49 protein-coding genes and 1 pseudogene are annotated in these 57671 nt (G+C 61.5%); 21 read left to right on the forward strand and 29 right to left on the reverse strand.

The genetic code is table 11. The features are described from left to right. From BSU04_RS18560 to BSU04_RS18585, 6 genes are all read left to right on the forward strand, one after another. A partial coding sequence (locus BSU04_RS18560) for an IS4 family transposase (RefSeq protein WP_306427201.1) occupies nt 1-370 on the forward strand: 370 nt, incomplete at its 5' end. A gap of 78 nt (nt 371-448) precedes the next feature. Continuing rightward, a complete protein-coding gene (locus tag BSU04_RS18565; RefSeq protein WP_089162006.1) occupies nt 449-1330 on the forward strand; it encodes a branched-chain amino acid ABC transporter permease in 882 nt (293 codons plus the stop codon). 8 nt (nt 1331-1338) lie between these two features. Further along, nucleotides 1339-2385, forward strand: a complete 1047-nt coding sequence (locus BSU04_RS18570; protein ID WP_089162007.1) for a branched-chain amino acid ABC transporter permease — start codon at nt 1339-1341, stop codon at nt 2383-2385. Between the two features lie 63 nt (nt 2386-2448). Continuing rightward, entirely contained in the window at nt 2449-3819 is a 1371-nt protein-coding gene (locus tag BSU04_RS18575; RefSeq protein WP_089162073.1) for an ABC transporter substrate-binding protein, read from the forward strand. Nucleotides 3820-3821: 2 nt separating this feature from the next. Beyond that, nucleotides 3822-4619 carry an ABC transporter ATP-binding protein gene (locus tag BSU04_RS18580; RefSeq protein ID WP_089162008.1) on the forward strand — a complete coding sequence of 266 codons (798 nt, stop codon included), beginning with the start codon at nt 3822-3824 and terminating at the stop codon, nt 4617-4619. A gap of 731 nt (nt 4620-5350) precedes the next feature. Beyond that, entirely contained in the window at nt 5351-6637 is a 1287-nt protein-coding gene (locus BSU04_RS18585; protein ID WP_218827315.1) for a lactonase family protein, read from the forward strand. Here BSU04_RS18585 and BSU04_RS18590 read toward each other — a convergent pair. Genes BSU04_RS18590 through BSU04_RS18625 form a run of 8 tightly spaced genes read right to left on the reverse strand, consistent with a single transcriptional unit; the run spans nt 6574 to nt 14527 of the window. Then, nucleotides 6574-7587: an ABC transporter ATP-binding protein gene (locus tag BSU04_RS18590; RefSeq protein ID WP_089162009.1), complete on the reverse strand. Its 1014-nt coding sequence runs from the start codon at nt 7585-7587 to the stop codon at nt 6574-6576. The two genes, BSU04_RS18585 and BSU04_RS18590, sit on opposite strands and share 64 nt — an antisense overlap. Next, nucleotides 7584-8624 carry an ABC transporter ATP-binding protein gene (locus tag BSU04_RS18595; RefSeq protein WP_256983014.1) on the reverse strand — a complete coding sequence of 347 codons (1041 nt, stop codon included), beginning with the start codon at nt 8622-8624 and terminating at the stop codon, nt 7584-7586. Before BSU04_RS18595 ends, BSU04_RS18590 begins: the two co-directional genes overlap by 4 nt. Beyond that, complete coding sequence (locus tag BSU04_RS18600) at nt 8621-9508, reverse strand: ABC transporter permease (protein WP_089162010.1); 888 nt, start codon at nt 9506-9508, stop codon at nt 8621-8623. Before BSU04_RS18600 ends, BSU04_RS18595 begins: the two co-directional genes overlap by 4 nt. After that, on the reverse strand, nt 9505-10446 hold the full coding sequence (locus tag BSU04_RS18605; RefSeq protein ID WP_089162011.1) for an ABC transporter permease: 942 nt from the start codon (nt 10444-10446) through the stop codon (nt 9505-9507). Before BSU04_RS18605 ends, BSU04_RS18600 begins: the two co-directional genes overlap by 4 nt. After that, nucleotides 10443-11639: an NAD(P)/FAD-dependent oxidoreductase gene (locus BSU04_RS18610; protein WP_089162012.1), complete on the reverse strand. Its 1197-nt coding sequence runs from the start codon at nt 11637-11639 to the stop codon at nt 10443-10445. The genes BSU04_RS18605 and BSU04_RS18610 overlap by 4 nt, the downstream gene beginning before the upstream one ends. Beyond that, complete coding sequence (locus BSU04_RS18615; protein WP_089162013.1) at nt 11636-13048, reverse strand: NAD(P)/FAD-dependent oxidoreductase; 1413 nt, start codon at nt 13046-13048, stop codon at nt 11636-11638. The genes BSU04_RS18610 and BSU04_RS18615 overlap by 4 nt, the downstream gene beginning before the upstream one ends. Continuing rightward, nucleotides 13045-13416 carry a (2Fe-2S)-binding protein gene (locus tag BSU04_RS18620; protein WP_089162014.1) on the reverse strand — a complete coding sequence of 124 codons (372 nt, stop codon included), beginning with the start codon at nt 13414-13416 and terminating at the stop codon, nt 13045-13047. Before BSU04_RS18620 ends, BSU04_RS18615 begins: the two co-directional genes overlap by 4 nt. Continuing rightward, entirely contained in the window at nt 13397-14527 is a 1131-nt protein-coding gene (locus BSU04_RS18625; protein ID WP_089162015.1) for an NAD(P)/FAD-dependent oxidoreductase, read from the reverse strand. The genes BSU04_RS18620 and BSU04_RS18625 overlap by 20 nt, the downstream gene beginning before the upstream one ends. Before the next feature lie 126 nt (nt 14528-14653). On the opposite strand from BSU04_RS18625, the gene BSU04_RS18630 reads away from it, so the two are divergent. Beyond that, on the forward strand, nt 14654-15571 hold the full coding sequence (locus BSU04_RS18630) for a LysR substrate-binding domain-containing protein (protein WP_089162077.1): 918 nt from the start codon (nt 14654-14656) through the stop codon (nt 15569-15571). Here the strand turns inward: BSU04_RS18630 and BSU04_RS18635 are convergent. Next, nucleotides 15558-17129 carry an ABC transporter substrate-binding protein gene (locus tag BSU04_RS18635; protein ID WP_256983015.1) on the reverse strand — a complete coding sequence of 524 codons (1572 nt, stop codon included), beginning with the start codon at nt 17127-17129 and terminating at the stop codon, nt 15558-15560. The genes BSU04_RS18630 and BSU04_RS18635 overlap by 14 nt on opposite strands. Nucleotides 17130-17478: 349 nt before the next feature. On the opposite strand from BSU04_RS18635, the gene BSU04_RS18640 reads away from it, so the two are divergent. After that, nucleotides 17479-18387 (forward strand): LysR substrate-binding domain-containing protein, encoded by a 909-nt coding sequence (locus BSU04_RS18640; protein WP_089162016.1) that lies wholly within the window; start codon nt 17479-17481, stop codon nt 18385-18387. Between the two features lie 329 nt (nt 18388-18716). Here BSU04_RS18640 and BSU04_RS18645 read toward each other — a convergent pair whose 3' ends face one another. From BSU04_RS18645 to BSU04_RS18695, 11 genes and pseudogenes are all read right to left on the reverse strand, one after another. Beyond that, on the reverse strand, nt 18717-20132 hold the full coding sequence (locus BSU04_RS18645; protein ID WP_089162017.1) for a YeiH family protein: 1416 nt from the start codon (nt 20130-20132) through the stop codon (nt 18717-18719). Between the two features lie 356 nt (nt 20133-20488). Next, nucleotides 20489-21826, reverse strand: a complete 1338-nt coding sequence (locus tag BSU04_RS18650) for a TAXI family TRAP transporter solute-binding subunit (RefSeq protein WP_089162018.1) — start codon at nt 21824-21826, stop codon at nt 20489-20491. Between the two features lie 259 nt (nt 21827-22085). After that, complete coding sequence (locus BSU04_RS18655) at nt 22086-22664, reverse strand: peroxidase-related enzyme (protein WP_089162019.1); 579 nt, start codon at nt 22662-22664, stop codon at nt 22086-22088. Further along, a pseudogene (locus BSU04_RS18660) lies at nt 22661-24516 on the reverse strand (acyl-CoA thioester hydrolase/BAAT C-terminal domain-containing protein). Before BSU04_RS18660 ends, BSU04_RS18655 begins: the two are co-directional and overlap by 4 nt. A gap of 7 nt (nt 24517-24523) precedes the next feature. Next, on the reverse strand, nt 24524-26101 hold the full coding sequence (locus BSU04_RS18665) for an ABC transporter substrate-binding protein (protein WP_089162020.1): 1578 nt from the start codon (nt 26099-26101) through the stop codon (nt 24524-24526). 40 nt (nt 26102-26141) lie between these two features. Next, nucleotides 26142-27155: an ABC transporter ATP-binding protein gene (locus tag BSU04_RS18670; protein WP_089162021.1), complete on the reverse strand. Its 1014-nt coding sequence runs from the start codon at nt 27153-27155 to the stop codon at nt 26142-26144. Then, the gene (locus BSU04_RS18675) at nt 27152-28198 is read right to left on the reverse strand and encodes an ABC transporter ATP-binding protein (RefSeq protein ID WP_089162022.1); all 1047 of its coding nucleotides are present in this window, start codon (nt 28196-28198) and stop codon (nt 27152-27154) included. Before BSU04_RS18675 ends, BSU04_RS18670 begins: the two co-directional genes overlap by 4 nt. Beyond that, nucleotides 28195-29130 (reverse strand): ABC transporter permease, encoded by a 936-nt coding sequence (locus tag BSU04_RS18680; protein ID WP_089162023.1) that lies wholly within the window; start codon nt 29128-29130, stop codon nt 28195-28197. The genes BSU04_RS18675 and BSU04_RS18680 overlap by 4 nt, the downstream gene beginning before the upstream one ends. Next, nucleotides 29127-30101 carry an ABC transporter permease gene (locus BSU04_RS18685; RefSeq protein WP_089162024.1) on the reverse strand — a complete coding sequence of 325 codons (975 nt, stop codon included), beginning with the start codon at nt 30099-30101 and terminating at the stop codon, nt 29127-29129. The genes BSU04_RS18680 and BSU04_RS18685 overlap by 4 nt, the downstream gene beginning before the upstream one ends. Further along, on the reverse strand, nt 30098-31573 hold the full coding sequence (locus tag BSU04_RS18690; RefSeq protein ID WP_089162025.1) for a flavin-containing monooxygenase: 1476 nt from the start codon (nt 31571-31573) through the stop codon (nt 30098-30100). Before BSU04_RS18690 ends, BSU04_RS18685 begins: the two co-directional genes overlap by 4 nt. Then, entirely contained in the window at nt 31570-32559 is a 990-nt protein-coding gene (locus BSU04_RS18695; RefSeq protein ID WP_089162026.1) for a LysR family transcriptional regulator, read from the reverse strand. The genes BSU04_RS18690 and BSU04_RS18695 overlap by 4 nt, the downstream gene beginning before the upstream one ends. Before the next feature lie 214 nt (nt 32560-32773). Here BSU04_RS18695 and BSU04_RS47695 point away from each other — a divergent pair, with 214 nt between their 5' ends. Then, a complete protein-coding gene (locus BSU04_RS47695) occupies nt 32774-32971 on the forward strand; it encodes an alkyl sulfatase dimerization domain-containing protein (protein ID WP_256983016.1) in 198 nt (65 codons plus the stop codon). Here the strand turns inward: BSU04_RS47695 and gabD are convergent. Next, the gene (gene gabD / locus BSU04_RS18705) at nt 32935-34404 is read right to left on the reverse strand and encodes an NADP-dependent succinate-semialdehyde dehydrogenase (RefSeq protein WP_089162028.1); all 1470 of its coding nucleotides are present in this window, start codon (nt 34402-34404) and stop codon (nt 32935-32937) included. The two genes, BSU04_RS47695 and gabD, sit on opposite strands and share 37 nt — an antisense overlap. Beyond that, nucleotides 34401-35684 carry a 4-aminobutyrate--2-oxoglutarate transaminase gene (gene gabT, locus BSU04_RS18710; protein ID WP_089162078.1) on the reverse strand — a complete coding sequence of 428 codons (1284 nt, stop codon included), beginning with the start codon at nt 35682-35684 and terminating at the stop codon, nt 34401-34403. The genes gabD and gabT overlap by 4 nt, the downstream gene beginning before the upstream one ends. Before the next feature lie 115 nt (nt 35685-35799). On the opposite strand from gabT, the gene pdxR reads away from it, so the two are divergent. Next, nucleotides 35800-37305 (forward strand): MocR-like pyridoxine biosynthesis transcription factor PdxR, encoded by a 1506-nt coding sequence (gene pdxR, locus BSU04_RS18715; protein ID WP_089162029.1) that lies wholly within the window; start codon nt 35800-35802, stop codon nt 37303-37305. Nucleotides 37306-37465: 160 nt separating this feature from the next. Continuing rightward, the gene (locus tag BSU04_RS18720; protein ID WP_089162030.1) at nt 37466-37936 is read left to right on the forward strand and encodes a MarR family winged helix-turn-helix transcriptional regulator; all 471 of its coding nucleotides are present in this window, start codon (nt 37466-37468) and stop codon (nt 37934-37936) included. A gap of 81 nt (nt 37937-38017) precedes the next feature. On the opposite strand, the gene BSU04_RS18725 is transcribed toward BSU04_RS18720, so the two are convergent. From BSU04_RS18725 to BSU04_RS18750, 6 genes are all read right to left on the reverse strand, one after another. Beyond that, complete coding sequence (locus BSU04_RS18725; RefSeq protein ID WP_089162031.1) at nt 38018-40288, reverse strand: xanthine dehydrogenase family protein molybdopterin-binding subunit; 2271 nt, start codon at nt 40286-40288, stop codon at nt 38018-38020. 66 nt (nt 40289-40354) lie between these two features. Next, nucleotides 40355-41656 carry an MFS transporter gene (locus BSU04_RS18730; protein WP_089162079.1) on the reverse strand — a complete coding sequence of 434 codons (1302 nt, stop codon included), beginning with the start codon at nt 41654-41656 and terminating at the stop codon, nt 40355-40357. A 219-nt stretch (nt 41657-41875) separates the two neighbouring features. Then, nucleotides 41876-42520 carry an N-carbamoylsarcosine amidohydrolase gene (locus tag BSU04_RS18735; RefSeq protein WP_089162032.1) on the reverse strand — a complete coding sequence of 215 codons (645 nt, stop codon included), beginning with the start codon at nt 42518-42520 and terminating at the stop codon, nt 41876-41878. 24 nt (nt 42521-42544) lie between these two features. Next, nucleotides 42545-43579, reverse strand: coding sequence for a 2,5-dihydroxypyridine 5,6-dioxygenase (locus BSU04_RS18740; RefSeq protein ID WP_089162033.1), 1035 nt, complete (start codon nt 43577-43579; stop codon nt 42545-42547). 54 nt (nt 43580-43633) lie between these two features. Next, entirely contained in the window at nt 43634-44461 is an 828-nt protein-coding gene (locus BSU04_RS18745; RefSeq protein WP_089162080.1) for an alpha/beta fold hydrolase, read from the reverse strand. Between the two features lie 79 nt (nt 44462-44540). After that, complete coding sequence (locus tag BSU04_RS18750) at nt 44541-45293, reverse strand: maleate cis-trans isomerase family protein (RefSeq protein WP_089162034.1); 753 nt, start codon at nt 45291-45293, stop codon at nt 44541-44543. Nucleotides 45294-45611: 318 nt separating this feature from the next. Here BSU04_RS18750 and BSU04_RS18755 point away from each other — a divergent pair, with 318 nt between their 5' ends. From BSU04_RS18755 to BSU04_RS18800, 10 genes are all read left to right on the forward strand, one after another. After that, a complete protein-coding gene (locus BSU04_RS18755; protein WP_089162035.1) occupies nt 45612-46772 on the forward strand; it encodes an FAD-dependent monooxygenase in 1161 nt (386 codons plus the stop codon). 82 nt (nt 46773-46854) lie between these two features. After that, nucleotides 46855-47364 (forward strand): (2Fe-2S)-binding protein, encoded by a 510-nt coding sequence (locus BSU04_RS18760; RefSeq protein ID WP_089162036.1) that lies wholly within the window; start codon nt 46855-46857, stop codon nt 47362-47364. Nucleotides 47365-47410: 46 nt separating this feature from the next. After that, entirely contained in the window at nt 47411-50203 is a 2793-nt protein-coding gene (locus tag BSU04_RS18765; RefSeq protein ID WP_256983017.1) for a molybdopterin-dependent oxidoreductase, read from the forward strand. A 98-nt stretch (nt 50204-50301) separates the two neighbouring features. Further along, nucleotides 50302-50784, forward strand: a complete 483-nt coding sequence (locus tag BSU04_RS18770; RefSeq protein ID WP_089162037.1) for a MarR family winged helix-turn-helix transcriptional regulator — start codon at nt 50302-50304, stop codon at nt 50782-50784. 396 nt (nt 50785-51180) lie between these two features. Beyond that, on the forward strand, nt 51181-53103 hold the full coding sequence (locus tag BSU04_RS18775) for an ABC transporter permease (RefSeq protein ID WP_089162038.1): 1923 nt from the start codon (nt 51181-51183) through the stop codon (nt 53101-53103). Next, nucleotides 53100-53885, forward strand: coding sequence for an ABC transporter ATP-binding protein (locus tag BSU04_RS18780; RefSeq protein WP_089162039.1), 786 nt, complete (start codon nt 53100-53102; stop codon nt 53883-53885). Before BSU04_RS18775 ends, BSU04_RS18780 begins: the two co-directional genes overlap by 4 nt. Further along, nucleotides 53885-54613, forward strand: a complete 729-nt coding sequence (locus BSU04_RS18785) for an ABC transporter ATP-binding protein (RefSeq protein WP_179258358.1) — start codon at nt 53885-53887, stop codon at nt 54611-54613. The genes BSU04_RS18780 and BSU04_RS18785 overlap by 1 nt, the downstream gene beginning before the upstream one ends. Before the next feature lie 111 nt (nt 54614-54724). Next, nucleotides 54725-55942, forward strand: coding sequence for an ABC transporter substrate-binding protein (locus BSU04_RS18790; protein WP_089162040.1), 1218 nt, complete (start codon nt 54725-54727; stop codon nt 55940-55942). A gap of 186 nt (nt 55943-56128) precedes the next feature. After that, nucleotides 56129-56401 (forward strand): hypothetical protein, encoded by a 273-nt coding sequence (locus tag BSU04_RS18795; RefSeq protein ID WP_089162041.1) that lies wholly within the window; start codon nt 56129-56131, stop codon nt 56399-56401. A gap of 218 nt (nt 56402-56619) precedes the next feature. After that, a complete protein-coding gene (locus tag BSU04_RS18800; RefSeq protein ID WP_089162083.1) occupies nt 56620-56880 on the forward strand; it encodes a nucleotidyltransferase family protein in 261 nt (86 codons plus the stop codon). 180 nt (nt 56881-57060) lie between these two features. On the opposite strand, the gene BSU04_RS18805 is transcribed toward BSU04_RS18800, so the two are convergent. After that, nucleotides 57061-57624, reverse strand: a complete 564-nt coding sequence (locus tag BSU04_RS18805) for a YSC84-related protein (RefSeq protein WP_089162042.1) — start codon at nt 57622-57624, stop codon at nt 57061-57063. Between the last annotated feature and the right edge of the window lie 47 nt (nt 57625-57671).

Below are 57671 nucleotides of genomic sequence, written 5' to 3' on the forward strand. Positions count from 1 at the left end.
CTGCCGGGTTGAGGCGCTGCAACTCTCACAGATGGAGCGGGTGGAGAAGGCGCTCGTGCTGTACATGGTCGTATCGTGGCGTATCGCGCGGCTCATGCGTGTGGGCAGAACCTGTCCGGAGTTGGACGCGTCGCTGTTCTTCGAGCCTGACGAGATACACGGCGCCCACGTGCTCTGTAAGAAGGCGCGTCCGAAAAAACCACCGACGCTCAACCAGATGATACGGATGGTCGGCTCACTAGGCGGATTTCTCGGGCGCAAGAGCGACGGCGAACCGGGAGCGAAGACGCTGTGGATTGGCATGCAGCGAGTCATGGATGCTGTGATCACCATCCAGATCTTGCGCGACGGCTATGACACTTCTGTATAACGAAATGAGCTTATCTGGGTACGCGTCACTGAGCTTGCCGATATCGCTTACCTCACCGATTCACCAAAGGCTGCATCCATGAGTTTTTTCCTTGAAGTACTAGTCGGCGGTTTGTTGGCCGGCGTGATGTATTCGCTTGTTGCGATAGGTTTCGTATTGATCTACAAGGCATCAGGCGTGTTCAATTTCGCGCAAGGCTCGCTCGTGCTGTTCGGCGCACTGACCTTCGTAAGTCTTGTCGAACGTCACGTTGCCCCCTGGCTTGCTTTCGCGGCAACGCTTGTGGCGCTGGTACTGATCGCCATTGCGATAGAACGCGCAGTGCTTCGGCCGCTTGTGAACCGCACGCCTATCGTCCTGTTCATGGCGACACTGGGTCTGAGCTTCATTCTCGAAGGCGCTGCCCAGTTGTTCTGGGGCGCGCAGGTGCATGGCCTGGATCTCGGTATCGACGATAAACCGCTTCAATTGGGCGGCGTGATGATCAGCCAGTTCGATCTCTTCGCAGCGGCCACGGCTGGAGTGCTTGTGATTGCGTTATCGCTGCTGACGAATCGCACCCGGCTCGGTTTGTCGCTGCGCGCCGTTGCCGACGATCCGCTTGCCGCGCTTGCGGTGGGTATCCGCCTGCCGCGAATCTGGGCCATTGTCTGGTCGCTCGCGGGGTTCGTCAGTCTGGTTGCCGGCCTGCTGTGGGGCGCACGGCTCGGGGTGCAGTTCTCGTTGTCGCTGGTGGTGCTGAAGGCGCTGCCGGTGCTGATCATCGGCGGCTTCTCGTCGATCGGTGGAGCAATAGTGGGTGGTCTGCTGGTCGGCGCCTCGGAGAAGCTGGCCGAGGTGTATCTGGGCTCGCTGGTGGGCGGTGGTATCGAGAACTGGTTCCCATATGTGCTTGCCATCCTGTTCCTGCTTGCGCGTCCTGCGGGGTTGTTCGGCGAACCCGCCGTCGAACGGGTATGAGGCCGCTTATGTCGACCATCGTCATTCGCCGCCCGAGGCTGAACGTTGCAGCGCCCGCCACCCTCGGACTCACGATAGCCGTGGGCCTGGCCATCCTCGCTGCGGTGCCGGGTGTAGCCAGCGAATACTGGTTGAGCGCCGTGCTCACGCCCTTTCTGATCCTCTCGCTGGCTGGGCTTGGCTTGAATCTGCTGACGGGTTATGCCGGTCAACTGTCGCTGGGCACTGCGGCGTTCATGGCCGTCGGCGCCTATGCAACCTATAACTTCGCCGTCCGCGTGCCGGGGTTGTCTTTATTGGCGGACCTTCTGCTCGGCGGCTTGATTACGGCAATTATCGGCACGTTGTTCGGCCTGCCGAGTCTTCGCATCAAGGGCTTTTACCTGATTGCCTCAACGCTGGCCGCGCAGTTTTTCATCGAATGGCTCCTCACCAAAGTGAGCTGGTTCTCCAACGACGATACGTCCGGTGTCCTCAGCGCACCCCGGCTGTCGATCTTCGGCTGGTCCATCGCCACGCCGGTTTCGCGCTATCAGTTTGTTCTCGGCGTTGTTGTGGCGGTGTTCGTGGTGGCTTCCAGCCTTGTGCGCAGCGAACTCGGCCGGCGCTGGATGGCGGTACGCGACATGGACACGGCAGCCGCGGTCATCGGCATTCCGATTGGCCGCACCAAGTTGCTGGCATTCGCGGTCAGTTCGTTTGTCATCGGTATCGCGGGCGCGCTCTGGGCGTTTGCTTATCTCGGCACGGTCGAGCCGCATGGCTTCGACCTCAACCTGTCGTTCGAGGTGCTGTTCATCATCATCATCGGCGGGATGGGCAGCATTGCAGGCAACTTCTACGGTGCTGCTTTTATCGTGTTGCTGCCCATTGCGTTGTCCCACGCGGCCGGTGCGCTGGCCGCTATAGGCGTGGATGTCGGGCAACTCCAGAACCTTCAGAAGATCCTCTTTGGCACGTTGATCATTGTGTTCCTCATCAAGGAACCGGACGGGCTTGCGCGGCTGGTGCAGATCGCCCGGCAGCGTCTCAGGAACTGGCCGCTGCGGGCCTGAATGTTTGCGCAGAAACCATTGATATCTCTCATCTCAATCCAGGCAAACACGGACCCGTTCAGCATGACTCTTTCCCTATCACGTTTATTCCGCGCGACCTGGTCGCGCGCGGCTGGCATCGCTGGCATATCGCTCGTGCTCGCGGCCGGCGCTCTTACAACCACTTCAACGGCGTACGCAGGGGGCGAAGAGTACTTTCCCTTGCAGAGTTACAGAGTAGGACCCTACGCGGCGGGAGGCACCGGTTTCTTCGGCGGTTTTATCGACTACATGCAGCTCATCAATACCCGTGACGGCGGCGTGAACGGCGTCAAGCTGACGTGGAGCGAATGCGAAACCGAGTATGTAGTGGAGAAGGGCGTGGAATGCTACGAGCGCCTGAAGGCCGGCCTCAACGGCGCACCGGCGGCCGCTACGAATCCGCTCTCGGTCGGCATAGCGTATGCAACCATCGACCGGTCGACGGCGGACAAGCTGCCGCTCATCACAATCAATCATGGCCGCACGGACTCGACCGATGGCGCCGTTTTCCCCTATGTGTTTCCGTTGCAGCTGAACCCGTATAGCGAAGTCTCCGCAATCATCAATTACATCGGCACACAATCGGGCGGGTTGCAGGGTTTGAAGGGCAAGAAGATCGTGGTGCTTTATCACGGCTCGCCTTATGGCCGCGAGACCATTCCCGTACTGGACATCCTCGCGAAGAAGTACGGCTTCGAACTGACGCAGATCGAAGTGCCGCATCCGGGCAACGAACAGGGTTCGCAGTGGCTGAACATTCATCGGATCAATCCTGACTGGGTCATCTTGCGTGGCTGGGGCGTGATGAATCCGGTAGCGCTCAAGTCCGCTCAAAAGGTGGGCTTCCCGGCGAATCACATCATTGGCAACATCTGGAGTAACTCGGAAGAAGACGTGCGTCCAGCGGGCGACGCCGCCAAGGGTTTCATCTCGATCACCACGCATCCGTCGGGTACGAACTACCCCGTGCTCCAAGCTATCGATCAATACGTCATCAAGCCCGGCAAGGGCAACCTCAGTGATCCGGCGCGCTTTGGGACGGTGTATTACAACCTGGGTGTCGTGAACGGGATTCTCAATGTTGAAGCGTTGCGCGTCGCTCAGGCGAAATACGGCAATAAGCCGCTGACGGGCGAGCAGGTCCGCTGGGGTTTTGAACACCTCGATCTCGACAACCCCCGCCTGAAACAGTTGGGCGCGTTGGGACTGGTACAACCGCTCAAGCTGTCGTGCTCGGATCATGAAGGCGGCGGTGCCGTGCGATTCCAGCAATGGGACGGCCAGCACTGGAAGGTAATCAGCGACTGGGTGCAGGCCGATCGTGCGCTGCTGCGTCCGATTATCGAAAATTCGGCGAATGCGTATGCGAAAGAGAAGGGCATCACGCCGCGCGACTGCAGCAAGGATCTGTAGCCATGGCCGACGCCACGGTTCTGGATGTGGATGGCATCGCCGTCACTTATGGCGGCCTCATTTCGGCGTTGCGCGGGGTGTCGCTGAAGGTGAAAGAGGGCGCTGTAGTCGCGTTGCTCGGCGGCAACGGTGCGGGCAAAACCACTACGCTCAAGGCGATTTCAGCGTTGCTCGGTGCCGAACGAGGGGAATTGACGGCGGGACGAATCGTGTATCGCGGCAAGGACGTGACGCGTGCGAACCCCTGGACGCTCGCGGAGGCCGGTCTCGTCCAGGTGTTGGAAGGGCGGCGCTGTTTCGCGCATTTGTCGGTGGAAGAGAACCTGCGGATTGGTGCGTATGTTCGTCGCCCGTCAGTGCGTGAAGTCGAGGCGGGCCTTGAGCGTATCTATGGGATTTTTCCGCGCTTGAAGGAGCGCCGCAAGTCACTCGCCGGGTTGACGTCCGGCGGCGAGCAGCAGATGGTCGCGATCGGCCGCGCGTTGATGGCGCGGCCCTCGGTGATCCTGCTGGATGAGCCTTCAATGGGACTTGCGCCTCAGATTGTCGAAGAGATCTTCGAGATCGTCGCGAGGCTTAATCGTGAGGACGGAGTGAGTTTTCTACTGGCTGAACAGAATGCGGCTACCGCCTTGCGATACGCAACGTACGGTTATGTGCTCGAAGGCGGGCGTGTCGTGGCGCAAGGAACATCGGCTGAACTTGAACAACTCGACGTGCTGACGGAAGCTTATCTAGGTGCGGTGAATGGAACGGGCGGTCGCGCAATACGGCGCTCGTCACGCTTCGCGCCTGCGTGAAGGCATCGATGTATTTCGACGGGTCGTACAGCGTCACGGCTCTCGAGCACGGCCTCGAAACCGGCGCACGAACGTCCGGCGATATCAACTGATCGTGGCGTCGACAAAGACACGCCTCTCCCACACTCACTCCGAATCCCGAACTGAACGAAGTCAGCTCGGGATTCGTCATTCCCAGTGCATGACGAGCGTGTTCGCAATGCCTGCAAACCGCTCAGATGGCGCGCGACGAAAATGAATCGGTATGCTAATGAAGTTGGAACGAACGAGCCATGTAGCTCCTCGGATGTCGAGTGTTTTTGTCCAGTTGACGCTGTGAAATTGCATGCTAGAATAATCCTTAATTAAAACATATATTCCATCATTAAGGAATAAAATGCGTGAGATATTCACTTATTCCCGGCGGACCGACTGCCGGTGTCGTGCAAGTTAAAAAGCGCTGGTGCGCGAAGCACCCATCCAGAACGGCCGCATTGACCGCGGCATGAGGGTCAGCAGGCAAGGCATTGTGAGCGCGATGGCCGAGTTCGAGCAGTGGCCAAAACGCGATTCAGCGGCGGTATGCGCTTCCTGAGCATGGTTATCTGACGCTGCGGCACGAAGCGCTGTAGCGCTGAATAGGTGAATCGGTGGATCAAAACTTCAAGACTTGAACCGTATGCGAGGCAGTCATCTCTGTCGCGGCGCTCATAGATACTTAAGGGCTGCAGTCATCATCCAGGAGGCAAGCAATGAGCAAAGTTCGAAATCTCGGAGTCCGTGCATCGCAGGCGCGACGTGTCTGGCTCAAGCGCGTGAGCGCGCTGGCAGCCATGTCGGCCATGGGTTCGCTCGCAATAGCTCGCCCCGCACAGGCGGCGAGCGCGGGTGCGAGCACGGCGACCAAAGCGCGGACGGCCGAGCCGCTATTTGCCTACGTCGGCACTTATACGCCAAACGGCCTTGGCATTCATCGCTTCCAGGTCGACGGGAACACCGGCAAGCTTGACGCGCTCGAGCCGCTGCGCGGCATCGAGAATCCGAGCTGCCTCGTCGTCGACCGGCAACAGCGTTTCCTGTTTGCCGTGAGCGAGGTGAAAAACTACAACGGCACCAAAAACGGTTCGGTCAGCGCCTATGCAATCGAACCAGGCACGGGTTCATTGCGTCTGATCAACGCGGTCAATTCGCAAGGCGCAGGACCGGTCTATTTAAGCCTGCATCCGAATGGCCGCTTCCTGCTGGTGGCGAACTACAACAGCGGAAGCATCGCGGTTTTTCCGGTGGCGAGCGACGGCACGTTGGGCGAAGCCAGTTCCGTGCAACAGCCGCAGGCTCCGGCAGGTGCACAACACGCGGCCGAAGGCGTCCCTGGGAGCTTCGCGGTGAGTGACCACGACGGCTCGCATGCGCATACGATCGTGTCTTCGCCGGACGGGCGATTTGTGATTTCGACTGACCTGGGTGTCGATCGCACCTACGTCTGGAAGTTCGACGAAACCACGGGCGCGCTGTCGCCAAACGATCCACCGTTTATCGCGTCTTCGGCAGGCGCGGGACCTCGGCATGTGGTGTTTCATCCGAGCGGCCGGTATATGTACGAAGTCACCGAGGAAGCGTCGACCCTGGTCTGCTACGCATACGACAGCGCGCGCGGCGTGCTGACGCAATTGCAATCCGTCTCGACGTTGCCAGCCGCTTATCAGGGCACGAGCTTCGCATCGGAAATCCTGCTTTCACATGACGGCCGCTATCTCTATGTGGCGAACCGTCTGCATGACACCATCGTGCAGTTTCGCGTGGGCACAGACGCTCGCCTGACGCGTGTTGGTGAGACGCCGACCGGCGGCGACTATCCTCGAGTGATCAGGTTTGATCCGTCGGGCCGGTTCATGTATTCACTGAATCAACGCAGCGATCAAATCGCGATCTTCGCTGTCGATACGCCCAGTGGCAAGCTTCGATTTACGGGCACTTACGTGGCGGTTGGCAGCCCCTCGGATATCGCTTTCGCGTCTCCGGCCGTGACAGGAAAGTAGCACGCAACGCGCCGTGCGGACGCGAGCGCTTCCAGCTTTGGCACCTCCGTCATACAAGGCCCGGCGGCGCGCGGGCAACGCGGGTGGAACGCACAACCGGACGGCATGCGCGTCGGCGAGGGTATTTCTCCCTCGATCTTCGACAGCCTGATACGCGCACCTGGATCCGGTACCGGAGAGGAGTCTCTCAGGACCCGGCTGTACGGATGCGCTGGCGCGTCCAATAACGGCCGCGTCGGACCGCTCTCGACAATGCGTCCCAGATACATGACGCTGACTGTGTCGCAGAACTGGCGTACCACGCCCAGGTCGTGCGAAACGAAGACGAACGACAGTCCGCGTTCCTTGCGCAATCTCGCGAGCAGATGAAGGATCTGCGCTTGTACCGAAACGTCGAGCGCCGACACGGGCTCGTCGGCAATAATCAACTCGGGGTCGAGCACCAGCGCGCGAGCAATGCCAATGCGCTGGCGTTGACCGCCCGAGAATTCGTGCGGGTAACGATCGAGCACATCGACTGGCAGGCCGACGTCGAGCAAAGTGTCGGCAACCTTCTTGGCAATCGCGCGGGCGTTGCCCTGGCCGTGCACACGCAAGGGTTCCTCGAGCGTCTGACGAACTGTGCGGCGTGGATTGAGTGACGCGTACGGATCCTGAAACACAATCTGAATGCGTTGGCGCAGCGTGCGCATTTGCGCCGCGCTGGCGCGCCGAAGATCGATACCATCAAACACAATGGAACCCGAATCGGGTTCGATCAGGCGTAACAAGGTGCGTGCAACCGTCGATTTGCCGCAACCGGATTCCCCGACCAGTCCCATCGAGCAGCCCCGTTCCACGGTGAACGAGACTTCGTTCACCGCTCTCACCACCTGATGCGGCGCACCGAATCGCCCGCCGCCGCTGGCGAAATGCTTGACCAGTTTGTCTACGCGCAGAAGTTCACTCATAGCGAGGTTTCCAGGTTCATTCGCAACTGTTCCAGCCGCACGGGACAACGCACCATATGGCCCGTGACGCCGCCCACCACCTGCTGCAGGACAGGGTGCTCGCGTTCGCATTGCGCCTGGCGAGACGGGCAGCGCGCCGCGAAGGCGCACCCGGTCGGCATCGACGCGAGCGTAGGCGCCTGGCCCGGGATGGCTCGAAATTCGTCAGTGTCGAGATCCACGCGCGGCATCGCGCGCAGCAGCGCTTGCGTATAGGGATGCGTGGGCCGCGCGAACAGCGCATCGACGTCAGCCAGTTCGACTACTTCGCCCGCGTACATCACCGCCACGCGGTCCGCGATTTGCGCGACGACGCCCAAGTTGTGCGTGATGAACAGGATCGACATGCCATGCGCCGCCTGCAACTGGGCCAGCAGCGCCAGTATCTGCGCCTGTATGGTGACATCAAGGGCGGTGGTCGCTTCGTCCGCCACGAGCAGTTTAGGCTTGCACGCCAGTGCCATGGCGATCATCACGCGCTGGCGCATGCCGCCTGAGAACTGGTGCGGATAATCATCGAGACGATTGTCCGCGCCGGGAATGCCCACCTCCCGCAATGCCTCCAGTGCTTGCCGGCGTGCTTCTGAATAGGAGGTGGCATGGTGCTGGCGGACCGCTTCGATAATCTGGTCGCCGATTGTCATCGTCGGGTTCAACGAGGTCATCGGCTCCTGGAAAATCATCGCGATGTCGTTGCCGCGCACGTGTGACATCTGCGCTTCCGACAACGTCGACAGGTCGCGACCTGCCAGCAGTATGTGACCGCCGGCATGGCGCGCGCCAGCACCCGGCAGCAACTTCAGGATGGATAGCGCAGTAACGCTTTTGCCGCTGCCCGACTCGCCGACGAGTGCCACGGTCTCGTTGCGAGCCACGGATAACGACACCCCGCGCACCGCTGCGTGCCATTGCTTGCGGATGCGGAACTCAGTGCGTAGTTCGCGAATTTCCAGAACGGCGGGATCCTGCGTCATGGTCTGTGTCATCGGCTGCGTCATCGCTTCTCTCCGCGCAGTTTGGGATCGAGCGCGTCGCGCAAGGCATCGCCCAACAGGTTCAGGGCCAGTACCGTGAGCAGGATGGCCACGCAGGGGAACACGATCAGCCACCAGGCGTCGAGGATATTGTTGAAGCCTTCCCGGATCATGCTGCCCCAGGTCGCAATAGGCGGCGGCACCCCGAGGCCGATGAAGCTGAGCGAGGCTTCGGTACGGATCGCCGCGGCCATCCACAGCGAAGCCAGCACGATCACATCCGAGGCCATGTTGGGCAGGATATGCACCCCCATCAGGCGTATCGGGCCGAAGCCCAAGGCCCGGCCTGCCTCGATAAAATCGCGCTGCTTGAGCGCGATCGTCGGTGCTCGCGCAATCCGCACGAACGGGGCGATCTCGGTGATCGCGATCGCCACGATCAGATTCTCGAGACTGGCGCCGAGCATGGCCGCCACCATCAGTCCGAGCAACAGCGTGGGAAACGAAAGCAGTACGTCGACCAGTCCCATCACCAGTTGATCGAACCAGCCGCCCAGGTAGCCCGCCAGTATGCCGAGCGAGGAACCTATCAGCATGGCGATCAAGACCGCGAGAAAGCCGACCAGCAGCGATATGCGGGCGCCATAGATCAGGCGCGACAGTACATCGCGGCCATAACTGTCGGTGCCCAGCCAGAAATCAGCCGATGGCGGATCCAGCCGATAAGCAATGTTCTGCTGAAGCGGATCGTGGGGTGCGAGCCAGGGGGCAAATACCGCCGCCAGGACGATCAGCAGCAACAGGGCCACGCCGATCCAGGCAACGCGATTGCTGAGGAGTGCACGCCATAGGCTATCGGGTGGCGCGGCGGACGCCGTAGGCGGGGCCGAAGGCGAGAGTGTGCTCATTTGTATTTCACTCGAGGGTCGACCCACCCGTAGGCGAGGTCGGTCAACAGGTTCACGATGATGACGCAGGCGGCAAACACGATCATCAGCCCTTGCAGCAGGGTATAGTCGCGCGCGTTCAATGCACCCAGGATCAACTTGCCCAGGCCGGGCCGGTTGAAGACGATTTCGGTCAAAACCGAGTTGCCGATCAGCGTGCCGAAATACAGGCCGACCACCGTGAGGATGGGAATCAGCGCGTTGCGCAGCCCGTGGCGCAAGATCAGTTGGCTCGGCCGCAGTCCTTTGGCGCGCGCCGTGCGGATGTAGTCTTCGCTGAGCACGCTCAGCATCGACGAACGGGAGACCCGGGTGACATAGGCTGTCATGATCAACCCCAGGTTGGAGGCCGGCAGTACCAGACCACGCCATTGGCTCCACGGGTTACCTGAAGTCGTGCTGCCAATGACCGGGAACCAGTTCAGTTCAATGGCGAACACCAGTAGCATCAGGATCCCGGACACGAATGCGGGAAACGACAGACCCGCCAGCGACAGCAAGCGGCTCAGGTAGTCGGGCCACGCATCGCGCCGCAGCGCGGCCCAGATCCCCAGGGGCAGACCGAGACCTATGCCGATGACAATGGCGGCGAAGCTCAACTGCAGGGTCCACGGCAGCACCTCTGCGACCTCTCGCAGAACGCTCTGGCCGTTCGACAGGGAGTAGCCGAAATTGCCTGTGAGCACGTCACCCAGGAAATTCAAGTACTGCGTATGAAGTGGCAAGTTCAAGCCTAGCTGGGTGCGTAGCGCTGATAGAGCCGCGGCGCTAGCCTGGTCGCCGAGCATGGCAGCAGCGGGGTCACCCGGTACCAGCCGCACCAGCACGAACACGGCGCTCAGCATGGCCAGCAGAGTGGGAATGGCGAGCAGGAGACGTTTAACGGTGTAGCGCATCATGCTGCGACCTCCGCTGACGGCGTGGCCATCAAGCGTTGTGCATTCAATGCACCAATGGCGCGCCGGGTCGAACCGCTGACGATCAGATCCGTCAGCGCAGCGCCTACGACGGGCACCAACTGGAAACCATGGCCCGAATAACCGAAGGCATGGAATACCCCTGGCGCGTTGACTGCGGCGCCGACGACAGGCAGCATGTCCTCTGTCTTTGCCTCCAGGCCCGACCAGACACGCACGATGCGAATATCGCGTACGCAGGGAAATAGATCAGTTGCCGCCCGGGCGCCTTTGGATAGGACACCCATTCGTACGGCCGAGGTTTCGGCGTCCAGGTCGGGGATTCCCTGCAAGCCGCCTCCGATGACCAGCGTGCCCTGATCCGACTGCTTGAAGGATAGGGACCGCCCCATGATCGATACCACGGGTTCGATCATGGGGGCGAGCCGTTCCGAGACGATCATCATGGAAGCCTTCGTATCAAGTGGAATGTCATCGCCGACCATCGCCGCGATGCGTCCGGACCAGGCGCCCGCCGCGTTGACCACGAACGGCACGACGAGGGTGCTGGTTGGTGCGCGGTCATGCGCTTGGCTGCCGCTCAGTGCGCTGTCGGTGACTGCGGCACTATCCATCTCGATGGACCAGTCCTGGCCACGCTGCTCGATGCGCCGCACGTCGCATCCTTCGCGGATTACGACGCCGGCAGCCTGCGCGCTGCGCCGGAAGGCAGCGAGGGTACGGTGCGGATCCGCGGCGCCATTGTCCGGTGCGATCGATGCGCCGATGCAATGCGGGCTGATCGCCGGGACCCGCCTGCGCAGCTCGCGGGCATCGATGATTGCTTCGTGCGTATAGCCCAAGCCGCGTAGTCTGGAAACGCGCTCCTCGAGTTTGGACAAGCTGTCGGGATGTTCCGCCACGCAGATCTGGCCGTGTGCATTGAAGCCGCAGTCATCGCCGACCAGTAAGCCGATGTTGTGCCACATTTCCATCGATTCGAGCGCCAGATCCAGTTCGCCCATATCGCGGTTGAGTGTACGCACGCCCGCGGCGGATGCCCCGGACGCGTGCCTGCCGACCCACGCCCGTTCGAGCACGACGACGCGTTTGCCCGCGCGGCTGAGCTGCAGGGCTGCTGACAGGCCATGCAGGCCACCGCCGATCACAGCGACATCGAAGACGTCGCTGCTCATGGCGCGTCGCTCTCTGTATTGCTTGCACTATCCAGGGACGCCAACTCGCCCAGCGTCAATGGCTTGAGGGGGGGACGTATGCGGTAAAACCCGATTTCCTCGACCGGTTTCCCGTGCGCCGCGGCGAGAATGTGTGCGACCGTGTAGCCGCACTGCCGGCCCTGGCACGGTCCCATTCCCGCACGCGTAAATGCCTTGATCTGATTCGGGCCCGGCTGCCCGATCCTGGCGGCTGCGCGGATCTGGCCAGCGGTCAATTCCTCGCAACGGCACACCATCGTGTCGTCCGGCGGCGCGAACAATTCCGCGCGAGGCGGGTACAAGGCGTCGAGCATCGGGCGAATCGAGAGTTCCGTTGCCAGTCGTTGGCGCAAGGGCTCGGCGAGGTGCCGCGCCGCATCGTCTTGCAACTTGCCGGCGCGCATCGCGATACCGAGTGCGGCCAGCTCACCGCGCGTGCAGGCGGCGCGCGCGCCACCGATGCCCGCGCCATCGCCCGCCAAAAAAATCCCGGGCTTGCTTGTCTGGCTCCACTCGTCGAGCGTTGGCGTGAGACAGTGTTGATTGACGCTCCAGACGTGCTCGCAACCGAGGGCCTGCGTCATGTGGATCGATGGAACCACGCCCTCGTGTATCAGCAGGAGGGCGGCTGCGACGCGTTGCGACTGTCCGTCGGCGGTTTGATACACGAGATGCTCCAGGCGCTGGCCGCCTTGCGCGCGCAGTTGCGTGACGCCGCGGACGATAGGAAAGCCCGCACGTCGTAACTCGCGTGTCCAGCTCAGACCTTTGAGTATGTCTTTCCAGGCGTGGCGTGCGCTCGCTGCATGCGGCAGGGCACGCCGCCAACCATCTGCGGGCGAGGTGTCCAGCCAACCGGCAATGGTGCCGCCGGCGCGCAGCAACTGCACCATGTAGAGCAGGGCAAGGGGCCCGCTGCCCGCGATCCATGGCGGGTCTTGTGGAATCTCGCGCGCGGTCTTCAGGAGGATCTGAGCCGCGCCCACCGTCAGCACGCCGGGCAAGGTCCAGCCGGGAAACGGAGCGGGCCGTTCCTGCGCGCCGGTGGCCAGCAGCACATTGGCGACCTGCACGCATTCCGCCTGTTGCGCGCGGCTCATGTAGACCTGCCAGCCAGGCTCGATTTGCCACACCTGGGTGCCGGGCTCGTAGACGGCCCCGCTCGCCCGGAATGCTTGCGCAAGCGGCAGGCCGGCGGCATATTCGTCGCCCAGTAATTTGCCGGTACGGGTCCCGGCCCGGGTTTCGACCGCGCGCCAGATCTGGCCGCCCGGCGCGGGCTGATCGTCCACTACCAACACGCTCAAGCCCAGGCCGCGAGCCCGTAACGCCGCGCTCATACCCGCAGGGCCCGCACCGATGATCAGTAAGTCGACAGCGCGGCTCATGGTGAAACTCCGCGTGGCATGCCGTTCAAAGAGTCAACATCGCTGACGGCAGTGTCTTGCGACATCACCATCGTGAGCACGCGCCGGCCGTGCTGGCGCTCCACACGCATGCCCTCGCGTACCTGCACGAGGCAGGTCTGCGTGGATGCCACGCCATCGACGCTGGCCAGGCATTCGAAGCACACGCCCATCATGCAATACGGCGTGCGCGGGCTGCCGCTCACCGGGGTGGTGCGCGAGAACGGCGGATCCAGCCGCAGCAGGACCGCAGCAACGCTGTCGCCAGGTTCGGCGCTCACCGGTTGTCCGTCGATCGTCAAGGTCAAAGCGGGGACTGTCGTCCTTGGGTCATGCAATTTGCGAAACATCGAAGCGTCCATGGTGAAAGACCTGCAGTTCGGCCGGAATAAGCGCTTGCGCGAATGCGGCCGCAAGCGGCCCCGCATGAAACGCGGCGAGCGTGATGCCGGAGTGACAAAGGGCGATCCATGCGCCGGGCTGGTCGACGGAACCCGCATAGACCGGGAAACCGTCCGGCGTCATGACGCGCAGGCACGACCAGTGCCGCACCAGCAGCGCCTGCGCCAACGCGGGCAAGACACGGGCAGCCTGGCGGCTCAGGCGGGCCGCGGCGGCGGTCGTCGTGCTCAGATCGAAGCCGACGTCCTCGTGGGTGACCCCAATCATTACCGTGCCTTCGGCGGTCTGCCGAAGGCCGCTGGCCGGCAAGGGGAGTATTGGCGCCAGGCGTTCGGTGACCAGGAGTTGTCCGCGTTGCGCGTGCAGCGGCACGTCCAGTCCGACCATACGACCGAGCGCCGGCGAGCCCAGTCCGGCGGCGACAATCACCTGAGCCGCCTCGAAGCGCTGGGTCCCGACCTGTACCTCGAAGCCGCCGCCGGTATGCGACGCGATGCGCGACACTGCGCTGTTGGCGCGCAGGTGTCCGCCGCGCAGTTGAAGGCCGTGCTGTAGCGCGGCCAGCAGGCGAAGCGGGTTGACGTGACCGTCGATGTGCCCGTAACTCGCGCCGCTGACCTCGGGTCCGAACTGGACCTTGGGCAGCAGGCGCTGCAGGGCGGCGCGATCCAGCATTTCCACGCTGCGTTCTTGGCCCGGCAACTCCTCGGCCCAGTGCGCCAGCTTTTCAGCACGTTGATCCCATTGCGCCTGGCCCAGACAGAAATGCAGGCCGCCGTCGGCGCGGTAGTCCAGCTCGATGCCGGTTTCGGCGGTCAACTCACGGGCGAAGGCGGGCCACAAGGCCACGCTTTGGCGCGACAGCTGTTGGTAGGCCGGCTCGCCTAAGCCCTTGCCTTGTACCCACACCAGTCCGAAGTTCGCTTTCGCCGCGCGCAAGTCGCCGTCCGCGCCGTCGAGGGCCAGCACGCGAAGGCCGCGGCCGGCCAGACCATAGGCGATCGCGGTACCGACCATGCCGGCACCCGCGACGATCACGTCGTAGGTTTGCTTCTCCATTTTCTGTTCCGTACTCCTATCGAATGTCATTGCGGTATCAGAAAAATGAGTGGGCGCGCGTCAATGTTTGTTATGCTCGAACGCGCATCAGCATCGGTTGATCGGCCTATTTCCAAGGGGTGTGGCATGAAGCGGCAACTCAATTTGCGCCAGATCGAAGCGTTCAAGGCCGTCATAGAACAAGGCACTGTCAGCCGCGCCGCCGAAATCCTGTTTGTGTCGCAACCGGCGGTGAGCAAACTGCTGGCGCACCTTGAAGACGAGACGGGGCTGGCTCTGTTCGAGCGCATCCGCGGCAAGCTGGCGCCAACCCGCCACGGCATGCACCTGTACGCGGAAATCGATCGCATCTTTGCCGGTGTGCGACAGGTCGAGCAGGCCGTCGATTCACTGCGCCGCGACGAACAGCGGCATCTCACCGTGGGTGTATTGCCCGCATTGTCGGGTTCGTTCATCCGGCGCGTCGTCATGAATTTCCTGAAGGTCCATCCCGATGTGCGCGTGTCCATCGAGACGCGCAGCTCGCAGTTCGTGGCCGACTGGCTGATCACGCGGCAGATCGATGTCGGCCTGGTCAGCGGGCTGGTGGACAATCCGTACATCGACAGCGAGTCGCTCATGGAACATCCCCTGATCTGCGCCTTGCCGCCGGCGCATTCGTTGTGCAAGAAAAAAATCATTCGCCCGCAGGACCTCGACGACCTTCCGTTCATCACCTTCTCGGCCAAGAGCCAGACCCGCCAGTTGGTCGAAGCGGTGTTCCAGCGCCATGCGGTGCGACTGAACGTGGTGCTCGAAACCGGCACCGCGCCGACCGTTTGCGAATTCATTGCCGCGGGTCTCGGTGTGTCGTTGATTCATCCGCTGTTCGCCGACGGTTTTCAGGATCGGCTGGTACTGCGCCGCTTCAAGCCGGACATGGCCTTCGGTTTCCGGCTCTGCCGGATGCCGGCATCGCGCAATGCCGGTCTCGTCGATACGTTTATTGAAGGCGCTCGTCTCGTGGCGGCACAGGTATCGGCCGAATTGCTCAGTGACCAGTAAGCGACGTCGTCTCGGTGATGGGTGGCGCGAGGTTCAGTGAACCCTTCAAGTCGTACCCGTACACGACCTTGTTGCTGTGAACCCAGACTTGCAACAAGCCGAATAACGGTACCGAGCAGACGTCATCGTGAATTTTCCGCTGCGCGCTTTTCCACAAAGCCAGTTGCTTGTTCGGGTCTGGCTCCACGCGTGCCGCACGGATGTCGGCATCCGCGATCGAGCAGTGCGAGAAGTTCGACATCGCCGTCGGAGAATTCACCGCCGCGGCTGAATCGTAGAACTCGCTTAGCCAGGCATCGGCGTTGGGAAAGCGTGCCGCGCCGTAGAACACCAACGCGCTCAAGTCTTTCCGGCTTTGTGCCTGATAGGTCGAGTGATCGACCACCTCCATCGTCAGTTTGATCCCGGCCTTGGCCAACTGCGACTGCACGATTTCCATGATCGGTTCCTGCTCCGAGATATTCGACACGACCGACTTGATGGCGATGCCGTTCGGAAAACCGGCTTCGCTCAGCAGCTTGCGAGCGTGCGCGATGTTGTACGGATAGCCGCCGCTCGAGCAGTCCTCTCCCAAGTAGCCCGGAGGAACCGCAGAGCAACCCTTGGTGGCCACATCCGCGCCGACGTAATGCATGATCTCGTCCACGTTGATCGACTCCGCCAGCGCTTGCCGGACCTTGACGTTATCGAGCGGCTTGATCATGCGATTGATGAACAGGGTGCGGAATTCGCCCGGTCTGAAGATATCGACATTCGTTCCGCTGCGTTTGCGGGCGCGTTCCACCCAGCGCTGTTCGCGCTTGCCGGCAATGATGTCGAGCTCGCCCGAGTTGAACGCCAGTTCGCGATCGCTATCCGATGGGATCATCCGGTAGGTAATGCCGGCGAGCTTCGGCTTGCCGCGGAAATACTGATCGTTAGCAACCAACTGCACGTATTGCTGCGTGACATGCTGGCTGAAGGCGAATGGCCCGGTACCGACTGGATGATTGCCGAACTGGTTGCCGTATTTCTCGGCCGCTTTCATGCTGACGATATTGCCGCCGTGATAGTTCGATACGTGTCCGAGGAAGGTGGCATCGGGGTACTTCAAGGTGATGCGCACGGTGTAGGGGTCCGTGGCTTCGGCCTTGTCGATCACGGCGAAGTTCGCCGCGAAGCTCGATCTTTTGGGGTCTGCGGCGCGCTGCATCGTGTAGACGACATCGGCCGAAGTCAACTCGCCCCAGTCGCCTTGAAACTTGACGCCATGGCGCAGATGAAACGTCCATACCTTGCTGTCCTTCGAGGTTTCCCAGCTTTCGGCCAGGTCTGCCTCGAGTGACTTGGGGTCCGCGCTGCCGGGTGCGAAGCGGACAAGACCATTGAAGATCTCGGCGACCACGCCGACATCGTTGGTCGACGTCGCACGATCCGGATCCAGCGTCACGTTGTCTTCGGCGCCGGAACTGATGCGGATCACCGGACGTGGATCGGTCTGCGCCTGCGAGGCAACCGGGAAGCTTAAACCTGCGGTAACCAGCGTCATGATCAGCGTGAATAAGATTCGGTAGCTCAAAGGTTGGCCCTCGATTGAGATGGGTCGTTCCAGCAGTGACGCTAAGGTGGAGCCTTCAAATCAGGCTGTCAAAGTCCGATATTCGCGTGGCGTATTCGAAAGAGTTATAGACCGGGTAATCCCGTATCGCGGGCAACGGGTGGGCCTGTAGCGCCCACGATACGTACAGGCAGGAAGCCAACTGGAATGGATAAAGCTGATTTGTTTATTTCAAGCAGATACTGTTATGACGTTATTTCCCGCTAAACGTCTTGAATCAGGCTCTGAAATCAGAATATGGTGCGAAAAAGAAACTGGATAATCGTTTCTTTTGGGTTGATGATAGTGTTTTGTTATGAACTGGTTTCGAATGAAATTACGACAACTCGAGGCATTCCGTGCCGTGATGCTTTGTGCGACCGTCACGCGGGCTAGCGAGATGCTTCATATCTCTCAGCCCGCGACCACACGCCTGCTGGCAGACCTGGAAATCTCCTTGGGGTTTGCGCTGTTCAAGCGAGAAAAGAAACGTCTGCATCCGACGGCAGAGGCTCAAGCGCTTTTCGAGGAAGTGCAACGGTCATTGTTGGGTATGGATCGAATCGCGCGGGCAGCGGACGAGATACGAGCGTTGCAGCGCGGAACGCTGCAAATCGTAGCCGCACCTGTGCTCGCGCACTCGTTTCTCCCTCACGCCACGGCAGACTATTTGAAGACCCATTCCGGCGCTCACATTTCGCTTCTGGCGCATTCGTCGCGTACAGTGGTCGACATGGTCGTGGGACAACGGTGCGACGTGGGCTTTGCCATCTTGAGGATGGACTCGCCGAGCACACATGGTGAACGCTTGTTTTCGACGAAGATGATGTGTGCGATGCCGAGAGGCCATCGTTTAGCCTCGCGCTCACACATTGCGCCGAAGGATCTCGCCGGCGAGCGATTCATTGCGTATCCGCGTGACCTGGAGTCACGCCTTGAGTTAGATGCCTTGTTCGCCTCTCAAGGCATCAGTATGGAAGTCCAGGTTGAAACGCAGGTATCCTACGTAGTCTGTTCGTTCGTTGAAGCAGGGGCGGGCGTGGCGATCATTGACGCGATCACAGCGCTTGCTTATAGAGGGGATGGGGTTGTCTTTTGCCCTTTTGACTCGACCGTGGCCACGCACTATTCCGTCTTGATTCCTTCCCAGCGGCCACCGGCCCTCCTGCTGCCTTCCTTCGTGGCACATGTCAGGGCTTATGCGCTGGCTAAGCTAGACCCACGTCTGGTTATTGCGTGATTGCCGCTGGGTGGGGGAGAGTTGGCGCGAGTTGGCGCGAGTTGGCGCGAATTGACACGAATTGGCACGAATTGGCACGCGGACGAAAGCCTATGGCAAGGTCAAAGAGTCGGCTTCGAATTCGCCACACGAATCCCCCGGCGATATCAACTGATCGTGGCGTCGGCAAAGCCGCGTCTCTCCCACACTCGCTCCGAATCCCGAACTGAAGGAAGTCAGCCCGGGAATCGTCGCTTCGAGTACATGACGGTCGTGTTCGCAATGCCGGCAAGCAGCGCAGAAGGTGCGGGAAGCACCAGCGTCATCAAGCTTGGCGGCACGGTTCATCTTCATTGTCCGAGCGAGGCCCAATACGCCCCGAATACATGCACTGACAGCAGATAGCCGATCACCACATTAACGGCGACGCCCGCCGTGAACGCGATGAAAGGCTTTGCACCCGTCGCGGACAAGCTGCCGAGTCGCGTGGTCAAGCCGATGCTCAGGAAACAGAAGGTAAAGGCCCAGGTGCGCAGTGCGGTGATCGGCGCGACGAAGGCGGGCGTCACGACGCTCCGGTATTCAGTCAGCGTGTAATGGCTGCCGATCCACGTAACGAGTGCCGAAGCGATCAGGAAGCCGATCACGAACTTCGGAAAGCGCGTCCAGATTTCGCGCGCCGTCGTCTGCGTTTTCACGGCGCCGGGTTCGTCGCGATCCCAGCGAGTGGTAGCGACAATCGCGAGCACGAATGCCCAGATGCCGATCCAGATGTCGCGCCCGACCACCTTCATCAGCGTGAAGGCTTGCAGCGACGCTTCCGGGGCGCCGGCAATCGCGCTGCCGGCATGCTTCGCCAGATCGCCGTACGCCTGCGCGGCGGCAATGCCGGCGGCATCCGCGAATTCCGATGTCCCGATCCACGCACCGGCCACGCCGGTCGGCAAGCCGAGCGCACGCGACACGAACGGCAGCGCGAATACCATCACGATTGCCCAGACGACCACGAGCGTAATGGCTACCGATGCCTGTTCGCGCTTCGCTCGCACTGCTCCCGCAATGGCGATGGCTGCCGATACGCCGCACACCGCGCCGCCGACACCGAGCACGGCCGCAAAACGCTTATCCAGTCCGAGCGCACGGCCGACCAGGAAGATGACGAAGAAGGTGACGAGCGAAACAACGGTCGCCTGGCCAACTGCGACGGGACCGGCCCACACGAGCAGCGTGAAGGGTAGCGTAGCGCCGAGCAGCACGATACCGACCTTGATATAGAACTCGACGCGCAAAGCAGGTACGAGCCATGCCGGAAGCCGCGTCAGGTTCGAGACAATCAGGCCGAGCGCGAGCGCGATCAGCGGCGGTTCGAGGTTGTAAGTCGACGAACTGGTCCAGGCCCCGGCGATGAAGATCAGCGTTGAAACCACGAACACGACAAGAAAGCCCGGCACGAACTGCGCGACCCGTTGCCCGAGCGCCGCGACCGCGATGCCGAACAGAATGGCGAAGACGATAAAGAGTGCGATGTAGTTCGGGAGGTGATGTCCCAGGTCAGTTGCTGCCTGAGCACCGCTCGACCATTTCGCGGGTGCGACTGCCAGCCACTTGATGCTCGTGCCCGACGCAAACAGCAGGTACGCGATCACGATGATGGCCAAGCCGATCCAGACGGCCCACCAGTCTTCGGTTTTGAAGGGGCCGCTGCTGGACCGTTCGGGCTGGCGTTCGGCTTCGTAAGATGGATTGGTGGTGGATGTATCGCTCATCGTCGCCCCGAAATTGTTATAACGCCGGTGCGTGCGAGCCCGGACGGCATCGCTACGGCTACCGGCGTACTGACTGAAGGTGTTTGCGTGGTCCGTGGAGGATCGCCGGATTGCGGCGCAGCGACAACGGTTCCGATTCGCTGCGTGCGCCGCCGTGCACGGAATTCCACGATCGGATTATTGGCAGGCGTGGGTCACTCGCGCCAATATCGATTCGCTATTTCTAAATCCGAAATTGTGTATTAGGGCGCGGCGAGGGTGGGCCTTTCGTTCTCCGACGGTTCTCCGACAGTTCTTCGACTGAACCGCCAACCATCCCCGGCAGAGACGAAACCGGAACCCTGCCTATGCACTTTCTACCGCGCTGCTTCGCTCAAATGCGTCCGCACGAACCCAACGTGTTCACGAAGTACATAAAACGCATCGGCATGCGCAAGCGGCATGCGCAAGGTATTGAGGGACTCCTCGATCTGGTCGAGCTCCGCTACGAGCGCCTGTCGCTCCTGCGCAGTCGAGCTGGTCAGCGCGCTGCGTTCTATTGCGATGAGCGCGCCGTAATACCGATAGATCCGGGATCTCACGCGCCACGCATACAACGCGGGAATCAGCCGCAACGCCGGGATCAGCAGGACGGCGACGGGCAGCAGCAGTACAAGTATCCGGTCTGCAATGCTGGCGAGCCAGAAGGGCAGGATGCGGTAGAGGAAACTTTTCCCCGACTTGTAATAGCGTGTGGCCTCTTCGCTGATCGGGTATTCGCGGGCGATCGGATTGGGAAATTGCCCGGCATTTTGCAGCAGCCCCGGCATTCCGTGGACTTCCTGGGCAGCCTCGATGAGCAGATCCGATATGGCCGGGTGCAAGTTTTGCCGCGCGAGGATCTCGACGGTCGGGCCGATCAGATGCAAGGTCTGCGGAGGTATCTTTCGCCGGAGATCGAGCACGCCTGTCGGCAGGTCGATTTCTTCCAGATACGGGAAGAGCCGCGTATAAGCGCTTGCTTCCGCGAAGTCCATCACGGAAGTGCCCGGTATGCCAAGCAGCCTGACCATCAGCCCGCGCGTGGTCGAGTCGCCATTGAGCATTGCAGCATCAACGTTGCCGGCCACCAACTGCTTCGCCGCGTCCATGCCGTCGATCGGAACGAGTTGAGTGTCGCCACCCGGGCTTATGCCGTTGGCCTCGAGCAGGCTGAGCGACAGCCGGCGGGTGCCGCTACCCTCGCGCCCAATCGCGATCCTCTTGCCTTCCAGATCCGACAATTGCGTCAACCCCTTGCCGCGATAAAACACCACGATGGGGACGTAAAAGACGCTCCCGAGCGACATGAGGGAGGCTCTGGCCGCCGCATCGGACACGCCCCCTTGCACCAGCGCAAGGTCGACATGGCTCTTGGGGTCCATCAGTCTTTGCAGGTTCTGCACCGAACCATCGGATTCGAGCACCTTGAGGGTGACGCCATTGCGCGCCAGGATTTTCTTGTACTCGTCGGCGGTATGCAGGAGCGCGCTGTCCTCGGGACCTGCGCTGATCGTGATGGTTCTGGGCGGAGCAGGATCTGCCAGCCAGACGATCAGCCCGATCATGACGATGAAAAACAGGGCGAAGGGTGCCGACGTCAGAGAAAGATCGCGCCAGGCCACATGGGAGTGGTCGTGCGGAAAACGCGGGTGATGCGGGCGATGTTGTTTCATGAGACCCCGAGGGAAAAGCCTCACACTTTTAGGAATGACATCAAGCCGTAGTCAGGCGGCGCTTGAGCGGAGCAGCGACTGCCTCACAGGATACGCGTGCCGCGGCAGACCTGACCTGGTGCAGAGTTTATAGGGGAAGTCGGGAGTCGAGGGAGAAATGCCCGGTGCCGTTATGCGCAGGGGGTTCTAAAGAATCAAGAGGGGCGCCGGACTGAGCCGGCGCCCGGACGACGATTGTTCCTCGCCGACGCCTGCCCGCTCATCCCACCGGTTCGCCGAGATTGAGCATCAGCCTGTTGGCCCACGCGAAGATGGCAATGGAGTGAATCAGGTCGAGGATCTCGTCGTCACTCAATCCCACATCGCGCAGCGCCCGCAACTGTGCCGGTTCAACCTGACCCGGCGTGAGCGTCAGGTCGATCGACGCCAGCACGATAGCCTTCTCGCGCGGCGACGTGCCAGCGGTAGCCGGATCATTAAAAACTTGCTCGATCACGTCGTCGCGTTTCGCCAGCTGCTCGAAACGCTGTGCATGCACGGACGCGCAATACACGCAGCCATTGACCCGCGAGACGACTGTCGACGCCAGTTCCCGCTCCGCACGGGGCAAGCCGCCCGGTGCATACATGATCGCGTTGAAGGCGGCCGAGCGCTGCCGCAGGATTTCCGGCTGATGCACGAGGAACAGGTAATAGTCGGATTCCTTCGCCTTCGGATGACTCTCTTCGAGCACGGTTATCTGCTCGGGGGAGGCATCGGCGAGTTCCACCACGTCCAGCCATGCGTCCCATCCCAGCACGCGATTCGTGAAGCCATGCGCTTCAATTACCCGGCTCATGCGGCCTCCGTTGCATTCAAGACCTGCAGCGCGCGCAAACCGGCCGTCAGGCGAATCTGATAAGAAAGAAAGGCGATCAACTGCGCGAGGGCGACCACGGCGGGCGTCGGAATGCCAGCGGCGGGCAACCGTTCGAGCGCGGTTCTATCGCCGTCTATGGGGGCCTCGATCAGCATACGCGTGAAGGCTAGCATTGCGCGCAGACGGGGTTCCTGAGCATCGATCGAGCCTTGTGCGATCTGGTCGATCACGGCACGGTCCGCATTGATCGAAGCAAGCCGCTGCGCATAATGAGTCGCCAATGCAGGGGCTTTCGACAACGTGCAGGCATACAACGCGACAAGCAAACGGTCGGTCAACGACAAATCCGGCAGTGCCGGATCGAATAACGCTTCGTAGCTGCGCTGTGTGGCGAAGGCGACCTTGTCGCGTTTATGCCGGGTGGCGAAGGCCGGAGAACCGGGCGTGAGGCCCGCAATCCGGTCGACAATATCGGTGCTGAGATCGTAGGTGTCTGTCATGGTTACTCCAGCCTGAAAGAGTCGCTAGCGCTTTTCGATGCGCGGGAATGGACGGCTGCGTCGAGAAAAGCCAGCACTTCGCGCCACGATGATTCATCGGCGCGTGCGTTTGCTGCGGGTTCGCCGCCGCCCGTGCTGATGCGTCCGGAAACGGGATGCGCATACACGAGTTGCGTGGTGGGCACGTACGGAAAAACAATCGCGTGGCCTGCGTTGTCGAAGTCGAGATGGCGCACCGGATACGCATGCTTTTCTCGTTCAAGCCGTTCCACGACCATGCGTGAATAGTCGGAGGAGGGCCATGAACCATCGTCGGTAGCGGAGAGCAGCAGCACAGGCCCATCTGTATTTTCGACGCGAATCCGTGCTCGTTCCACCGCGTCCTTATCGAGCAATGCGGTTCGAATCGCGCGTTCATGACGATGCGGCGGCGGGCCATCGTCGAAGGGTTTCCAGCTCGCGGTGCGGTTGTTTTCCCACAGGTGCGGCAGCGGCTTGCCGTCTAGCAGCCAGGTGGGACCTTCGCGACCTGTTGCTGGATCGGCGGCGTTCTGCGCGCTGTGAACGACCGCGCCGGGCACATAACCAATCACCGCCTTGATGCGATCCGGGTACGTCGCGCCGAGCAGCAACGCGAGTTCACCGCCGCGCGATTGCCCGCTCACTGCAATAAAGCCAAACACCGGTTGCAACTCGCGCGTGATCCAGTCGAGCGCGCGGCGAAAGTATTCGAGCGGTGTGTGGGAGATGTAGTCGGACAGCCCCGGCGTCTTGAAGTAACCAAGCGCGAGGGCGGCGTATCCGCGCGATGCGTAAAGCGCGCCGCGCGGTTCGTTGATGCCGCCGCCCGATCCATTCAGCACGAGCACGACCGGATGCGGTCCGGGTGTCGCGGGCAAGAACAACGTGCCGACACAGCCGTCAACGCGCATGTCGCGTCGTTGCACACCGGGCGCCATCAGGCGTTGTATCAGTAGCGTGGCGCTCAGTACTTGTCCGCGCTCATCGATCACCTCAATGCAAGTCGACAGCGCGTCAGAGACATCCGCAGGAAACACCTCGCGATTGCCCGCTTCAACGGGCACCTGTGACCAGATGAGTCCCATCGGCGATACCCCGCTGTAGTCGCCTCCGACCGGCGCATCCCGTGCAACGTCGATGACGCCGTGGTCATCGGCACGGAAGACCGCATGACTGGTCCAGACCGTGCCTTCGCCGCGCACGGTCTGCGTGCGAAGGGTCAACACTGCCCCCGCGCGTGCACCGGTCACTGCAATGTGCCGCGCGACGTCGATCAGATCATCGCCCGGTGTAACCGTGATGTCGATCATGTTGGCCTCAATTGCCGCTGCGCGTAACCATCATCGCGGTCGTGCGGTCGCTGACCGCCGGTGTCACTTTCAAGCCTTTCTTCGCGGCCCAGACGTTCTCGTAGTGAAAGAGCGGAATGATGCCCACGTCGTCGCTCACCACTTTCACCGACTGCCGCAGGATGGCTTCACGTTTGGCGGTATCGAACTCGGCCGTGGCGGCGTCAAGCGCGTGGTCGACCGCCGGGCTGCTATAACGGCCCCAGTTCGACGCACCAATACCCTTCTTCGGATCGACGGTGCCAAGAATGTTGACGAGCGCATAGCTTGCTTCGCCTGTGCCGTTACCCCAGGCGATCATGCTCACCGCAAACTCGTTCTTGTTCGCGCGGCTGGCGTAACTGGCCCACGGCATCACCTCGACCTTCGTCTTCACGCCTATGCGCGTCCAGAATTGCGCCACGGCCTGCGCCGTTTCGGGCGCTTGCGGATAACGGTCGTTCGGCACGCTGAGCGTCAATTGGAAGCCGTCTGGAAAGCCTGCTTCGGCCAGCAGCTTCTTTGCCTGGACCGGGTCGTTAGGGATGTCCTTTACGTCCGGGTTGTAACCGAAGGTCTTGGCCGGCATCCACTGGTTGGCGACCGTTGCCGCGCCTTGCAGGATGCGATCGGTGATGGCGGGGCGATTGATCGCGAGCGACAATGCGCGGCGCACGCGCACGTCGAGCAGCGGGTTCTTGGCCAACGGCTTGCCCGCGTTGTCGGTAATGTACGGGCTCGGACCCTCACGGAAACTTGGCTGAAGTATCAGCACACGCAGGCCCGGATACGCGAACACCGATACCTTCGGCGACTGCTTGAGACGCGGCAGGTCGGAGACGGAGACCTTGTCGATCATATCCACGTCGCCCGACAACAACGCCGCCGTGCGTGCCGCCGCGTTGCTCACGTAGCGATAGTTCACCTTGTCCCAGATCGGCTTGGCGCCCCAGTACGCATCGTTGCGCGTCATCACCACGCGGTCGCCTGGCGTGTAAGAAACGAACTTGTATGGCCCCGAGCCTACCATTGCGCGACCGGAGTTGTAGTCCTCCGTCGTCGCCTTCTCTCCCACGTGCTTGCTGACAATATGAACGGAGGTCAGGTTCAGCGGCAGGTCCGGCGTCGGCGAGCTGGTCTTGATGGTCAGCGTGTACGGATCAGGTGCAGTGACGGACGCGATAGTACGCAGATACCCCGCGAAGGTGGCGATGGTCCCCGGCACGTTGCGGGCGCGCTGATACGAATAGATCACGTCGTCCGCGGTAAACGGTGTGCCGTCTTGCCACTTGACGTCGTGGCGCAGTTTGAATTCCCATGTGTCGTTGCCGGTTGCCTTCCAGCTCGTCGCCAGGCCGGGCGCGAGGACGTTGTCATGATTCTCGACCAGCAGATCCCAGAAGTGCAGGTCGACGGAGCGGTCGCCCGCGTAGTTGTTCAGTTGCGGATCGAGCGACGAGAGCGGATCGGCGAACGCGATGTTCAGCGTCTGCGCCGACGCGGCCGAACTGAACAACGCCGCAGTGGCGAGCGTGGCGGTCAGCGTGGAAAGGACCAGGCGTTTCACGATGCAATTCCTTTTTATTGAGTGTGTTCTGGATTGAAATTTAGTGAGCGTCGTTCAGGTGACACGCGCTGACATGCTCGATGGCAATGTGCGCCAGGCGCGGCACTTCGGTCTTGCAACGCGGCATCGCGTGCGGACAGCGCGGATGAAAATGGCAACCCGTCGGCGGCGCAAGCGGACTTGGCATCTCGCCGCGAATGGCGGTGAAGTGCTTCTTGCGCGCATCGATACGGGGAATTTCGGCCAGCAAGGTCTGCGTATAAGGATGATTCGGATGCCGGAATATTTCCTCCACGGGAGCGCTTTCCACTACCCGTCCTAGATACATGATCACGACGCGATCCGACAATTGCTCGACCACGCCCAGGTCGTGGCTGATGAACAGGTACGTGAGATTGAGTTGTTCGCGCAGGTCCATGAAGAGATTCAGGATCTGCGCTTGTATTGATACATCCAGGGCGGCGACCGCTTCATCGCAGACGAGCATGGAAGGATTGACCGCGAGCGCTCTCGCAATCCCGATGCGCTGCCGCTGGCCACCGCTGAACTCATGCGGATAACGGTCGGCAAGCGACGGGTCAAGGCCTGCGCGTTTTAATTGCGCTGCCACGTAGTCGTCCAGATCGGGGCGTTCGACCATGCCGTGAACAAGCGGCGCTTCCCCGACGATATCGCGAATACGCCGTCGCGGATTCAGGCTCGAATACGGGTCCTGGAAGATCATCTGGATCGCCAGCCGCGCGGCGCGCAGCGCAGCCGGCGACATGGCCGCGCGGTCCTGTCCATCGACCAGCACGTCACCTTCGGTCGGTGCGATGAGCCCCGAAACAATGCGACCGAGCGTCGATTTCCCGCAGCCGGATTCGCCGACCAGCCCGACGACTTCGCCCGGCGTGATCGCGAGATCGACATGTTCGACCGCTCGCGTGACCGCTTGCGCCGCAAGCACGTTGCGCTCGCGCAACCAGCGTGTTGCGGCATTCTCGTCGCGTTCGCCGAAGCGCTGGCTGACCCCGCGCAGTTCAATGAGCGCATGTGTATTTGTGTCGCTCACGCGGTTGTCTCCGTGCGTACATTGGCTTGCCGGCCGGGATGAAAACAGCGCACGAGATGCGTGCCATGCTCGGAGGCTTGCGCGGCCGGCGAAGGTCCAAGCGCTGGCGCAGTCGAGCAGACCGACGTGGCTCGCGTGCAGCGCGCGGCGAACGCACAGCCTGGCGGCAATGAGCGCAGGTCCGGCGTGATGCCGGCAATCTGCGTGAGCCTTTTGCCGCGCGTATTGAGACTCGGCAAGCTGTCGATCAGACCCGCGGTGTACGGATGCTGCGGACGGTCGAGCACCGCATCCACGGCGCCTTGTTCAACGATCCGGCCCGCATACATCACCGCGATGTCATCGGCGAGACCCGCCACCACCGACAGGTCGTGCGTGATCCAGATCAGCGACGTGCCTTGCGTGCGCACGAGCGTTTGCACTTCGGACAGAATCTGCGCCTGGATGGTGACATCGAGCGCGGTAGTGGGTTCATCGGCGATGATCAGGTCCGGCTTGTGCAGCATCGCAATTGCAATCGCCACACGCTGACGCATGCCGCCCGACAACTGATGCGGATACGCACGCAGCCGTTCATCGGGACTGGCAATACCCATGGCCGCCAGCGCTTCGCTCGCCTGTTCGCGCGCGGCGCCTCGGCTCACGTCACGATGCGCGCGTACGGCTTCGATCATCTGCGCGTCCACGCGCTGCACCGGATTGAGGGTGGACATGGGGTCCTGGAACACCATCGCGATACGGCTGCCGCGCAGGCGCCGCATCTCCGCTTCGGGCAAGCCGACAAGGTTCTTGCCCTTGAACAGGATCTCGCCGCCGACCACGCGGCCGGGGGCATCGATGAGTCCCATGATCGAGAAGCCGGTCACCGACTTCCCCGATCCCGATTCGCCGACCAGACCCAGCACGCGACCGCGCGCGAGCGTGAGCGAGACGTCTTCGACAGCGGGCAGTTCGCCTTCGCGCGTGAAAAAGCGCGTTTGCAGATGGCGGACTTCGAGCGTGTTGTCCGCGGTATGGAAATCATGGAGAGCAGAGGCGCTCATTTCACGAACCTCGGATTGAGCAATTCGCGCAGACGGTCGCCGACCATATTGATCGATACCAGCATGGCGAGCAGCGCAAGACCCGGATAGACGCTGGTCCAGTATTCACCCGAGAGCATGGTCTGGTAACCGTTGGCGATCAGCAGCCCAAGCGAGGGCTCGGTGATCGGCACGCCGAGGCCCAGGAATGACAGCGTTGCTTCGAGCGTGATCGCGCGTGCGACCTGCAGCGTGCCGACCACGATCAGCGGCGGCAGGCAGTTCGGCAGGATGTGAACGAGCACGATGCGCCAGTTCGGAATCGCGAGGCTGCGCGCGGCTTCTACATATTCACGCCGCGCTTCGACCAGTGCTTGCGCTCGCGCGGTGCGGGCGTAGTAGGCCCACTCGATCAGCACCAGCGTGAGCACGACGTTGGTCACGCTCTTGCCCAGGAACGCGAGCAGCATCATGGCGACGAGGATGGACGGGAACGCGAGCAGCAAGTCCACGAGCCGCATGATGAGGCTGTCGACCTTGCCGCCGGCGTAAGCCGCGATCAGGCCGAAGACGGTGCCCACTACGCCCGCGATGACCGCCGAGCCGAGGCCCACGGATAAGCTCAGGCGCAGGCCGTAGAGCATCGCTGAATACAGGTCGCGGCCCTGGCCGTCGGTACCCAGCCAGTACGCATGCGTGCCGGCACCGTTCATCGAACCGGGGGGGAGGCGGGCATCGAGTACATCGAGTTGCAGCAGGTCGTAAGGATTTTGCGGTGTGATCAGCGGCGCGAAGATGGCCGCGAGCACGAGCAGTATCGCGACGATCAACGCACCCATCGCCGCGGGCGAGCGGGCAAAGTCAGCGACGAGCTGACGCCCAAGCGACTGGCGGCGTTTGAATGCGCCGCGCACGGGCTTTCCCGTTTCGGGAATCAGCGGAGTCGTGCTCATCGCGCGCCCTCCAGCCGCACGCGCGGATCAAGGAACTTGTAGAGAATGTCGACGAACAGGTTCAGGGAGACGAACATGCAGACGACCACGATCAGGTACGACAAGATTACGGGTCGATCGAGCGCGTTGATGCTGTCGAGTATCAGTTTGCCCGCACCCGGCCACGAGAACACGGTCTCGGTGACGACCGCGAATGCGATGGTCGAACCGAACTCCAGGCCGATCACCGTGACAAGCGGAATCAACGTGTTGCGAAGGATATGAACGAGCACCACCCGCGTGGGCGACAAACCCTTGGCGCGTGCAAAACGCACGTGTTCCATCGGCATGACTTCGCGCACGCCGGCACTCGTCAGGCGCAAGACCAGCGACACCTTGAAGAGCGACAGGTTCACCGCGGGCAGGATCAGGTGACGCAAGCCATCGAGCGTGAGCCATGACCACTGGACACCGAACAGGCTTGCCGTCGCGCCGCGTCCGCTGGCCGGCAACCAGCCGAGCTTCACGCTGAACAACATGATGAGCATCAGGCCGACCCAAAACGTCGGCAGGGAGAAGCCGACAATACTGCCCGTCATCAGCATCTTCGAGAGTGGATTGCGTGGATGCAGCCCGGCGAAAAGCCCAAGCGGAATACCAATCACCAGCGCCAGCAGCAGCGCCGAAACAGCGAGTTCCAGGGTCGCAGGAAGGCGTTGCAGGATCAGGCGGATCGCAGGTTCGTTATAGACGAAACTGTTGCCGAGGTCGCCATGCATGGCGCCGGCGAGGAAAGCCAGATACTGTTTCCAGAGCGGCTGGTCGAGGCCGAGTTGAGCGATGATGCGTGCCCGGTCGACCTGATCGACGTCCTGTCCGATAAGGATATCGATTGGGTTGCCGATCGCGTGCAGACCGATGAACACGATCAGCGTCATTAGCAGCACGACGAACGCCGCCTGCGCGATTCGGCGAACAAGCCAGCCGCTCACTGGTCCTCCGCATATTGGGGCGGCGCTTCGGCCGGTTGCCATTCATCACCGTAGAGTTCCGGTTCGGCATACGCTTGCAGCGCCGTGTAATGCTGCTCCACGTCTTCGCTGTACAACAAGCTTGATATGCCCTGGGCAAGCCGTTTAGCGCCGGTGCTGATCGCGGGAATGTCTCCGGAGACGGCGCCTTGCGAGAGCGACGCGGGATAGCAGAAACAGTGGATGCGCGATAAGCCGGGGCAATCGCCGGGCGATTTCTCGATGAATTCAAATGCGGGTCCGACATCGGGCGACTCGGACAGCTCGGCGTCTTCATCGCCGGGCGGTGGCGTGTAGCGATCGGCCCATGTGCGGATATAGGGCGCAAACGCAGCGAATTCCGGGCGGGCAGACCAGTCGACCTTGAAGCCGGTGGAGACTACGAGGAAGTCGGCCGCGAAAATGCCTTTGGGTGTGTGGATCGAAAGGCCGTTCTCTGTGCTTTCAACCGATAACACCGGGCATCCAAGATTGAAACGCGCATTCGGATGACGCGATACCCGCAACGTACTGCCACGCGGAGGGGGGACCTGCACGGTATTGATGTAGTGGCGGATCTTCCATTTCCACTCATAGGGCAGCGTTTGGTGGCCATGGGTCAGTCCCGGATTGCCGGCCCCCTTGCCCTTGTTCACGCGTGGGAGATCAGAACGCCTGATCAGCAGGTCGACGCTGGCCGCGCCTGCTTCGAGCGCGGTGGCGGCGCTGTCCATGGCTGACGAACCGCCGCCGACCACGGCCACGCGCTTACCCGCCAGCGTCTTGTAATCGGTGGTATCCGATGAATGCGCCCAGCGATCACGCGGTAATCCTTCGACAAACCCCGGTAACGCAGGACCGCCCAATCCGTCGCGTCCCGTAGCGAGCACGACGCGCCGCGCATAGACCTCGAAGCGACGATCCTGCGTTCGTACGCTCAATACCACCAGACCATCAGCGCGTGGCGTCACGGCTTCAATAGTGTGTTCGTTGCGGACATCGAGCGCAAGCACGCGGCGATACCAGATCAGATATTGCATCCACTGCAGCCGGTCGATCTTGTCGAGTGCTTGCCATGCCAGCGTGCCGAATTGAGCCTCGAACCACGCGCGAAACGTCAACGCGGGCAACCCTAAAGCAGGGCCTGTTAATTGCTTTGGTGAGCGTAGCGTTTCCATGCGGGCGGTCGTGGCCCACGGGCCCTCCAGTCCCTGCGGCGAGCGGTCGAAGATGCGCGCTCGCACGCCCAACAGCTTGAGCGCGGCGGACGCAGCCAGCCCCGCCATGCCACCGCCGATCACCGCCACGTCCAGGACTTCGATGCCGTTGTGCGTCTTGCCTGGCACCCATTCGCGCGCGGGTAATTCGAGCAGGGACAAGTCTTCGGCGAGGCGCGCGTCAAGCGCCGCGAGGCCGGTGGGGGGTATTGATGATACGTTTTTGTCGAGGCTCACGTGGCGGGCTCTTCGGTCGGATTGGGGATGTCCTCGGGCTCGCCGTAGAGCGCTTGAAGAATCGCGCTGTGCTGGCTTGCGTCGTGCAGGATGAAGCCGGGCAGGATCTCGGCGGCGGCAATCGCCAGCGCTTGCGCCGCGGCAAGAGTCGCCGCACTGGGCGGCCGAAACTCGGGTGTGATGACGCCGAACAGGAACGCGATGCGGATATCCAGCGGACGGATCACCACGCCATCGACGGGCAATCCCAGTGCGGTCACCGGCTCGAGCACGGCGAGCCCGAGTCCCGCGCGCACCGCGCCGAGCGCGTTCAGCGACGAGTTGGTTTCGATCACGCCGGCCGTGCGCACGCCCGCTTGCGCGAATGCCGAATCGAGCCGTGGCCGCAGGCGGTAGGGGTTCTGCATCGTAACGAGACGACGGTTCGCAAAATCACTCAATGCGATGCGCGGCGCTCGCGCGAGCGGATCGTCGGCGTGCACGGCGGCAACGCACGCAGCCTCGCCAATCCAGTGCACGAGCACGCCGCGATGTTCGAGTGGCAGACTTGAAACACCCATGTCGACAATGCCGCTCAGCACGGCATCGACGACTTGTTCGGGGGCGGCGCTACGCAGATGCACGGACTCGAGCGGATGGTCCTCGTTGAGCAAGGCGAGCGCGCGAGGCACGAGTCCGGCGGCAAGCGCCGATGTGGCGGCAATGGTGAGCGGAGGCGGCGCTTGGCGCGCGATCTGCTCGGCGCGCGATTTCACCTGACGCAGGCTTGCCAACGAGCGTTCGACGTCCTGGTAAAGCTCGGATGCCTCTCGCGTGGGCGCGACACGTGGCCCGAAACGCTGGAACAGCGGATAGCCGATCTCGGCTTCCAACTCCTGGATCGAGCGCGATACCGCGGGTTGCGAGCGCCCGAGCAAACGCCCGGCGGCAGTGACGCTTCCGGCGGACATGACAGCGGCAAACGCTTCCAGTTGACGGATTTCCATGGGTACGCGGCGTCCGATCGGTTAGATCGATGAATGCATAAAACGCATTCTTGCGCGTATAGCATGTGAAACGCAAATGATCAAAAATGCTTTACATAGTGCTCGATCTGGGAAGCGGGCGGTGATTGGGCGATCAAAACGACGTCGACTGGCGCGAATACGTTGCTGGTATCGACCGATTTCGCCATCGAGACTGACCAGAAGCAGACCATGGATGACGTCGCAACGCCGATCATCGTGGCGCCGCAATCCGAAGCGCCGTCGGAATTCTGCGTCTGGGCTTTTCGACAGCGTGCCAGCGAATCTTTATCGACTGCCACCGGTTGGAAACCGCAAGCGTTACGTGGAGTTCATGGGTGGAAGTGCGAACGTCCCTCACACGGCCATGCACAAATACTTGATCACCAAATAATCGTCGATCCCATACCGCGAGCCTTCGCGCCCGAGTCCGGACTGCTTGACCCCGCCAAACGGCGCGACTTCGTTGGAAATGAGCCCGGTATTGATCCCGACCATGCCATATTCCAGCGCTTCTGCCACGCGCCACACGCGCCCAATATCCCGGCTAAAAAAATACGCAGCCAGCCCGAACTCGGTATCGTTAGCCATCCGTATCACTTCTTCATCGGAAGAAAACCGGAACAACGGTGCGAGCGGTCCGAACGTCTCCTCCCTGGCGATCTTCATCTCTGAAGTCACACCCGACAACACCGTCGGTTCAAAGAACCCGAACCCGAGCGCGTGCCGCTTGCCACCGGTAACGACCTTGGCGCCTTTGTCCAGCGCGTCATGAATATGCGATTCGACCTTCTGCACGGCGGCGTCGTTGATCAGCGGTCCGAGCAAAACGCCGCTCTCCAATCCATTGCCCACCGTGAGCTTCGCAACCGCCGCGCCGAGCTTGGCGGAAAATTCGTCATACACCCGGTCATGAACGTAAAACCGGTTCGTACATACGCAAGTCTGCCCGCTGTTGCGATACTTCGACGCAATCGCGCCCTCGACTGCAGCGTCAATATCAGCGTCGTCGAAAACGATAAACGGTGCATTGCCGCCGAGTTCCAGCGACACTTTCTTGACCGTCGGGGCGCTTTGCGCCATCAGCAGACGGCCGACCTGCGTCGATCCCGTGAACGACAGCTTCCTGACAATGGGATTGCTGGTCAGCTCGGCGCCAATCGCCTTCGGGTCGCCGGTCACGATATTCAGCACGCCCTTTGGCACCCCCGCACGCTCGGCCAGCACGGCCATCGCGAACGCTGAAAACGGCGTCGCTTCAGCGGGTTTGACCACGATCGGGCAACCCGCAGCCAACGCCGGGCCGACCTTGCGCGTGATCATCGCGGCAGGAAAATTCCACGGCGTGATCGCCGCGCAGACGCCGATAGGTTCCTTGGTCACCACGATGCGTTTATCGGCGGCGGGCGTTGCCAGCGTGTCACCGGCGACGCGTTTGCCTTCCTCTGCGAACCACTCGATGAACGACGCCGCGTAAATGATCTCGCCGCGGGCTTCAGCGAGCGGCTTGCCTTGCTCGCGGGTGAGGATCACGGCGAGATCGTCGGCGTGTTCCAGCATCAGTTCGTACCAGCGGCGCAGAATGGCCGCACGTTCCTTCGCGGTCTTCTTGCGCCAGAGCGGCCACGCGGTGTTGGCCGCATCGATCGCGCGCCGCGTTTCCGCCGCGCCCATCTTGGGCACATGACCGAGCGACTGACCGTTCGCCGGATCGATGACTTCGAAGGTCGAGGTATCGTCGGCGCCTTGCCACTCACCGTCGATGAACGCGTCGTGACGCAGCAGCGCCGGATCTTTCAATCGCATGGGTGACCGTTGCGAACTCATGCTGCGACTCCCACTTCTTCTGTCAGGACACGTTCGAGAATGGCGAGTGCTTCATCGAATACGGCGTCTTGAATGGTCAGCGGAAACAGGAACCGGATCACGTTGCTGTACACGCCACAGATCAGCAACAGCAGGCCGCGTTCAAGCGCCAGGGTTTGCACGCGCTTGGCGAAAGCCGCATCGGCTTCGGTAGTACCCGGCTTGCAGAATTCGACGGCGATCATGCCGCCGGGGCCGCGCACATCGGCGATCTGGGGGACGTCGGCCTTAAGCGATGACAGCCGCGACTTCAGCTTGTCGCCCAGCCGCACGGCACGTTCACAGAGCTTCTCTTCATCGATGATCTCGAGCACCGCATGCGCCGACGCCACCGCCAGCGGATTGCCGGCATACGTGCCGCCAAGACCGCCGGGCGCGACCGAGTCCATCACATCGGCCCGGCCGACCACACCCGACAGCGGCATGCCGCCAGCGAGACTTTTGGCGATGGTCATGAGGTCCGGCACCACGTCGTAGTGCTGCATGGCGAACAACTTGCCGGTGCGCGCGAAGCCGGTTTGCACTTCGTCGGCGATCAGCAGGATGCCGTGGGTGTCGCAGAGCTTGCGCAACGCGCGCACGAATTCCACGGGTGCTTGATAGAAACCGCCTTCACCCTGAACCGGCTCGAAGATGATCGCGGCAACACGTTTTGCCTCAATATCCGCCGCGAAGAGATGTTCGATGGCGCGCAGCGAATCCGCGGTCGTGACGCCGCGCAGCGGGTTTGGGAACGGCGCGTGAAATACGTCGGACGGGAACGGTCCGAAGCCGATCTTGTAGGGCGCAACCTTGCCCGTGAGCGCCATGCCCATGAACGTGCGGCCGTGGAACCCACCCGTGAATGCGATCACGCCCGGCCGGCCCGTCGCGGCACGTGCGATCTTGATGGCGTTTTCGACGGCTTCCGCGCCGGTCGTGAAGAACGCGGCCTTCTTTGCATGGTCGCCGGGTGCGCGCGCGATGATCTTCTCGGCGAGCGAAACATACGATTCGTAAGGGACGATCTGATACGCCGTATGCGTGAAGCGTTCGAGTTGCGCGCGCATTGCCGCGACAATTTTCGGGTGCCGATGTCCGGTGTTACATACCGCGATGCCCGCCGCGAAGTCGATGAAACGGCGGCCTTCTACATCCCACAGCTCGGCGTTTTCGGCACGTTCAGCGTAGAAGTCGCACATCACGCCGACACCGCGCGGCGTCGCTGCGTCCTTGCGGGCTTTAAGGTCGGCGTTCTTCAGGGTCTGGCTCACGGCATCGCTCCTTGGAGGGTTTTTAGGCGGTACCTCGACTATAGTAAGATTTGGCTCTTTCAATCAGAGCCATTTCCTTGTTTTTATAGGAGCCATTTCCGCGATGCGTGCAAGCATGTTGTCCGACTGGCTGGCGCAGCGGATTGAACGAACGGGCGGCTTACCGATTTATCGGCAGTTGTATGGCTTGTTGCAGCAAGCCATCCTGTCGCGGGAATTGCCGGCGGGGACCAAAGTGCCGTCGTCCCGATTGCTCGCAAGTGAGCTGGGCCTTGGCCGTAATACGGTCACGCAGGTGTATGAGCAACTCGCGCTGGAAGGCTACGTGTGGTCGGCGACGGGGCAGGGCACGTTTGTGTCGGACAGCGCGCCGGACGAGATCGTGGGCGCGGACTCCGCGGCGCGTGATGCGGCCCCTGCGGAGCCACGTGTGCTGTCCGCGCGCGGTGCAAGGTTGCTGCAAGGCGCGGGTGTGTCGCAGCGGCAAGGCGGGGCGTTCATGCCCGGTGTACCCGATGTGTCGCGGTTTCCAGCGGCCGTCTGGAGCCGCTTGCAATCAAAATACTGGCGCCGCTTGCCGCCGGATCTGCTGACCTATGCGCCCGGTGGCGGTTTGCCCAAGCTGCGTCAGGTGCTCGCCGATTATTTGCGGACCTCGCGTTCGGTGCGTTGCACGCCAGACCAAATTATCGTGACGACGGGGATTCACCAGTCAATCGATCTTGCCGTGCGCCTGCTGTCCGATTCCGGCGATGTCATCTGGACCGAAGACCCGTGCTACTGGGGCGTGCGTAGCGTGTTGCAAGTGTCCGGGCTGTCGCTCAAGGCCATTCCCGTGGATGCAGAGGGCATCAATCCTTCCGCGGACGATCTTGCCGACCCGCCCAAGCTGATGCTGGTCACGCCGTCGCATCAATACCCGCTGGGCATGGTGATGAGCCTCGCGAGGAGGCGGATGCTGCTGGAGTTCGCGCGGCAAAACGGTTGCTGGATCATTGAGGATGATTACGACAGCGAGTTTCGATACGGCAGCCGGCCGCTCGCGTCGCTGCAAGGACTCGATACAGCGGGCCAGGTGATCTACGTGGGCAGCTTCGGCAAGACGCTTTTCCCAGGATTGCGGATTGGCTACATCGTGGTGCCCGAGGGGTTGTCGACGAGCTTTGCTACCGCTTCCGCCGAGTTGTATCGCGAGGGGCAGTTGTTGCAGCAGGCCGTGCTGGCCGAGTTCATCGGCGAGGGGCACTTCACTTCGCATATCCGGCGGATGCGCGGGCTCTATGGGCAGCGTCGCCAGATACTGCTGGATACGATCAGGAAGCGTTATGGCGACGCGTTGCAGATTGCCGGCGGCGATGCCGGGCTGCATCTCGTGCTGCGTTTGCCCGATGGCGTGGACGATCGTGAAGTGGCGAAAGCGGCGCTCGCGGTCAACATTGTGGTGCGGCCGCTGTCGGGGTATTTCTTGAGGCCGGGCGAGGGGATGTCGGGCTTGCTGATTGGGTACGGCTGCGTGGCCGAAGAGGAAATCGAGCCGGCGTTTGAGAAACTGGCGGCGGTGCTTGATCCGGCGTTGGGGTCAGGGTTTAGATTTAGTACGCATGCCTGATCACTGTGTTGCCGCTCCCGGCGCTCCGCAACGCCGCCGCAACGCCGCCGCCGAAACGCCGCCGCCCACTATGATAAAAAGGGACTCACGGTAGGACTGAAGAAAGCGGTGCGTCGCCGCAATCGAAGCATAATAGAACGTGTACCCTACAATTCCTCCCATGTCCAAAAAGCCATCCCCCCCTCCGGTTGTTGCAGGCAGCGAGGAGTATCACTTCTCCGAGCAGATCGGCCACTTGCTGCGACGCGCATACCAGCGCCACGTCGCCATTTTCCAGGCGGCCATACCGGATTCCGATCTGACCGCGGCGCAGTTCGTCACGCTATGCGCGGTCAAGGAGCAACAATCCTGCTCGCTCAACGACATCGTCAAGGCGACAGCAATCGACCAGGCCACCATCCGTGGCGTGGTCGAGCGTTTGAAAGCGCGTTCGCTGATCGTGGTCTCGCCCGACCCGCTGGACGGCCGCAAACTGCTCGTGCGCACGACGCCGGAGGGCCTGGCGCTGATTGACCAGACGGTGCCGTTTGCGAGGCAGGTGAGCGAACAGACTTATGGGGGGCTAAACCCGGCGGAGCGTGTTGCCATCGTTTATCTGCTGCGCACCATGACACGGGCGGAAGATAATTGACCGGGTACGTGCCTGTCACTCCGTATGGGAACGTGCGGCACTTACGGCACTTACGGCACGTACAGGCGCACTCCTACGCGCTCATCGATGCTCGGCAAGCGCCAGCGTTGCTGCGGCCTGCAGCGTGGCCCTGACAGCATCCGGTGTGAACGGTGGCTCGCGAAAGCGCACGCCGGTTGCATCGAATAACGCATTGGAGATAGCGGCCGCGCCGGGAAGTGAAGCGGACTCGCCGGAGCCAAGCGGCGGCTCGCCTTGCCTGTCCACCAGCACCACATCGACCGGGGGCAGCTCGGGGAATGTCAGGATCGGATAGCTGCCCCATTCCTTGCTTGCGACCAGACCATCGGTAAAGCGCACGCGCTCTTTCATCGTGCGGCTCAGGGTCTGGATCACGTTGCCGTGGACCTGATGGCGCACGCCGTCGGGATTGATCATGGTGCCCGTATCTTGACCGACGGTCACTCGCTTGATGCGGATTTCTCCGCTGACTGTGTCGACTTCCAGATCGACGATCCACGCCGACCACGCCGCACCGAAACCCGGAAAGCGGCTATGCACATACCGTGCGTACGCCACGCCGCGTCCTTGAAGAATACGTTCGCCTGTGTCGCGAGTCGGACGGCGTGCGGTTCGCGCTTGCCAGCCTGCCCGCTCCGCCACGGCCTCAAGCAGAGCCACCGCCCGGTCGTCCTTGAGATGACGCAACCGGAACGCCAGAGGATCGGCGCCGGTCTCGAACGCGAGTTCATCGATGAATACATCATGGGCGAAGGAGTTCGGCAGCGCCGACACCCCTCTGAACCACGACGCCCTGACCAGCGGCGCCAGGTCGTGGCAGACGAAACGGCGATGCGCGAAGGTGTAGGGCGTAACCGCGGTCCGGTCGCCCATTTCAAAGACGCGCGGCTCGGCCGGCGTCGCGCCGGTGAGCAGCAGGGCGAGCAGGGGCGCATCGTTTGACGGATAGCGCGTGGCGAACGTATAGCCCAGCGTGTCGCCGTAGCGGGACACCGTGCCGGTCACATCCACAACTTGCGCCGTGCCCTTGGGCTCCCACTGATGTTCGTCCGCGCGCGATAGCTGGACCCGCACCGGCTGGCCCATCGCACGCGAGAGCAGGATTGCGTCGCCGGCAACGTCGTCCGCGCAATTTCGGCCATAGCACCCGGAGGCCTCCATGCGGACGATATCGATATCGGCTTCGTCCCGCTCGACCAGACGCGACAGGTCGTAGCGCAGGGTCTGCGGGTTCTGCGTGCCCGACCATACCGTGATGTGTCCGTCCTGATAGTCCGCGAGTGCGCAGGACGGCCCGATCGAGCCATGCATCTGGTAAGGCCAGACATAGCTGCGTGTCAGCGTGGTGGTGCCAGCCTGTCCTTGCACGCTTTCGACATCGCCTTCCTCCAGCAGCAGGCGCCGCTGGGCCGGAGCCTGGGCGATAGCCTCGGCGGGGTCATCGAGGGACGGCAGCGGCGGCAGCGGGCGCCACCGCACGCGTAGCGCACGCGCTGCGCGGATCGCCTGTTCTTCACGCTCGGCCACTACCCCGACGAAGTCGCCGATGACAACCACGCCACGCACGCCCGGCAGCGTATCGACGGATGTCCGGTCTACTTCAATCAGCGTCTTGCCGACGAACGCTCCGCAATCGTGTCCTGCATACGGTGGCCGCACGACGCGCCCGTGGAGCATGCCGGGCACGCGCATGTCGTGAACGAAGGTCAGCGTGCCGGTGGCCTTGGCAGGCAGATCGACGCGTGGTGTTGCCCGCCCGACAATCCGGTAGGTCGACGGATCTTTCACCACGACGGATGAGTCGATGGCAAGCAAGATCCGTTGCCCCTGCAGCAGTTCTCCGAAGCCGATGCGGGTGTTGTCTGGCGCCACGACATAACCGTCGTCGGTGGCAAGACTGGCGGCATCGATACCCCAACGCTCGGCTGCCAGTCCGATCAACACGTGCCGCGCTTGCGCGGCAGCAAACCTGAGCGGCACGGCGGATATCTGGATGGTCGCGCTGGCGATGGTCGGCCCCTGGTTGGGCACTTGGGCGGAGTCGCCGAGGATCATCTTGACGTGCGGGACCGCCACGTCGAGTTCCTCCGCCACGATCTGCGCGAGCGACGTGCGGATGCCCGTGCCGAGATCGACGTGGCCGTTGAACGCCAGGATGCGGCCATCGTCCAGTATCGCGACAAAAATTTCCGGCGAGTCCTGAACGTAGGAAGACCCGCTGCCCGGTTGGCCAGGCGCGGGTTTTACCGGCGCGAGCGGCTGCCTGACGATGGTCAGGCAGCCGTTGCGCGCGAGCAGTTCACCTCGGGTGAGCGCTGCTGCAGTAGGCATGACGATTCCTGAAAATGCCGCTCTAGTCGACTAAACCGCTTCAACAACCAGCTTTAACGCTTGCCTTCACCGATTAACGATACGCTTGGGCATCGCCAACACCAAGAGGCAGCCCGCCAGCATGCAGATGCCGAAGGTGATCAATCCGGCGCTCATGCTGTGGGTCGCGTCCTTCATCCAGCCCAGCACGTAGGTGCTGGCAAAGCCGCCCAGGTTTGCGATCGAGCAGGCGAACGCGATCCCCGCGGCAGCCGCCGTGCCCCGCAGGAACGTGGAGGGCAGTGCCCAGACTACCGGCATGGCCGCGGCGACGCCGGCATTTGCGATCGACAGCAGGATCACGGTGATCGCCGTGTTGCCGCTGAAGAACGTGCTCGCGATCAGGCCGAACGCGGTGCAGGCGAAAGGTACGACGATATGCCAGCGGCGTTCGCGGTGCTTGTCCGAACTCGCGCCCGTTACCAGCATCATGATCACGGCCAGCGCATTCGGTATGGCGGTCAGCATGCCGATCTCGAGCGCGCTCTTCACGCCGGAATCGCGAATGATCGTCGGCAGCCAGAAGCTGATCGCATAGGTGCCGAGCAGCACGCACAAATCGATGAGACCCAGCGCCCATACTTTCGGGTCCGTGAATGCATCACGCAGCCGATGACCCTTGCCGTCGTGAGACTCCTGCGCGAGATCGTGCTTCAGGCGCAGGCGTTCGTCGCCGTTCAGGAACTTCGCCGACTCCACCGTATTGGGCAGGTAGAAAAACACCAGCACGCCGAGCACGATCGAGGGCAACGCTTCGATCCCGAACAACCACTGCCATCCTTGCCAACCATGCATGCCGTCGAAAAAAGTCAGGATCCAGCCCGACAACGGACCGCCGATCAGGCTCGACAGCGGCAGCCCCATCATGAAGAGCGCGATGATCTTGCTGCGCCGCGCGTCGGGAAACCAGTTCGTCAGATACAGCAGCACACCCGGCAGGAAGCCAGCTTCTGCCACGCCCAACAAGAAGCGCAGCGTATAGAACTGGCCCGGCGTCTTGACGAACATCGTGAGCCCGGAAAGGATGCCCCACGTGACCATGATCCGCGCGATCCAGAGCTTCGCACCCACCTTCTGCAGGATCAGGTTGCTGGGCACTTCGAACAGGATATAGCCGACAAAAAAGAGGCCTGCGCCCAATCCGTAGACGGTCTCGCTGAAATGAAGCGAGTCGAGCATCTGCAGCTTCGCCAGACCGACGTTCACGCGATCCAGATAGGCTGAGAAATAGCAGAGGCAGAAGAACGGGATCAGCCGCCAGGTGAGTTTCTTGTACAACTCGCGTTCTGCCTGTGCGTCGGTGTGCAGCGTGCCGCGCAAAGTGTCTATTGATGGGGTCGACAAGTCGTGTCTCCTGGACAATCAGTGGTTCGCATTACTTTCAAAGTTACGAAATCAAAATCAGGAATGCAACAATTTTCTGACAAAAATACTATATAAATCAATGACTTATAATTAGCATTAAGGCGTGATGATGCGTCCCGCGGGCTGAACCCGGAGGACGCTGGAGCGCTAAACTGAAGTGGTTAAAAGCGGATGATCGAGTGCTTAGGCCTGGCGTTTTTCGATACTCGCAAGCGCTTCGTCGAGCGTCATGACCGCGGCATATTTTTGTTGCATGTCGAAGAGATTCGCATCGTGCGGACCGATCGCCCGGTCGCCGACGCAATCGGACACAACCAGCGGACGGAAACCATGCGACATCGCATCGACCACGCTTGCGCGTACGCATCCACTCGTGACTGCACCGGCCACGATCAACGTCTGCACCGCACGCTGCGATAACCACGGCGCGAGTTGCGTGCCGAAGAACGCGGACGGCACGGTCTTGCGCACGACCAGTTCGCCCGCTGCTGGCGTCAGCTCAGGCACGATTGCGCTGTTCGGATGGTTTTCAGTGAGCGTCGCCATGCCCGGCACTTTCAGCGAAAACACGTTGTCGTCGCTGCCGTCTGCCGCGTACACAATGCGGCTGTGCGCCACCGGCCAGCCATGCCGGCGTGCGGCGGCCAACAAGTGCACCGTGCGTTCGATAGCGGGCGCAATGTTGCCGCCGCCGAAGGTCTTGGGGTCAGCGAAGCCGACCACGAAGTCGACAATCAACAAGCCGATATTGCCTTGCACCGGCAACGGCGTGCCGAATCCCTGCTGTTTGTACACGCCCGATTCGGCATGGCTCTGGATGTCGCTCATTCAAACTCTCCGCATGTAGATGTTCTATCGGTCCATTACCACGCCATCGCGGACCACGGCTTCGCCATCGAGCATCACGTCGCAATGGCGCAGGGGGATGTCGATGTGACACGTGGTCGTGCGCTTGCCGCCAGCCTCATTGTTCGGTCCAAGCGAAAACAGGAAGTTGCCTTCGAACGCGCGGGCATCCATGCCGATGGTCGCCTCGCGGTCATACAGTCCGAGCGTCGACCAGCGTGCGCGAGGCTGCAAACCCCAGCCGATATGCGAGATTGCATAACCTTCGGGATCGTTGAACGAGGCCATGTAGTCGCTTAGCAAGGCCGCGTCCACGCCGCCATCGATGCGCGTGGCGTAACCGTTTTCCACGGTCAGCGTGATCGGATCGTTCACGTACTTTTTCTGCGGCAGCAAGATGTCGCCGCGATCGATCACGATCTGGCCGCTCGCTTGTCCCTCGTTCGGGAACGTCAGCACAAAACCGCTTGGCCAGTGATCCCAGCGCCCCGGTTCATCGACGAAACCGTACTCGGAGATAGCGGGAAACTCGCCCAGCGGGCACACGAGTTCCGTGCCCGCTTTTGATTTGACGCGCATTTCGCGCGACGCCTTGATCCGCTCCGCTGCCGCCCGCACGCGGGTGCGATCGGCTTCGGTGGGTACAAGCCGCGCGAGTACTTCGGGCGGTTCGACGGCGAGCAGGATCTTTGTGCCGGTTGCGAGGATCTCGTGCTGCTCGGGCGAGAACAACAAGGTCATCAGGTCGAGCACGAGATCGCTCGCCTTCAACGCGGCAATAGCGGCCAGGTTGCCGGTGAGAGGCGTGGTGCCGAGATACGCGAGCGAGTCGCGGCTCAGGGCCTTTTCGCCGTTTACCGGCAGCAGGTCGAGCCGGTTGACGATCGCGCCCATCGACTGCGTGGCGATCAGTGCGCTTGAAAGCGTTTGTGGATGCGTGGACGCGCTGGTGAGGATGGTGACGGTCTGGCCGGCCTGCAGCTTCGACAACGTCAGTACCTGCTTCCATGCGGCGATCATTTCGTAATCGCTGATTGGCATGTTGACTCCTGAAGAATGAGTGTCAGTGTCGGCTCGTCTTGGGTCGTGCCTGGGCTAGACGAGTTTTGCGCCGAGGAAATCGCCGAAGGCTTCATAGAAGCCGGCTTCGTTATCCCACGGAATCATGTGGCCGGCATCCGGCACGCGGCTGTGCAGCAGTCCAGGGCTGAGCGTCTGCATTTCCTGCACGTCAACGTCCAGCACCACGTCGCCGCGCGCAGCGGTGATCAGCAGTGAAGGTACGCGAAGCAGCGGCAGGTCGGCGTGGATGTCGTCAGTATGAAAGCCTTCGAACGACGTCAGCATGCCGCGTTCATCGCAGGTATGCAGCCATTGCGCGCGCACACGCAACTGGTCTTCGGTCCAGGTCGGGCAGAAAGCGCGCATGCCGTCGGCGTCAATGCCTTTCAATGCCAGGCGGATCGAATCCACGTACCACGGCAGCTTCGCCGGATACGCACGGCGGCCCGGACCGGACACCGGCGGGTCAACCAGCACCGTGCGCGTCAGGCCCTTCGGCGCGCTGCGGGCAGCACGGATCGCGATGCGGGCGCCCATGGAGTGACCGACAAGCGCATAGTGTTCAAGGCCGAGCGCTTCAGCGAGTGCGATGACATCGGCGGCTTGCGCGTCGAGGCTGTAGTCAAGCGTCGACGATGCTTCGGACAAACCGCGGCCGCGTACATCGAGCACATAGGTATCGAACTGGCGGCCAAGCGTCTCGCCGACAAAACCCCACGTGGCCGCCGGGCTGGTAATGCCCGGAATCACGATCACGGCGGGACGGCCGGCGAGTACGCCTTCCGTGCCGCCGTAGCGCAGGTAGTGCTGGCGGATGCCGTTGGCGTTGACGTTCGCGCCGTAGAGAAAAGTTGAGTTCATCGCGGAGTCCGTTGATGGATCGAAAGCCATGCGTCGAAAGCTATCGGTAAGCAGCTCAGTAAGCGGATCAGTAAGCGGATCAATAAGCGCCAGACAGCAGCGCGCCCGCACCCGGCACCACGCGCTCGAGATCCAGCTCGCGCAGCATGGCGTAGGTCGTGGCAATGGCGGCAGTAATGACCGGCTTGCCCGTCATTGCCTCGACTTGCGGCACTGCGGCGAGCGACGGCATCTGCACGCAGGCCGACAAGACGATCGCATCGACGTCCTGATAGGGCAGGGTTTTCACGATATCCGGCAACAGCCTCGGGTCGTGACGGCCGACATCCAGATTGTCGGGAATCTCAAGGGCCCGAAAGGCGACGACTTCAAAACCCTCATTGCGGATGTAGTCCACGACCAGTTCGGTCAGCGGCAACATGTACGGCGCAACCACCACGACGCGCTTGGCCCCGATGACCTTCAAAGCGTCGACCAGCGCGCCCGCGCTGGTGATGACCGGCGCGGCGCCGCCGTTCTCGACGGTGCGCTCGTGAAGCCGCTTTTGCGACACGCGGTGGTAACCATGTCCCATCGCCATGATTGCCACCAGGCACGCATAACCGAGCACGTCCACGCGCGCGTCGCTGAGCTCCAGCGCGCATCGGTCCGATTCCGCGTCCATGGCCGCGAGCTCCTCCTTGACCACTTTTTTCATGCGCATGCGGCTGGAATGGAACGTGAAACGCTCCGGGCGGATGCTCTGGCGCGCAAGCAGCATGGCAGGTATTTCGGTTTCCATCGTCGTGTTCGAGCTCGGCAAGATCTGGCCGATGCGAAAGGTCTTGGTCATCCAGTCGACTCCATATGTCTTGGGCCACGCGCGGCGGCTTGGTTAGTCTGGCAAAAGTTGCGGCAATCTGATTCGATAAAGTCTAGTGTACACATTGGAATTTAACAAGATTCCGAAAACATTTTTTAATGGTGCATGCATGCTTTGGATTGGTGAAAACCCTTATAAAATGCACATATAAAGGGATAAATCGCACCTGAACCGATTCAATGCAAATTTTCTTTACTCAAAAAAATTCAATGTGTACACTCAATATAGGTTCAATTAACAGGCTCGGCTGAACGACTTTCGGCGAGCGCCAGACATGGAGAGATCATCATGAGCAAACCCCGTATTGCAATCATCGGCGCGGGCCTTGGCGGAACAGCGGCAGCGGCGCTGATGCAGCGCGCCGGTTATTCGGTTCGCCTTTACGAGCAGGCTCCTGCGTTTTCGCGTCTCGGCGCGGGCATACACCTTGGCCCCAACGTGATGAAGATCATGCGCCGCATGGACTGCGAAGACGCGTTGAACGTCATGGGTTCGCATCCCGACTACTGGTACAGCCGGGACTGGAAAACGGGCGAGGCTATCGCGCAGATCCCGCTTGGCGATTTCGCGCTGAAAGAATATGGCGCGTCGTATCTCACGGTGCACCGCGGTGACTTCCATGCGCTGATGACCGAGGCGGTCGCGCCTGGCACCATCGAATTCAATAAGTGCCTGAGCGGGATTGAAGAGCTCGACAACGAGGTGCGGCTGACGTTTGCCGACGGCAGCGTTGAGACCGCGGACATTGTGATTGGCGCGGACGGCGTGAACTCGAAGATCCGCGACCATCTGCTCGGCGCGGAACCGCCGAGATACACGGGTTATGTTGCGCATCGCGCGGTATTTCCCGCCTCGCTGCTCGGCACCGATCCTTTCGATCTCTGTGTAAAGTGGTGGTCGGAAGACCGGCACATGATGGTGTATTACGTGACGTCCAAGCGCGATGAAATCTACTACGTGACCGGCGTTCCGCAGGCCGAGTGGCCGGCAGGGCAGTCGGTTGCGCCCAGCAGCCGCGACGAAATGCGCGAGGTGTTCGCGGGCTATCATCCGTCGGTGCAAAAGCTGATCGACGCCACGCCCGAAGTCACGAAATGGCCGCTGCTGGAACGCGATCCGCTGCCGCTGTGGAGTCGCGGCCGCCTGGTACTGCTTGGCGACGCATGCCATCCGATGAAGCCGCATATGGCGCAGGGCGCGGCCATGGCAATCGAGGATGCAGCAATGCTCACGCGTTGCCTGGACGAAGTAGGAACAACCGATTACGCCGGAGCGTTTGCGCTGTACGAAGCGAATCGTGCGCAGCGTGCGTCGAAGGTGCAACTGGTCTCGCACAACAACACGTGGCTGCGCACTAACGAAGATCCGGCATGGGTGTTCGCTTATGACGTGTTCAACGAACCCCTGAAGTCGCCGTCGGCCAAGCAGACAACAACTGCTGCCGCCTGATATTTCGACCCGGCCGCCTCAGTAGTGCCTGGATGAGCTGTCCAGGCATCGCTAAAAGCGGTCTTGATTCGATGACTTGAAAATGAGCGTGTCTGCCTCCGCACCATCGGTTTCCGGACCATTGACGCTGACTGTCAACGGCAGCACTCGCACGGTCGACGTGACCCGCGACACGCCCTTGCTATACGTTCTGCGCAACGACTTCGAACTGAACGGGCCGAAGTACGGTTGCGGTCTCGGCCAGTGCGGTGCGTGCACGGTGCTGCTGGACGGCGGTCCTGCACGTTCATGTGTCGTGCCGGTTGCGGCGGCTATCGGACGCGAGACGCTCACGCTGGAAGGGCTTGGAACGCCGGACGCGCTGCATCCGATCCAGCGGGCTTTTATCGATGAACAGGCAGCGCAATGCGGCTACTGCCTCAACGGCATGATCATGAGCACGAAGGCGCTGCTTGATCGCAACCCCGAGCCTGATGACAATGATATCCGCGACGCGCTGCGCTTTAACCTGTGCCGTTGCGGCACGCACATTGAAATCATGAAGGCAGTGCATCGCGCGGCCGAGTATCTGAAACGCGAACAAAAGCGCTGATTCGTTGGACCCCATGTAATGGACGCCCTGTAATGGACCCGAGGTAATGGACGCCGTGCACGAAGGAAGTTCTGGTGGACCCGTGCTGATGCCCGAGTCGATGCTTCACGCGTGCGTGGTGGGGGAAGCCGACGCTACGCTGCTCGCGTCGGCGCAACAGTTGCGCGTGGAAGCAGGCGTGCGCTGGGTGGTCGCGGGGAACGTGGCCGCGTTCGTGGCTGAGCGTTTCGAGCAGGCGCGCGACGCCGCTTGTCTGCTGGTGTTATCGGCCCGTCCGCAGCATGCCGCTGATATGCCTTCTTTACCCGTGCAACACTCGGGTTTGCAGCAGGAAGCGCATTACACATGGCCGATTCCTGCGGACAGGTTGGTGCCGTGCGAGGCCATTGCGTGTGACGACGCAGGTAGTATCGCCGTCTGGAGCAGTGCTCCCGAGACTGCGGATCTACGGGCGAAGCTTGCCGCTATCACGGGCCTGCCGCCGGATTGCTTTGCGTTGCATTCGCTCGATGTACAAGATGGCCAAGCCGATCCGCTGATCGCCACGTATGCCGCGCTCGCTGCGGTTGTTCTGATGGCGAAAACCGGCCGGACGATGTGCGTTGGCGGTTATATGGCGGTGTCTCAGGTCAGGGAGGCGGACGTTTGTGTCGCGGCGTCGCTGGACTACAAAGGCGCGCTGCTCGACTGGCGCTACGTTGCGCGAACGCCGGGTTTAACAGGCGGCGAAGCAGTCGCGCGAGATCCGGGTCCTTATTCTTCATCCCGTGCCACGTCGCTGGTCGACGATCCCGCCGCGCTGATTCCCGGCTCGGCGCATACCTTTGCGCGCGAGTCTTTCGTCGATGAAATCGCGCGCGATCATCATCGCGATCCGGTTTCGTTTCGTCTCGATCACCTTGATCCGGTGGAGTATGGCGGCGCGAGGGAACTGATCGATACGGTGGCGCAGCGGGCAGCGTGGAACACCGATACGCCGGATCGCAAGGTGCGCCGCGCGAACAACGAAGTCGCACATGGCCGTGGTTTCGCGTTCGACACACACGATGCGGCATCCGGCGATAACCCGATACCCGACTACTCAGCGTGGATCGTCGATCTCGATGTGAACCGCCTGACCGGTGACGTTGCGCTCAAGCGCGTGGTAGCAGGGCGGGCAAGTGGACGCCGCCGGATCGGCCGGTTGATTGGCGTTCCGGCCCGGCAGATTGCTGCTGCAGCTTCGCGCGCCCTGGGTCTGCAACTCACTGCGCGACCTTCGCACGACGAGACGCCGGGCACTCAAGCCGTATCGCATGAACTTGCTCCCGCATCGTTCACATCCGGCGAAGTCGCTACGCAGACCGCTGCCGGCGATCGTCTGGAAATCGACGTCTCTCCCGCTGCAGCGGCTATCGCCAATGCGCTTTACGATGCGACCGGCGTGCGTTTTCGAGCGCCGCCGTTCACGCCGGAGCGCGTGCTTGCGGCGCTTGGCGCAATGCGCGAATCAGAAGCGGCTAATGGCGGGATCGGCAACAGACCGCGGCGCGCAAAACGCTCGCTCTGGACCGCGCTCGCGGCCGGCGGAGTAGGCAGCCTGATCGGCCTCGCCTGCACGGCATGGCCCCTGCGTGCCCCGATTGAAGCGATCGCCCGCCCGGCTGCATCGACGTGGTCCGATGCCACCATCGCTCGCGGTCGCCAGATTGCGGAGTTTGGCGATTGCGCGGTCTGCCATACGGCGCCCGGCGGCGTGGTCAATGCCGGCGGCCTCGGCCTTGAAACGCCTTTTGGCATGGTCTACACGACCAATCTGACTCCCGATCCGAAGACGGGCATTGGCAACTGGTCGTTCGCCGCGTTCGACCGGGCGATGCGCCAGGGCATTTCACGCGACGGCCATCATCTGTATCCCGCATTCCCGTACACCGCGTTCACGAAGATGAGCGAGGCCGACATGACCGCGCTGTACGCGTATTTGATGTCGCAGCCGGCGGTCGAACATTCGCCGCCTGTCACACGCTTGCCGTTTCCGCTGAATCAGCGTGCATTGGTCGCTGGATGGAATGCACTCTATCTGAAGCAGGGCGAGTTCAAGCCCGACCCAACGCGCTCGGCAATATGGAATCGCGGCGCGTATCTGGTGGACGGTGCCGGACATTGCAGCGCGTGCCATTCGCCGCGCAATGCATTCGGGGCAGAGAAGGGCGGGCGTTTGTACTTGAGCGGCGGCAGCGCTGAAGGCTGGGTGGCGCCGTCGCTCGTGGCCAATTCGAAAGCGCCTGTACGATGGACCGAGCAGGCGTTGTACGACTATCTCAAGACGGGCTTCTCTCATGAGCATGGCGTCGCGGCTGGCCCAATGGCGCCGGTCGTCGCGAGCTTGTCGACGCTGCCGGAAGAGGACGTGCGCGCGATGGCGCACTACGTGGCGTCGCTGTCGCCGCAGCCGGCTGCGGCTCCGACTGCTGTCCCCTTGTCGGAGTCTGCACACGATCTAGCCACAAGTGCCGTGACCCTGCAGGGACTCGACAGAGGCCGGCGGATCTTTGACGGCGCATGCGCGGTCTGTCATGCCGCGACGGGCGGTGTCGGCAACTTCGGGGTACGCCCGCTGCTCTCGCTGAACACCAGTGTGAGCGAAGCCACGCCCGACAACTTGCTGAACGTCATCCAGAATGGCATTGATGCCCCCGCTACCGACGCGCTTGGTTACATGCCGGGCTTCAAGGATTCGTTCGACGACCGGCAGATCGCCGATCTCGTGTCTTATATTCGCGCTACATTCGCACCGAATGAAGCGTCGTGGAAAGACTTGGCCCAGGCGTCGGCGCGAATCCGGAAGCATGTGCACTAGCGGCAGGCGGAACGTTGCTCCGGCTACCTTGACGAATGCCGCTCGCCCGGTCCGGGCGAGCGGCATTCCCACTCCACCCTACCGACACTCGAACTATCATGGCGCCTTCGAAGCTTCCTTCCGGTTCATCGCAAGCTGCGCAGAACGCCGTGTCCCGCTATGAGGTGTCGGAGCAGATCGGGCATCTTCTTCGCAAAGCGTATCAGCGCCATCTCGCCATCTTCAGCCAGACCATCGACGACCCCCAACTGACCGCCGTGCAGTTTGCGGTATTGAGCGCCAATCGAAGGCTCGGACCGTCTTCAATGAGCGACCTGGGCAAAGCGACTGCGATCGATGCGGCCACGGTACGCGGCATAATTGAACGTCTGAGGACGCGCGAGCTGATCGAGTTACAGACGAATCCCGACGACCGCAGGAAGGTGACGGTGCAACTGACGCGCGCGGGTGAAAGCCTGGTTGAACAGATCACGCCAACCGCCGTGCGTATCAGCGAGTTGACCATGGGCGAGCTTAATGAGGCCGAGCGCGTGGCCGCGCTGTATTTGCTGCGCAAGCTCAGCGCGCCCGATGCCGAGTAAGCGCGATTCGTACTCAGTGCGTTTGTGCGGTGACGGCCACGCTTATTAATTAGTCACTTCGTCTGGTGCGATCCGTCTGCCGCCGCGTCGCATTGCACCAATAGCGGGACCGTCGCACCAGAAAAGCGATTATGGCGTGTACGCTGATTTTATAAGGTGCGGCACAACAGGCATTCCCGTAGGCCGTTAGCTTCGCGTCAGCTATAAAACCCAATAAAACAAGGGTTAAAGCCCATGATACCTAGTACAAGTCTCTAGCTATAAAGTGGGCATGGTCATTGCATAGAAGACTAGAATTAGAGTGTGTACATTTGTATCGGCAGACAGAGACGGCGCTTGGAAAGGCAGTCTTGCCGACGCGAACACCTTGATGAATTCCGAGCTATAGAGGCGTCGATGCTTTCGAATCTGGCTGTGCAACTCATTAACGGACTAGCGGACGCCTGCGCCATGTTTCTTGTCGCGTCCGGTTTGTCGTTGATCTTCGGCGTGACGCGAATCGTCAACTTCGCGCACGGCTCGTTCTACATGCTTGGCGTGTACGTGGCCTATAGCATCGCCAGCCGCTTTGGTTCGACCGTCGCCGGTTTCTGGCTTTCGATGCTTGCAGCAGCGCTCGTTGTCGCCGTGCTCGGTGCGCTGGTTGAAATGGTCGTGCTCCGGCGCATTTATCAGGCGCCCGAGTTATTCCACCTGCTGGCAACCTTTGCGCTGGTGCTGATCTTTCGGGACGCCGCGCTGTACATCTGGGGTCCGGAAGACCTGTTCGGGCCGCGCGCTCCGCTGCTCGGCGGCGCAGTCAATCTGCTCGGCCACGCACTGCCCACCTACGACATTGCATTGATCGTGATCGGCCCCGTGGTGCTGGGTATCCTCTGGTTCGGTCTGACTAAAACGCGCTGGGGCACGCTCGTGCGCGCGGCGACCGGTGACCGGGAAATGCTCGGTGCGCTCGGTATCAACCAGGCTTGGCTATTTACGGGCGTGTTTTTTATCGGCGCGTTCCTCGCGGGTCTTGGCGGTGCGCTTCAGGTGCCGCGCATGTCGGCGAATCTGTCGCTTGATATCGATACGATCGGCAATGCGTTCGTCGTGGTGGTGGTTGGCGGAATGGGCTCGATTCCCGGCGCGTTCGTGGCCGCGTTGCTGATCGCGGAGATCAAGGCGCTCTGCATTGGCATAGGCGACGTAGCCATCGGCGGCGTGGTGTTTTCGTTGAGCAAGTTCACGCTGGTGGCGGAGTTCGTGGTGATGGCAATCGTGCTCGTCGTGCGGCCGTGGGGTCTGCTCGGTCGCGCGCAGGCAGCAGTGCGCACCATGGCCGCCGCTGAAACACCACTGCGTCCCGCCGATACCCGGCTGAAGATATTCGCCGGTATCGTGCTAGCGGTGCTTGTGCTCGCACCGCTGCTTTCAGGCGTGTTCCCCTACATGCCCGTGCTGCTCGTCGAGATCCTGATCGCGGTTTTATTTGCGACGAGCCTGCATTTCATCATGGGTCCGGGCGGCATGCATTCGTTCGGTCATGCCGCCTATTTTGGCCTCGGCGCTTATGGCGCGGCGTTGTTCCTGAAGGTCCTGAATCTGCCAATGGAAGCCGCGCTCGTGCTCGGCCCGCTGCTTGCCGGTGTCGGGGCGATCGTGTTCGGATGGTTCTGCGTGCGCTTGTCGGGGGTCTATCTCGCGATGCTGACACTGGCGTTCGCACAGATCGTCTGGTCGATCGTGTTCCAGTGGGATGCCGTCACCGGCGGCAGTAACGGCATTCTTAACCTGTGGCCGTCGACCTGGCTCAGCTCGACGGTGGCGTACTACTACGTGAGCTTGGTGTTCGCGGTCCTGGGTGTCTGGCTCCTGCGGCGAATGTTGTTCTCGCCGCTCGGATATGCCATGCGTGCCTCGCGCGATTCCACGCTGCGCGCCGAAGCAATCGGTATCGATGTAAAGCGCGTGCAGTGGGTGGCTTTCATTATCGCGTCATTGTTCTGCGGCCTCGCGGGATCACTGTATGCGTTCTCGAAGGGGTCGATCTCGCCGGAAGTGATCAGCGTCGGGCGCTCGGTCGACGGTCTCGTGATGGTGCTGCTGGGTGGCTTGCAGACGCTTACCGGCCCGATTGTCGGCGCGGCGGTGTTCACGTGGCTTCAAGATACGGTCGCGCGTCAGACCGACTACTGGGAGGCCCTGCTGGGCGCTGCGATCCTGGTGCTGGTGATCGCGTTTCCGCAGGGGATTGTGGGGTTCGTGCGGGACAAGTTCGAGTCGCGTAAAAATTCCGATGGCGGCGTGGCCTCGCAACCCGCCAAGGAGGCCCTGTGACTCTCCTGCGCGTCTCTCATCTTGCGAAATCATTCGGCGGCGTCAAAGCTGTCGACGACGTTTCCTTCGACTTGCACGCGGGGCAATTGCTCGCGCTGATCGGTCCCAACGGTGCCGGCAAGTCGACCTGCTTCAACATGCTCAACGGGCAGTTGAGGCCGAGTTCAGGCTCGATCCTGTTCGACGACCAAGAGATCGCCGGCAAACGTCCGCGCGATATCTGGCGTCTTGGCGTTGGCCGCACCTTCCAGATTGCCGCGACTTTCAATTCGATGACCGTGATTGAAAACGTGCAGATGGCGCTCGTTTCGCGGGACCGCCAGTTATTCAACCTGTGGAAACCGGCCTCGTCCATTCACGCCGATGAAGCGATCGCGCTTCTCGAACAAGTCGGCATGGCGGCGCATGCGAAGCGCGCGTGCGGCGTGCTGGCTTATGGCGATGTGAAGCGCGTTGAGCTGGCCGTTGCACTTGCGAATAAACCGAAACTGCTGCTGATGGACGAACCGACGGCGGGCATGGCGCCCAAGGAACGCAACGACCTGATGGCGCTGACCAAGCAACTGGTGATCGACCACAAGCTCGGTGTGCTCTTCACCGAGCACAGCATGGACGTGGTGTTCGCCTACGCCGACAAGCTGATCGTGCTCGCTCGCGGCAAGCTGATTGGCGAGGGCGATGCGGAAACCGTCCGCAACGATCCGCGTGTGCGCGAAGTGTATTTCGGCACGGGAAAATCTTTCACGCCGCGTGCATCGCTTGCTGCAGACGGAGTCGCGTAATGAACACGGCCACTCAAGACAAGAGCATGTTGAAAGTTTCCGGCCTGAACGCGTTTTATGGCCGCGCGCAGATCCTGTACGACGTTGAACTCGAAGTCGGCCGCGGCGAAGTGGTGGCGCTGATGGGCCGCAACGGCGCGGGCAAGTCGACCACGATGAAAGCGCTGATGGGCATGCTGCCGTCGCGACAGGGGGCGATCAATTTCCGCGGGCACGACATCGCGAAGTTGCCGCCGTATCGTATTGCGCGGCTCGGCATGGGCTTCGTGCCGGAAGACCGGCGCGTGTTTGGCGATCTGACGGTCATGGAGAATCTCGATACCGGCCGCCAGCCGCCGCGCGACGACGCGCCGCGCTGGACGCCTGAAAAGCTGTTCCGGTTGTTTCCGAATCTCGGCGAGATGCCGAATCGACCGGGCAGCCAGATGAGCGGCGGCGAGCAGCAGATGCTCACCGTGTCGCGTACGCTGATGGGCAATCCCACGCTGGTCCTGCTGGATGAACCGTCGGAAGGCGTGGCGCCAATCATCGTTGAACAGATGGCGAACATGATTCTCGAGTTGAAGCGCGAAGGGCTGTCTATCCTGCTGTCCGAGCAGAACATGCATTTCGCGGAGCTCGTCAGCGACCGTGCGTATGTGCTGGAAAAAGGGCAGATACGGTTCAGCGGCACGATAGACGAGCTCGCCCGCGACGAAGCGGTCCGGCGGGCCTACCTGAGTGTTTAAGCGTGTTCAAGCGCGAACAGCCAAGCAAAGATCGACCAAGGGTATCCTTCAATCAGCCTTAGCCATGTCAGTTAGCATTCAACCTAGCCGCTTTATCCGGAGAGAAAAACTATGACCACGCGTGTTGGATCGTTGCTGCGCTTAACCGCCTTCATGGTTGCGCCCCTGGCCACCGCCTTAGTGTCGGTCGGCGCTGCCGCTCAGACCATCAAGATCGGCGAGATCAACAGTTATAAAGCGCAGCCTGCGTTCCTCGGCCCGTACAAGAACGGCTGGAACATGGCACTCGACGAGGTCAACGCGGCGGGTGGCATCAATGGCAAGAAGCTCGAAGTCGTCTCGCGCGACGACAACGGCAACCCGGGCGATACGGTTCGCGTGGCGCAGGAATTGGTAACGGGCGAACAGGTCTCCCTGTTGTTTGGCGGCTTCTTGTCGAACACCGGCCTGGCGCTTGCCGACTATGCCAAGCAACGCAAGGTTTTCTTCCTGGCTGCTGAACCGCTGACCGACAAGATCGTCTGGCAGGACGGCAACAAGTACACATACCGGCTGCGTCCATCGACGTATATGCAGGTCGCGATGCTCGTGCCCGAAGCCGTCAAGCTGCATAAGAAACGCTGGGCGGTTGTCTATCCGAACTATGAATATGGCCAGTCCGCCGTGGCGACGTTCAAGCGGTTGCTGAAAGCAGCGCAGCCTGACGTTGAGTTCGTTGCTGACCAGGCGGCCCCGCTTGGCAAGCTGGATGCCGGCGCCGTTACGCAAGCGCTGGCGGACGCGAAGCCCGATGCAATCTTCAACGTCGAGTTCGGTGCCGATCTGGGCAAGTTCGTGCGTGAGGGCAATACGCGTGGTTTGTTCAAGGATATTTCCGTGGTGTCGTTGCTGACGGGCGAGCCTGAATACCTCGATCCGCTCGGGTCCGAGGCGCCGGTCGGCTGGATCGTGACGGGGTATCCGTGGTACTCGATCGATACGCCTGCTAATCGCAAGTTCGTCGCGGCCTATGAGACGAAGTATCACGACTATCCGCGCGTTGGATCGGTGGTGGGTTACTCGGCGTTGATGTCGATCGCGGATGGCTTGAAGAAGGCCAAGTCGACCGATCCGGACAAGCTCGCGGCAGCGTTCAAGGGGCTTTCCGTAGACACACCGTTTGGTCCCATCACCTACCGCGCGCAGGACAACCAGTCGACGATGGGCGCGTATGTCGGGACGACGGCGGTGAAGGACGGCAAGGGCATCATGACGAACTATCGGTATATCGATGGCGCGAGTGTCCAGCCTTCCGACGCGGAAGTGGCGAAGCTGCGCGCGGCGGATTGAGTTGATGCACTGTGTGTGAAAACGACCCGCGCAAGCGGGCCGTTTTCGTTGGTGGGGCTGACGAAGGACTTCGTGTCGGACGTTGCTGGCATCGGTCAAATCGGTTGATGCGGCAAAAAGTACTTGACCGATACCGGCAGCGGCCTGATACGCACATATCATGTCGGTGTACATAGGAGTGTAGGAATGGTTGCTGCAAGGAAACGGATTCTCGTCCAGGTGACGCCGGTCGAAAAACGTGCGATTGCGAGCACCGCGAAGCGTCTCGGACACAACGTGAGTGAATTGATGTGCGAGGCCGTGCAGGGCATCACGACGTCGGACGATGAAGAAAACATCAATGCGCTAATCCGGCACGTGAATGTGTCCACGCCGGAAGCGAACGACGCTCTCGATGATGCGCTGTCATTCGTTGCGGAATCGAACAAGCCCATCGCGGCAATGACGGGAGTTAGGTAGTAGTGGGTGTAACCGACAAGGTGTGTTGGATCCCTATTTCGCACAGGATGACTTGACGCAGTCGCACATCGCAAGGGTAGTGGTTGAGTCACTCGCTGCTGAGCGCGGGCTATGTCACGCTGGTGGAATTGGCATTGGGCGAAGCTCATGCAGTAAAGTGGTGTTTCTGGCTTGGCCTTGGCGCCCGACGGAACTTGAACAGCCTAGAAATTCATTCGATGAAGCCGTCTATTGCACTCGATGCGCACCGCGCGGAAATCCGCCAGATTGTCGAGGCAAACCGCTCCGTCAATGCGCGCGTATTTGGTTCCGTTTTGCGCGGGGCAGATACAGAAGGCAGTGATCTGGATATCTTGGTTGACCCGGATCCGGGGATGACGCTGTTGAATATCGGCTCGATCCGTCGCCAACTGGCACAGTTGCTTGGCGTGCCGGTAGACGTGCTAACTCCGAATGCACTTCCCGAAAAGTTTCGTTAGGGTGTGGTCGCCGAGGCGGTGCCGGTATGAGTCGTGACAAACAACGCATCGCGAAGGCTAAAACGTTGGACTTCATCATCCATCCCCACCCCAGGCGAGCCGTAACAACACGCGTACACGCCAAGCGCGCGTCGAGTGAACCGTAAGATCCACACGCAGATCCTCTGCGCAACCAACCCCTCACGGGCTAAGCTTTGAAATTTTCTGGCCCTGAATGCCTACTCCGGCCATCAACCCTTGCTGACCATAAATAAACGCATAGACGTCCGATTGCAGCGTGGTCGATGTCAGCGACCGTGCCGTGCCGGAATCCACGACAACAACGCTTGGTCCCGCGCCAATCGACCAGCCGCCGCTGGTTTGCAGATACTTGATGGCGGAATCAGTCGTGAGGAACATGGCTTCCTGAAACGATTGCGCGCCGGCCTGCAGGCCGTACGAAACGGACGTTGCGTTGTAGTAGCCCATCACTTTCCCATCCGCGCCAAACATCACGCCGTTTCCTTCCTCGGCCCCGACGATCAAACCCGCCTTGAGTATCTCCGGAAATACGAGCACCGCCTTCGCTCTGGACTGGAGCAACTTTGCATCGGGCGTGGTGATGTACAACTGCTGTAGCGCTGCGCGCGCCTTTGCCTCCAGATCGGGATCGACCGCGTTTGACGGAGGTATTTGCGAGGTCGAGCAGGAGGTCGCAAACAGCAAGAGCACGTGAACGAGGATCAGTCTGATGCATTGGGCCATGAGGTCTACTCCGCTTGCAGATCGGTCGTATCCGGGTGAATACAACC

Source organism: Caballeronia sordidicola (assembly GCF_002220365.1).
Lineage (GTDB): Bacteria > Pseudomonadota > Gammaproteobacteria > Burkholderiales > Burkholderiaceae > Caballeronia > Caballeronia sordidicola_C.

Excerpts from the sequence above, each read along its gene's own strand:
- BSU04_RS18565 (WP_089162006.1), top strand. The coding sequence starts at position 449 with ATGAGTTTTTTCCTTGAAGTACTAGTCGGCGGTTTGTTGGCCGGCGTG.
- BSU04_RS18570 (WP_089162007.1), top strand. The coding sequence starts at position 1,339 with ATGTCGACCATCGTCATTCGCCGCCCGAGGCTGAACGTTGCAGCGCCC.
- BSU04_RS18575 (WP_089162073.1), top strand. The coding sequence starts at position 2,449 with ATGACTCTTTCCCTATCACGTTTATTCCGCGCGACCTGGTCGCGCGCG.
- BSU04_RS18580 (WP_089162008.1), top strand. The coding sequence starts at position 3,822 with ATGGCCGACGCCACGGTTCTGGATGTGGATGGCATCGCCGTCACTTAT.
- BSU04_RS18585 (WP_218827315.1), top strand. The coding sequence starts at position 5,351 with ATGAGCAAAGTTCGAAATCTCGGAGTCCGTGCATCGCAGGCGCGACGT.
- BSU04_RS18590 (WP_089162009.1), bottom strand. The coding sequence starts at position 7,587 with ATGAGTGAACTTCTGCGCGTAGACAAACTGGTCAAGCATTTCGCCAGC.
- BSU04_RS18595 (WP_256983014.1), bottom strand. The coding sequence starts at position 8,624 with ATGACGCAGCCGATGACACAGACCATGACGCAGGATCCCGCCGTTCTG.
- BSU04_RS18600 (WP_089162010.1), bottom strand. The coding sequence starts at position 9,508 with ATGAGCACACTCTCGCCTTCGGCCCCGCCTACGGCGTCCGCCGCGCCA.
- BSU04_RS18605 (WP_089162011.1), bottom strand. The coding sequence starts at position 10,446 with ATGATGCGCTACACCGTTAAACGTCTCCTGCTCGCCATTCCCACTCTG.
- BSU04_RS18610 (WP_089162012.1), bottom strand. The coding sequence starts at position 11,639 with ATGAGCAGCGACGTCTTCGATGTCGCTGTGATCGGCGGTGGCCTGCAT.
- BSU04_RS18615 (WP_089162013.1), bottom strand. The coding sequence starts at position 13,048 with ATGAGCCGCGCTGTCGACTTACTGATCATCGGTGCGGGCCCTGCGGGT.
- BSU04_RS18620 (WP_089162014.1), bottom strand. The coding sequence starts at position 13,416 with ATGTTTCGCAAATTGCATGACCCAAGGACGACAGTCCCCGCTTTGACC.
- BSU04_RS18625 (WP_089162015.1), bottom strand. The coding sequence starts at position 14,527 with ATGGAGAAGCAAACCTACGACGTGATCGTCGCGGGTGCCGGCATGGTC.
- BSU04_RS18630 (WP_089162077.1), top strand. The coding sequence starts at position 14,654 with ATGAAGCGGCAACTCAATTTGCGCCAGATCGAAGCGTTCAAGGCCGTC.
- BSU04_RS18640 (WP_089162016.1), top strand. The coding sequence starts at position 17,479 with ATGAAATTACGACAACTCGAGGCATTCCGTGCCGTGATGCTTTGTGCG.
- BSU04_RS18645 (WP_089162017.1), bottom strand. The coding sequence starts at position 20,132 with ATGAGCGATACATCCACCACCAATCCATCTTACGAAGCCGAACGCCAG.
- BSU04_RS18650 (WP_089162018.1), bottom strand. The coding sequence starts at position 21,826 with ATGAAACAACATCGCCCGCATCACCCGCGTTTTCCGCACGACCACTCC.
- BSU04_RS18655 (WP_089162019.1), bottom strand. The coding sequence starts at position 22,664 with ATGAGCCGGGTAATTGAAGCGCATGGCTTCACGAATCGCGTGCTGGGA.
- BSU04_RS18675 (WP_089162022.1), bottom strand. The coding sequence starts at position 28,198 with ATGAGCGCCTCTGCTCTCCATGATTTCCATACCGCGGACAACACGCTC.
- BSU04_RS18680 (WP_089162023.1), bottom strand. The coding sequence starts at position 29,130 with ATGAGCACGACTCCGCTGATTCCCGAAACGGGAAAGCCCGTGCGCGGC.
- BSU04_RS18695 (WP_089162026.1), bottom strand. The coding sequence starts at position 32,559 with ATGGAAATCCGTCAACTGGAAGCGTTTGCCGCTGTCATGTCCGCCGGA.
- BSU04_RS47695 (WP_256983016.1), top strand. The coding sequence starts at position 32,774 with ATGACGTCGCAACGCCGATCATCGTGGCGCCGCAATCCGAAGCGCCGT.
- gabD (WP_089162028.1), bottom strand. The coding sequence starts at position 34,404 with ATGAGTTCGCAACGGTCACCCATGCGATTGAAAGATCCGGCGCTGCTG.
- pdxR (WP_089162029.1), top strand. The coding sequence starts at position 35,800 with ATGCGTGCAAGCATGTTGTCCGACTGGCTGGCGCAGCGGATTGAACGA.
- BSU04_RS18720 (WP_089162030.1), top strand. The coding sequence starts at position 37,466 with ATGTCCAAAAAGCCATCCCCCCCTCCGGTTGTTGCAGGCAGCGAGGAG.
- BSU04_RS18725 (WP_089162031.1), bottom strand. The coding sequence starts at position 40,288 with ATGCCTACTGCAGCAGCGCTCACCCGAGGTGAACTGCTCGCGCGCAAC.
- BSU04_RS18735 (WP_089162032.1), bottom strand. The coding sequence starts at position 42,520 with ATGAGCGACATCCAGAGCCATGCCGAATCGGGCGTGTACAAACAGCAG.
- BSU04_RS18740 (WP_089162033.1), bottom strand. The coding sequence starts at position 43,579 with ATGCCAATCAGCGATTACGAAATGATCGCCGCATGGAAGCAGGTACTG.
- BSU04_RS18745 (WP_089162080.1), bottom strand. The coding sequence starts at position 44,461 with ATGAACTCAACTTTTCTCTACGGCGCGAACGTCAACGCCAACGGCATC.
- BSU04_RS18750 (WP_089162034.1), bottom strand. The coding sequence starts at position 45,293 with ATGACCAAGACCTTTCGCATCGGCCAGATCTTGCCGAGCTCGAACACG.
- BSU04_RS18755 (WP_089162035.1), top strand. The coding sequence starts at position 45,612 with ATGAGCAAACCCCGTATTGCAATCATCGGCGCGGGCCTTGGCGGAACA.
- BSU04_RS18760 (WP_089162036.1), top strand. The coding sequence starts at position 46,855 with ATGAGCGTGTCTGCCTCCGCACCATCGGTTTCCGGACCATTGACGCTG.
- BSU04_RS18765 (WP_256983017.1), top strand. The coding sequence starts at position 47,411 with ATGGACGCCGTGCACGAAGGAAGTTCTGGTGGACCCGTGCTGATGCCC.
- BSU04_RS18770 (WP_089162037.1), top strand. The coding sequence starts at position 50,302 with ATGGCGCCTTCGAAGCTTCCTTCCGGTTCATCGCAAGCTGCGCAGAAC.
- BSU04_RS18775 (WP_089162038.1), top strand. The coding sequence starts at position 51,181 with ATGCTTTCGAATCTGGCTGTGCAACTCATTAACGGACTAGCGGACGCC.
- BSU04_RS18785 (WP_179258358.1), top strand. The coding sequence starts at position 53,885 with ATGAACACGGCCACTCAAGACAAGAGCATGTTGAAAGTTTCCGGCCTG.
- BSU04_RS18790 (WP_089162040.1), top strand. The coding sequence starts at position 54,725 with ATGACCACGCGTGTTGGATCGTTGCTGCGCTTAACCGCCTTCATGGTT.
- BSU04_RS18795 (WP_089162041.1), top strand. The coding sequence starts at position 56,129 with ATGGTTGCTGCAAGGAAACGGATTCTCGTCCAGGTGACGCCGGTCGAA.
- BSU04_RS18800 (WP_089162083.1), top strand. The coding sequence starts at position 56,620 with ATGAAGCCGTCTATTGCACTCGATGCGCACCGCGCGGAAATCCGCCAG.
- BSU04_RS18805 (WP_089162042.1), bottom strand. The coding sequence starts at position 57,624 with ATGGCCCAATGCATCAGACTGATCCTCGTTCACGTGCTCTTGCTGTTT.